55 protein-coding genes, 1 other RNA gene and 1 pseudogene (1 of these 57 cut by a window edge) are annotated in these 55,810 nt (G+C 63.6%); 28 read left to right on the forward strand and 29 right to left on the reverse strand.

Going from position 1 to position 55,810, the window contains the following annotated elements; translation table 11 throughout:
• On the reverse strand, positions 1–176 hold the 5' portion of the coding sequence (locus KBZ19_RS10775) for a hypothetical protein (protein ID WP_094510512.1). It extends 40 nt beyond the left edge of the window; the window shows 176 of its 216 coding nt (coding positions 1–176); its start codon is at positions 174–176; the stop codon falls past the left edge of the window.
• Positions 177–244: 68 nt separating this feature from the next.
• Here KBZ19_RS10775 and KBZ19_RS10780 point away from each other — a divergent pair, with 68 nt between their 5' ends.
• Entirely contained in the window at positions 245–523 is a 279-nt protein-coding gene (locus KBZ19_RS10780) for a DUF2103 domain-containing protein (RefSeq protein ID WP_094510513.1), read from the forward strand.
• Positions 524–645: 122 nt separating this feature from the next.
• On the opposite strand, the gene ssrS is transcribed toward KBZ19_RS10780, so the two are convergent.
• The 3 genes from ssrS to KBZ19_RS10795 all read right to left on the reverse strand — a co-directional run bounded on the left by ssrS (position 646) and on the right by KBZ19_RS10795 (position 3,097).
• Positions 646–828: non-coding RNA, 6S RNA (gene ssrS / locus KBZ19_RS10785), on the reverse strand.
• Positions 829–834: 6 nt separating this feature from the next.
• The gene (locus KBZ19_RS10790) at positions 835–2,106 is read right to left on the reverse strand and encodes a 5-(carboxyamino)imidazole ribonucleotide synthase (protein WP_255100918.1); all 1,272 of its coding nucleotides are present in this window, start codon (positions 2,104–2,106) and stop codon (positions 835–837) included.
• 76 nt (positions 2,107–2,182) lie between these two features.
• Complete coding sequence (locus tag KBZ19_RS10795; RefSeq protein ID WP_255100919.1) at positions 2,183–3,097, reverse strand: carbohydrate ABC transporter permease; 915 nt, start codon at positions 3,095–3,097, stop codon at positions 2,183–2,185.
• A 111-nt stretch (positions 3,098–3,208) separates the two neighbouring features.
• Here KBZ19_RS10795 and recQ point away from each other — a divergent pair, with 111 nt between their 5' ends.
• Positions 3,209–5,089: a DNA helicase RecQ gene (recQ, locus tag KBZ19_RS10800; protein ID WP_255100920.1), complete on the forward strand. Its 1,881-nt coding sequence runs from the start codon at positions 3,209–3,211 to the stop codon at positions 5,087–5,089.
• 123 nt (positions 5,090–5,212) lie between these two features.
• Positions 5,213–6,325 carry a 3-dehydroquinate synthase gene (gene aroB, locus KBZ19_RS10805; protein WP_255100984.1) on the forward strand — a complete coding sequence of 371 codons (1,113 nt, stop codon included), beginning with the start codon at positions 5,213–5,215 and terminating at the stop codon, positions 6,323–6,325.
• A 31-nt stretch (positions 6,326–6,356) separates the two neighbouring features.
• On the opposite strand, the gene KBZ19_RS10810 is transcribed toward aroB, so the two are convergent.
• From KBZ19_RS10810 to KBZ19_RS10820, 3 genes are all read right to left on the reverse strand, one after another.
• Entirely contained in the window at positions 6,357–6,704 is a 348-nt protein-coding gene (locus KBZ19_RS10810) for a hypothetical protein (RefSeq protein WP_094510516.1), read from the reverse strand.
• A gap of 50 nt (positions 6,705–6,754) precedes the next feature.
• Positions 6,755–8,329: a serine hydrolase gene (locus tag KBZ19_RS10815; RefSeq protein WP_255100921.1), complete on the reverse strand. Its 1,575-nt coding sequence runs from the start codon at positions 8,327–8,329 to the stop codon at positions 6,755–6,757.
• A 469-nt stretch (positions 8,330–8,798) separates the two neighbouring features.
• On the reverse strand, positions 8,799–9,212 hold the full coding sequence (locus KBZ19_RS10820) for a hypothetical protein (protein ID WP_255100922.1): 414 nt from the start codon (positions 9,210–9,212) through the stop codon (positions 8,799–8,801).
• Between the two features lie 218 nt (positions 9,213–9,430).
• On the opposite strand from KBZ19_RS10820, the gene KBZ19_RS10825 reads away from it, so the two are divergent.
• Positions 9,431–9,601 carry a hypothetical protein gene (locus KBZ19_RS10825; protein ID WP_255100923.1) on the forward strand — a complete coding sequence of 57 codons (171 nt, stop codon included), beginning with the start codon at positions 9,431–9,433 and terminating at the stop codon, positions 9,599–9,601.
• Between the two features lie 50 nt (positions 9,602–9,651).
• Positions 9,652–9,840 (forward strand): hypothetical protein, encoded by a 189-nt coding sequence (locus tag KBZ19_RS10830; protein ID WP_255100924.1) that lies wholly within the window; start codon positions 9,652–9,654, stop codon positions 9,838–9,840.
• Here the strand turns inward: KBZ19_RS10830 and KBZ19_RS10835 are convergent.
• Positions 9,822–10,175 (reverse strand): hypothetical protein, encoded by a 354-nt coding sequence (locus KBZ19_RS10835; protein WP_255100925.1) that lies wholly within the window; start codon positions 10,173–10,175, stop codon positions 9,822–9,824. The two genes, KBZ19_RS10830 and KBZ19_RS10835, sit on opposite strands and share 19 nt — an antisense overlap.
• Before the next feature lie 790 nt (positions 10,176–10,965).
• On the opposite strand from KBZ19_RS10835, the gene KBZ19_RS10840 reads away from it, so the two are divergent.
• The 7 genes from KBZ19_RS10840 to KBZ19_RS10870 all read left to right on the forward strand — a co-directional run bounded on the left by KBZ19_RS10840 (position 10,966) and on the right by KBZ19_RS10870 (position 16,022).
• A complete protein-coding gene (locus KBZ19_RS10840; protein WP_233132746.1) occupies positions 10,966–11,130 on the forward strand; it encodes a CsbD family protein in 165 nt (54 codons plus the stop codon).
• A 43-nt stretch (positions 11,131–11,173) separates the two neighbouring features.
• On the forward strand, positions 11,174–11,338 hold the full coding sequence (locus KBZ19_RS10845) for a DUF1328 domain-containing protein (protein WP_255100926.1): 165 nt from the start codon (positions 11,174–11,176) through the stop codon (positions 11,336–11,338).
• A 299-nt stretch (positions 11,339–11,637) separates the two neighbouring features.
• Positions 11,638–11,823, forward strand: coding sequence for a CsbD family protein (locus KBZ19_RS10850; RefSeq protein WP_255100927.1), 186 nt, complete (start codon positions 11,638–11,640; stop codon positions 11,821–11,823).
• 611 nt (positions 11,824–12,434) lie between these two features.
• A complete protein-coding gene (locus tag KBZ19_RS10855) occupies positions 12,435–13,574 on the forward strand; it encodes a hypothetical protein (protein ID WP_255100928.1) in 1,140 nt (379 codons plus the stop codon).
• A 755-nt stretch (positions 13,575–14,329) separates the two neighbouring features.
• Positions 14,330–14,779: a hypothetical protein gene (locus tag KBZ19_RS10860; RefSeq protein ID WP_255100929.1), complete on the forward strand. Its 450-nt coding sequence runs from the start codon at positions 14,330–14,332 to the stop codon at positions 14,777–14,779.
• 400 nt (positions 14,780–15,179) lie between these two features.
• Positions 15,180–15,425, forward strand: coding sequence for a hypothetical protein (locus KBZ19_RS10865; protein ID WP_255100930.1), 246 nt, complete (start codon positions 15,180–15,182; stop codon positions 15,423–15,425).
• 48 nt (positions 15,426–15,473) lie between these two features.
• Positions 15,474–16,022 (forward strand): hypothetical protein, encoded by a 549-nt coding sequence (locus tag KBZ19_RS10870; protein ID WP_255100931.1) that lies wholly within the window; start codon positions 15,474–15,476, stop codon positions 16,020–16,022.
• A gap of 452 nt (positions 16,023–16,474) precedes the next feature.
• On the opposite strand, the pseudogene KBZ19_RS10875 reads toward KBZ19_RS10870, so the two are convergent.
• A pseudogene (locus KBZ19_RS10875) lies at positions 16,475–17,574 on the reverse strand (IS256 family transposase).
• A 541-nt stretch (positions 17,575–18,115) separates the two neighbouring features.
• On the opposite strand from KBZ19_RS10875, the gene KBZ19_RS10880 reads away from it, so the two are divergent.
• Complete coding sequence (locus KBZ19_RS10880) at positions 18,116–18,415, forward strand: galactose oxidase (protein ID WP_255100932.1); 300 nt, start codon at positions 18,116–18,118, stop codon at positions 18,413–18,415.
• Positions 18,412–18,924 (forward strand): hypothetical protein, encoded by a 513-nt coding sequence (locus KBZ19_RS10885; RefSeq protein WP_255100933.1) that lies wholly within the window; start codon positions 18,412–18,414, stop codon positions 18,922–18,924. Before KBZ19_RS10880 ends, KBZ19_RS10885 begins: the two co-directional genes overlap by 4 nt.
• Positions 18,925–19,095: 171 nt before the next feature.
• Here the strand turns inward: KBZ19_RS10885 and KBZ19_RS10890 are convergent, their stop codons facing one another.
• The 4 genes from KBZ19_RS10890 to KBZ19_RS10905 form a co-directional block, all read right to left on the reverse strand.
• Positions 19,096–20,184 (reverse strand): DMT family transporter, encoded by a 1,089-nt coding sequence (locus KBZ19_RS10890; RefSeq protein WP_255100934.1) that lies wholly within the window; start codon positions 20,182–20,184, stop codon positions 19,096–19,098.
• 29 nt (positions 20,185–20,213) lie between these two features.
• Complete coding sequence (locus KBZ19_RS10895; protein ID WP_255100935.1) at positions 20,214–20,843, reverse strand: class I SAM-dependent methyltransferase; 630 nt, start codon at positions 20,841–20,843, stop codon at positions 20,214–20,216.
• Between the two features lie 29 nt (positions 20,844–20,872).
• A complete protein-coding gene (locus KBZ19_RS10900; protein WP_255100936.1) occupies positions 20,873–22,183 on the reverse strand; it encodes an Nramp family divalent metal transporter in 1,311 nt (436 codons plus the stop codon).
• Between the two features lie 89 nt (positions 22,184–22,272).
• Positions 22,273–23,115, reverse strand: coding sequence for a vitamin K epoxide reductase family protein (locus KBZ19_RS10905; RefSeq protein WP_399220142.1), 843 nt, complete (start codon positions 23,113–23,115; stop codon positions 22,273–22,275).
• 202 nt (positions 23,116–23,317) lie between these two features.
• Here KBZ19_RS10905 and cadR point away from each other — a divergent pair, with 202 nt between their 5' ends.
• Positions 23,318–23,734 carry a Cd(II)/Pb(II)-responsive transcriptional regulator gene (cadR, locus tag KBZ19_RS10910; RefSeq protein WP_255100938.1) on the forward strand — a complete coding sequence of 139 codons (417 nt, stop codon included), beginning with the start codon at positions 23,318–23,320 and terminating at the stop codon, positions 23,732–23,734.
• 333 nt (positions 23,735–24,067) lie between these two features.
• On the opposite strand, the gene KBZ19_RS10915 is transcribed toward cadR, so the two are convergent.
• The 4 genes from KBZ19_RS10915 to KBZ19_RS10930 form a co-directional block, all read right to left on the reverse strand.
• Complete coding sequence (locus KBZ19_RS10915) at positions 24,068–26,281, reverse strand: cation-translocating P-type ATPase (protein WP_255100939.1); 2,214 nt, start codon at positions 26,279–26,281, stop codon at positions 24,068–24,070.
• An 86-nt stretch (positions 26,282–26,367) separates the two neighbouring features.
• A complete protein-coding gene (locus tag KBZ19_RS10920) occupies positions 26,368–26,778 on the reverse strand; it encodes a hypothetical protein (RefSeq protein WP_255100940.1) in 411 nt (136 codons plus the stop codon).
• A 73-nt stretch (positions 26,779–26,851) separates the two neighbouring features.
• Positions 26,852–28,339 (reverse strand): multicopper oxidase family protein, encoded by a 1,488-nt coding sequence (locus KBZ19_RS10925; protein ID WP_255100941.1) that lies wholly within the window; start codon positions 28,337–28,339, stop codon positions 26,852–26,854.
• Positions 28,340–28,349: 10 nt separating this feature from the next.
• Positions 28,350–28,724, reverse strand: coding sequence for a DUF411 domain-containing protein (locus tag KBZ19_RS10930; protein WP_255100942.1), 375 nt, complete (start codon positions 28,722–28,724; stop codon positions 28,350–28,352).
• 283 nt (positions 28,725–29,007) lie between these two features.
• Between KBZ19_RS10930 and KBZ19_RS10935 the strand changes: the two genes are divergently transcribed.
• Together KBZ19_RS10935 and KBZ19_RS10940 are read left to right on the forward strand one after the other, a co-directional pair.
• Entirely contained in the window at positions 29,008–29,745 is a 738-nt protein-coding gene (locus tag KBZ19_RS10935) for a DUF305 domain-containing protein (protein ID WP_094510553.1), read from the forward strand.
• Between the two features lie 55 nt (positions 29,746–29,800).
• Complete coding sequence (locus tag KBZ19_RS10940) at positions 29,801–31,999, forward strand: heavy metal translocating P-type ATPase (RefSeq protein ID WP_255100943.1); 2,199 nt, start codon at positions 29,801–29,803, stop codon at positions 31,997–31,999.
• 31 nt (positions 32,000–32,030) lie between these two features.
• Here KBZ19_RS10940 and KBZ19_RS10945 read toward each other — a convergent pair whose 3' ends face one another.
• From KBZ19_RS10945 to KBZ19_RS10955, 3 genes are read right to left on the reverse strand one after another with little or no spacing between them, the layout of a single operon-like run.
• Entirely contained in the window at positions 32,031–33,113 is a 1,083-nt protein-coding gene (locus KBZ19_RS10945) for a DMT family transporter (protein ID WP_255100944.1), read from the reverse strand.
• 31 nt (positions 33,114–33,144) lie between these two features.
• The gene (locus tag KBZ19_RS10950) at positions 33,145–36,264 is read right to left on the reverse strand and encodes an efflux RND transporter permease subunit (RefSeq protein ID WP_255100945.1); all 3,120 of its coding nucleotides are present in this window, start codon (positions 36,262–36,264) and stop codon (positions 33,145–33,147) included.
• A 43-nt stretch (positions 36,265–36,307) separates the two neighbouring features.
• Positions 36,308–36,883, reverse strand: a complete 576-nt coding sequence (locus tag KBZ19_RS10955) for a hypothetical protein (protein ID WP_255100946.1) — start codon at positions 36,881–36,883, stop codon at positions 36,308–36,310.
• A 123-nt stretch (positions 36,884–37,006) separates the two neighbouring features.
• On the opposite strand from KBZ19_RS10955, the gene rppA reads away from it, so the two are divergent.
• Positions 37,007–37,717 (forward strand): two-component system response regulator RppA, encoded by a 711-nt coding sequence (rppA, locus tag KBZ19_RS10960; protein ID WP_255100947.1) that lies wholly within the window; start codon positions 37,007–37,009, stop codon positions 37,715–37,717.
• Positions 37,718–37,746: 29 nt separating this feature from the next.
• Complete coding sequence (rppB, locus tag KBZ19_RS10965) at positions 37,747–39,120, forward strand: two-component system sensor histidine kinase RppB (protein ID WP_255100948.1); 1,374 nt, start codon at positions 37,747–37,749, stop codon at positions 39,118–39,120.
• A 12-nt stretch (positions 39,121–39,132) separates the two neighbouring features.
• Here rppB and KBZ19_RS10970 read toward each other — a convergent pair whose 3' ends face one another.
• From KBZ19_RS10970 to KBZ19_RS10980, 3 genes are read right to left on the reverse strand one after another with little or no spacing between them, the layout of a single operon-like run.
• Positions 39,133–39,399, reverse strand: a complete 267-nt coding sequence (locus KBZ19_RS10970; RefSeq protein WP_261346487.1) for a hypothetical protein — start codon at positions 39,397–39,399, stop codon at positions 39,133–39,135.
• Between the two features lie 14 nt (positions 39,400–39,413).
• Positions 39,414–39,668 carry a DUF3721 domain-containing protein gene (locus KBZ19_RS10975; protein WP_255100950.1) on the reverse strand — a complete coding sequence of 85 codons (255 nt, stop codon included), beginning with the start codon at positions 39,666–39,668 and terminating at the stop codon, positions 39,414–39,416.
• Between the two features lie 46 nt (positions 39,669–39,714).
• A complete protein-coding gene (locus KBZ19_RS10980) occupies positions 39,715–39,930 on the reverse strand; it encodes a DUF3721 domain-containing protein (RefSeq protein WP_094510545.1) in 216 nt (71 codons plus the stop codon).
• Between the two features lie 63 nt (positions 39,931–39,993).
• On the opposite strand from KBZ19_RS10980, the gene KBZ19_RS10985 reads away from it, so the two are divergent.
• The 7 genes from KBZ19_RS10985 (at position 39,994) to KBZ19_RS11015 (ending at position 45,386) form a co-directional block, all read left to right on the forward strand.
• Positions 39,994–40,410, forward strand: coding sequence for a heavy metal-responsive transcriptional regulator (locus KBZ19_RS10985; protein WP_255100951.1), 417 nt, complete (start codon positions 39,994–39,996; stop codon positions 40,408–40,410).
• Between the two features lie 233 nt (positions 40,411–40,643).
• Positions 40,644–41,165 (forward strand): DUF305 domain-containing protein, encoded by a 522-nt coding sequence (locus KBZ19_RS10990; RefSeq protein WP_255100952.1) that lies wholly within the window; start codon positions 40,644–40,646, stop codon positions 41,163–41,165.
• A gap of 54 nt (positions 41,166–41,219) precedes the next feature.
• On the forward strand, positions 41,220–41,612 hold the full coding sequence (locus KBZ19_RS10995) for a DUF302 domain-containing protein (protein ID WP_255100953.1): 393 nt from the start codon (positions 41,220–41,222) through the stop codon (positions 41,610–41,612).
• Positions 41,613–41,961: 349 nt separating this feature from the next.
• Positions 41,962–42,966: an ArdC family protein gene (locus KBZ19_RS11000; protein WP_255100954.1), complete on the forward strand. Its 1,005-nt coding sequence runs from the start codon at positions 41,962–41,964 to the stop codon at positions 42,964–42,966.
• 13 nt (positions 42,967–42,979) lie between these two features.
• Positions 42,980–43,504 (forward strand): VOC family protein, encoded by a 525-nt coding sequence (locus tag KBZ19_RS11005; protein ID WP_255100955.1) that lies wholly within the window; start codon positions 42,980–42,982, stop codon positions 43,502–43,504.
• 1,352 nt (positions 43,505–44,856) lie between these two features.
• A complete protein-coding gene (locus tag KBZ19_RS11010; protein ID WP_255100956.1) occupies positions 44,857–45,042 on the forward strand; it encodes a hypothetical protein in 186 nt (61 codons plus the stop codon).
• Positions 45,043–45,221: 179 nt separating this feature from the next.
• A complete protein-coding gene (locus tag KBZ19_RS11015) occupies positions 45,222–45,386 on the forward strand; it encodes a hypothetical protein (RefSeq protein ID WP_255100957.1) in 165 nt (54 codons plus the stop codon).
• A gap of 90 nt (positions 45,387–45,476) precedes the next feature.
• Here KBZ19_RS11015 and KBZ19_RS11020 read toward each other — a convergent pair whose 3' ends face one another.
• The 3 genes from KBZ19_RS11020 to KBZ19_RS11030 form a co-directional block, all read right to left on the reverse strand.
• Complete coding sequence (locus KBZ19_RS11020) at positions 45,477–46,703, reverse strand: hypothetical protein (RefSeq protein WP_255100958.1); 1,227 nt, start codon at positions 46,701–46,703, stop codon at positions 45,477–45,479.
• 691 nt (positions 46,704–47,394) lie between these two features.
• Complete coding sequence (locus KBZ19_RS11025) at positions 47,395–50,787, reverse strand: efflux RND transporter permease subunit (RefSeq protein WP_255100959.1); 3,393 nt, start codon at positions 50,785–50,787, stop codon at positions 47,395–47,397.
• Between the two features lie 15 nt (positions 50,788–50,802).
• On the reverse strand, positions 50,803–51,795 hold the full coding sequence (locus KBZ19_RS11030; protein WP_255100960.1) for an efflux RND transporter periplasmic adaptor subunit: 993 nt from the start codon (positions 51,793–51,795) through the stop codon (positions 50,803–50,805).
• Positions 51,796–52,131: 336 nt separating this feature from the next.
• Here KBZ19_RS11030 and KBZ19_RS11035 point away from each other — a divergent pair, with 336 nt between their 5' ends.
• Together KBZ19_RS11035 and KBZ19_RS11040 are read left to right on the forward strand one after the other, a co-directional pair.
• The gene (locus tag KBZ19_RS11035; RefSeq protein ID WP_255100961.1) at positions 52,132–52,290 is read left to right on the forward strand and encodes a hypothetical protein; all 159 of its coding nucleotides are present in this window, start codon (positions 52,132–52,134) and stop codon (positions 52,288–52,290) included.
• A 570-nt stretch (positions 52,291–52,860) separates the two neighbouring features.
• A complete protein-coding gene (locus tag KBZ19_RS11040; protein WP_255100962.1) occupies positions 52,861–53,112 on the forward strand; it encodes a transposase in 252 nt (83 codons plus the stop codon).
• A gap of 789 nt (positions 53,113–53,901) precedes the next feature.
• Here the strand turns inward: KBZ19_RS11040 and KBZ19_RS11045 are convergent.
• The 3 genes from KBZ19_RS11045 to KBZ19_RS11055 all read right to left on the reverse strand — a co-directional run bounded on the left by KBZ19_RS11045 (position 53,902) and on the right by KBZ19_RS11055 (position 55,651).
• A complete protein-coding gene (locus KBZ19_RS11045) occupies positions 53,902–54,918 on the reverse strand; it encodes a DUF932 domain-containing protein (RefSeq protein WP_255100963.1) in 1,017 nt (338 codons plus the stop codon).
• Between the two features lie 113 nt (positions 54,919–55,031).
• Positions 55,032–55,337: a hypothetical protein gene (locus KBZ19_RS11050; RefSeq protein WP_255100964.1), complete on the reverse strand. Its 306-nt coding sequence runs from the start codon at positions 55,335–55,337 to the stop codon at positions 55,032–55,034.
• Complete coding sequence (locus KBZ19_RS11055) at positions 55,334–55,651, reverse strand: hypothetical protein (protein ID WP_255100965.1); 318 nt, start codon at positions 55,649–55,651, stop codon at positions 55,334–55,336. Before KBZ19_RS11055 ends, KBZ19_RS11050 begins: the two co-directional genes overlap by 4 nt.
• Positions 55,652–55,810: the final 159 nt, after the last annotated feature.

The raw sequence follows: 55,810 nt of genomic DNA on the forward strand, positions 1-55,810 counted from the left end.
TTGCGCGTGCGCACAGAGCCGGTGCAGGCATCGAGCACGAAGCTCATCACGCGCCCGGGGCATACGGCCAATCCACGGATTCTGTGCCCCTGGGCCACATCGGCCTTCACCACCTGAACGGCTTCACCCTGGTGCGAACTGAGCTGACGGGCGATGGCGGCGCGTGTCTGATGCACGGAATGCCCTCCGAACTGTCATCGTTTTAACAGTTCCTGCGACCGTTTCTCATGAAGGACACCGTTTGATGGGTCGCGTGGTGATCACCCACAGCACCTACATCGAGGGTCTGATTCCGGTGTTGCGGCGGCTGGCGGCCGGCGATGGCGTCGACACGGTGACCCCGGCGGTGATCACCCGCGTGAAAGGCCGCAGTCCAGTGCTGCGCTTGAAGGTGTCCGCACCGATACGGGGTGGTTTCAAGCTGCTGGCGCGCAAGGGCACCACCGCCCAGGAGGTGTTCGTGGTGACCACCCTGGAGAAGGAGGCGCTGCAGTCGAGGCTGGATGGCCTCACTGAGGCTTGATGGACAGCAAGAGGTGCGGCGGGGGGTTGCGCCGGTTTGCTGGACGCATCCAGGCGGCGGCGAGGCAGTGATCAGGCCCGCAAGAACGCCGCAACAGCGGCCGGGGACCTTGACAGAGAAAAGGGTGAACCGCCGTGCCGTCTTGCCCCAGATTTCGACCTGGAAGAACCAGAGGGGCAGGCAAAGCGGGGCTTCGTTTCCAGCAGCAAGGCCGGCATACGTCACCGTCGCGACAGACCACCCACGTCGAAGAAGGAGTCAGATCAGAAAACTGTGAAAGGCAGTCACCAACACAGCAGTTCGACCACACCCTAAGGCTTTTCCTCGGGAGGCAGCGGCCAGATCGCACGCACCTGATCGAGGCGATCCATGGCCTCCTGCAGCCGCTGTTCCGGTTGCTGCTCACTCAGCAGCACGGTGACGTGGCCCAGCTTGCGGCTCGGACTCGACTCCCGTTTTCCGTACCAATGCACGCTGGCGCCGGGCAGGTCGGCCAGGGCACGGCGCTGCTCCTCGTAGGACGACGCGGCAGTTTCAAAGCCCAGCAGGTTCACCATCAGGGCGCCCGGCACCTTCAGGGCCGTGTCGCCGAGGTCGAGACCCTGCACGATGCGCACCTGCTGCTCGAACTGGCTGGTGGCGGTGGCCTCGATCGTGTAGTGGCCGGAATTGTGGGTGCGGGGTGCCAGTTCGTTCACCTGGAGCCCGGCTGAACCGTAGAAGAACTCCACCGACAGAACCCCGGCGTAATCGAGCGCCGTGAGCAGGGAAGCCGCCACGTTCCGGGCGCGCGCCTGCACCGCATGGCTCACAGGGGCGGGGGCGAGCACCCAGTCGCAGACGCGGTTGTGCTGGTGGGTCTGCACCAGCGGGAAGGTGCGTACATTGCCGTCGCGATCCCGGCAGGCCACCAGGGCGAGTTCCTGCTCGAATGTCACGAACTCCTCCAGCAACCACTGCTCAGGCGGCACACGCTCCAGCAGTGCGGCCAGTTCCTCGTCGTCGTGGATGCAGGCGGTGCCGCGGCCGTCGTAGCCGCCGGTGGCGGCCTTGGCCATCAGGGGAAAGCTGAAGCCCTCCGGCAGATGGGGGGCGGCAGGTTCGGGCGGGTTGGCAGGCTGAAGGATGACCGGCTGCCAGCCCCCGGCGGCGGGCCCGCCCTCTGGCTGTGGCAGCGGACCGGGAGCCAGCCCCGCACGAGGGGCCAGCACCGCTTCGAGCGGAAACCAGCGGGGCGAGGCCAGCTGCAAGCGGCCGAGCAGTTCCCGCTGGCTGCGCTTCGACACCAGCGGCTGCAGCGCTTGCAGCCGCGGCAGGAACACCACACCCTCTGCTTCCAGCGCTGCCAGGGCGTCGAGGTTGAGCCATTCGTTCTCGAAGCTGATCGCCTGGCACAGGGCAGCCAGGGCCCGGGTGCCGGCCAGGTCATCGATGGGGGCGAGAACCACGCTGGTGGCCAGGGCTGCGGCCGGGTCGGTGGCCAGGGGCGTCTGGACGTGAAGCTCGACGCCCAGCCGCCGCGCCGCTTCCGCCAGCATCAGGGCCAGTTGGCCGCCCCCCACCACGCCGATGCTGCCGCTCATGGTTGCTGCCCCTGATGGTGGTCCGCCGGGGCGGCCGAGCAAGCGTGCAGCCTGACATCCACCGCGTCCATCGGGCTCAGGTGAGGCTGCGGTCGCCGGTCAGCAGGTAGCGCAGCAGCGAGAAGACCAGCACGATCAGGAACAGGGCCAGGCCCACGGTGCAGGCATAGCTGATCTCCAGTTCCGAGAAGGCCTGGTCATAGACGTAATAGACGAGGGTGCGGGTGGAATCGGCCGGCCCCCCCTGGGTCATCAGGAACACCTCTTCGAACACCTTGGTGGCCGCGATCGCCGAGATCACCGCCACCAGGGTGATGTAAGGGCGCAGCAGGGGCAGGGTGATATCCAGATGGCTGCGCCAGCCTTCGCTGCCATCCAGTGCCGCCGCTTCGTAGAGCTCCGGCGAGATGCCCTGCAGACCGGCCAGGAAGATCACCATGTAATAACCCAGTCCCTTCCACAGGGTGACGAGCATCACTGCTGGCAAGGCCAGCAACGGGCTGGTGAGAAAACCGATCGGTTCGAACGTGCCGCCCAGCAGCGCTGCCAACCAGCCGTTGATCAGGCCGTTTTCGGCGTACAGCCAGCGAAAGGCGATCGCCGCCACCACGATCGATACCAGCACGGGGGTGTAGAAGGCGGCCCTGAACCAGTGGATGCCGGGCAGGCTGCGGTTCACGAGCACCGCCAGGGCCAGCGAGCCGAACACGATCGGCGGCACCACACCCACCAGAAAGAGAAAGGTGGTGCCCAGCACCTGAAAGAACACCGGGTCGGTGAGCAGGCGGCGGATGTTGGCGAGGCCCACAAACCGCAGCGGTTCGCTCATGTCCAGGCCGGTGGCGGTGAAGCTGATCACCAGAGCCATCGCCGCCGGCACAAGCACGGACACCGCCAGCAGCAGCAGCGCCGGCGCCAGGAAGCCCCAGGGGGTGAGGCGACGACCAAGGAGCGAAGGCGTGGGCGAGGGCGTGACCGGGGCTGTGGACATAGCCGTTCCCGTGGGCGTGGCCAGAGCCGGGGCCGCAGCAGGGGCTGGGCGCGGTACGGATGGGCCGTTCATGGCGCCATTGTGGGAGATCAGCGCGCAGGGGCCACCGCCTTGGGACACCCGCAGCCGAGCGTGTCGCCGCAGGGCCCCTTGCAGCACGGAGCTTCAGCGCAGGGCGTGCTGCGCGAGGTGTTCGGCTACGAGGCCTTCCGCGGCCCGCAGCAGGCGATCGTGGAGCACGTGATCGACGGTGGCTCGGCGCTGGTGCTGATGCCCACCGGCGGCGGGAAATCGCTCTGCTATCAGATCCCGGCACTGTGCCGCCCTGGGTTGGCGGTGGTGATCTCGCCACTCATCGCCTTGATGCAGGACCAGGTGGAAGCCCTGCGGCAATCGGGCGTGCGGGCGGCGGCGCTGCATTCGGCGCTCGCGCCGGAGGAGAGCAGCGCCATCTGGCGCGCCTTCCAGGCCCAGGACCTGGATCTCTTGTATGTGTCGCCGGAGCGGCTGCTGTCCGGCGACCTGCTCGATCGGCTGGCGGAGCGCTCGCTGGCGCTGTTCGCCATTGATGAGGCCCATTGCGTGTCGCAGTGGGGGCACGATTTCCGGCCGGACTACCTGCAGCTGGTGGAGCTGGCGACCCGCTTTCCCCAGGTGCCACGGCTGGCGCTCACCGCCACCGCCGACCCGCGCACCCGCGACGAGATCGTGGCGCGGCTGGCGCTGGAACAAGGCCGTGTCTTCACGGCCAGCTTCGATCGCCCCAACATCCGCTACCTGCTGCGTGACAAGGACGAGGCCAAGGCCCAGCTACTGGCCTTCCTTGAGGCGCACCGCGGCGATGCCGGCATTGTCTATGCCCGCTCCCGCGCCCGGGTGGACCGCTTCGCCGCGGACCTGCGCGCCGCTGGCCATGACGCCATCGCCTATCACGCGGGAATGGAGGCGCCACAGCGCAGCGCCGCACTCAGCCGCTTCCGCCGGGACAGCGGTGTGATCGTGGTGGCCACGATCGCCTTCGGCATGGGCATCGACAAGCCGGATGTGCGCTTTGTGGCCCATGTCGATCTGCCCAAGAGCCTGGAGGCCTACTACCAGGAAACCGGCCGGGCTGGCAGGGACGGGCTGCCGGCCACCGCCTGGATGGTGCACGGCGCCGGTGATGTGCCGCAGCTGCGGCGCTTCATCGACGACTCCGAGGCCGAGCCGGCCCAGAAACGGATCGAGCACGGAAAACTGGAGGCCCTGATCGGCTTCACCGAAGCGCCCGGCTGCCGCCGTCAGGTGCTGCTGGCCCACTTCGGCGAAACCCTAGAGCAGCCCTGCGGCAATTGCGACCGCTGCCTGGAGCCTCAGGAGCGGACCGATGTGACGATCCCGGCCCAGAAAGCCCTCTCGGCGGTGTACCGCACCGGCCAGCGTTTCGGCGCCGCCCATGTGGTGGATGTGCTGCTGGGGGCCGACACAGCGCGCCTACGGGCCCTTGGGCACCACGAACTGAGTGTGTACGGCATCGGCAAGGAACTGGACCGGGGCCAGTGGCGCACCCTGCTGCGGCAGCTCACCGCCGCCGGGCTGCTGGAGCCGGTGCCCGATGGACACGGGGGGCTGCGCTGGGGGGCCGGGGCGCAGGTGCGGCCGCTGCTGCGTGGCGAACAGCGGCTGGAGCTGCCGCTGCCACCACCGCGCCAGGAGCGGCGCTCGCGGGCACGCAGCGGCGCGCTGAGCGGGGCCGCAGGCGCAGCCGGGGCCGGGGCCGACGGGCAGGGCGCCGGTCTCGAGCTGCTGCAACGGCTCAAGGACTGGCGGCGGGAACAGGCGCGTGAGCAGGCGGTGCCTCCCTATGTGGTGTTCCATGACCGGACGCTGGTGGAGCTGGCCGCGCGGCGGCCGCTCCAGATCGCGGAACTGGCGGCGATCAGCGGCATCGGCGCTGCCAAGCTGGAGCGCTATGGCAGCGCCTTGCTGAGCCTGCTCAACAACGACAGCTGAGCCGGCCGCAGGGAGCCGCGCCTTACCTTCAGCACGATCAGACCCCCCTCCGTTCGAAGGGTCTCCGCAATGACCTCCAGCCAGCCCACCAGCTTCCGATCCGACCGCACCCCCGGCCCTGGAGTGGTGGCGGGGTCGCCGCTGCGCACGATCGAGGTGGCGCTGGCCAGCAATCCCTACACGGTGCGGATCGGTGAAGGGGCGCTGGAGGCGCTGGGCGGTCTGCTGGAGGAACGGGGCTTCGCGGCCGGCACCCAGGTGCTGCTGGTCACCAATCCTGAGGTGGATCACCACTACGGCGCCCGCGTGCTGGCCAGCCTGCAGCGGCACGGCTTCCACACCACCCGGCTGGTGATCGCCGCGGGGGAAGAGCAGAAGACCCCCGCCACCGTTTCCCAGATCCACGACGCGGCCTACGCGCAGCGACTGGAGCGGCGATCTCTGGTGGTGGCGCTGGGCGGCGGTGTGGTGGGCGACATGGCGGGCTTCGCCGCCGCCACCTGGCTGCGCGGCATCCCCGTGGTGCAGGTGCCCACCACCCTGCTGGCGATGGTGGATGCGGCGATCGGGGGCAAGACTGGCGTGAACCACCCCGGCGGCAAGAACCTGATCGGCGCCTTTCACCAGCCGGAGCTGGTGCTGGTGGATCCCGCCACGCTCACCACGTTGCCGGAGCGGGAGTTCCGCGCCGGCATGGCGGAGGTGATCAAATACGGCGTGATCGGTGACCCGATCCTGTTCGCCGACCTGGAGTCGGCGGCGGATCTCTCCAGCCTCGAGGCGATCGGCCCGGCCCGCCTGCAGCGGCTGCTGCAGCGCTCGGCTGCCGCCAAGGCCCGGGTGGTGGCAGCTGATGAACGGGAGGGCGGCCTGCGGGCGATCCTCAACTACGGCCACACCCTCGGCCACGTGGTGGAAACGCTCTGCGGCTACGGCACCGTGATCCACGGCGAAGCGGTGGCGATGGGGATGGAGGCTGTCGGTCAGCTGGCTTTGGCGATGGGCCTGTGGAAAGCCGCCGACCAGGAACGCCAGCGGGCGGTGATCGCCAAGGCCGGCCTGCCGCTGGTCCTGCCGCCGCTGAACGTGGAGGCGGCGATGCAGACCCTGCAGAGCGACAAGAAGGTGAACCAGGGGCAGCTGCGCTTCGTGCTGCCCACCGGCATCGGCCATGTGGTGATCCGCAACGACGTGGATCCGGCCCTGATCCGCCAGCTGCTGGCCGGCTCGCTCTGAGCAGCGACCGCGACGCCGCAGCCCCCTGGGCTCAGGCGCTAGTTGGTGAACTGTGCGGTTCGCCAGCCTGCGCCAGCAGCATCCGCACCATCAGTGAGAGCGTCTGGCGGTTGCCGCCCGCGGAACGCCAGGCCTCCAGCCACACCTGCAGCGGTGCGGATTCGTTGCTGCTGCCCGTTCCGTTGCCGCTGGTGCCGGCGCCATTCGCAGCGGCAGGTTCTGCCGACAGGCGCGCCAGGAAGGCGGCGGCATCGTCGAGGCAGGAGGTTCCCTTGCCGAAACCATCGAGCCGGGGATCAAGCGCCGCCAGCAGGGTTTCCAGCTGCTGGCGGTTCAGCGGCGGCAGCTGGGGCGCACCATCGTGGCCATCATTGAACAAGGGAATGCCGTGAAACGCTGACCAAGCATCGCGGCAAAGCTGTCAAAACGTCACGGTTTCTGGCGAATGAACAGCCCCAGCCCGTTGCGATCGAGGTTTCCGACCCACACGGTCGTGGGCACTCCGCCGGCGCCGGCCTGAAACGTGACCGCCGCAGGGCCAAAGGCGTTCTCGCCGCGGGGTTGATAGGAGAAGGTGTTGCCGCTCACCGGCGTGAGCTGGAAGCGCTGCGGCTCCGGGCCGATCAGCAGCTCAAGGCCATCGGCCCTGCGGCGGATGTTGAGCAGCCCGAAGTAGTCGTTCTTGTAGCGACCCACGTAGCGCTCCAGGGGCAGCGGCGGCACGACGACAGCGGGGGCCACCACGGCGGGGTAGTCCTGCTGGCTCATGCTCTTGAAGATGCCCTGCAGCAACGGGAGGTAGTCACGGCTGACCTCCCCTTCCACCGCCAGATCCAGAAAGCTGAGCGCCACCGCTTCCGGCAGGCCCACCGGTTGGCCGTTGGTGAGCACCACGATGCCGAGCTTTTCGGCAGGCAGCAGATACACAGCCGTGGCGGCACCAAGGAAGAAGGCACCGGAGTGGGAGAGCTGCACCAGCCCTGCTCCGTGCTTGCCCACATTCCAGCCGAGCCCATAGAGCCCGGCCGCATCGGTGGCTGGATCCGCCGGTGGGGTGCTGATCACCTGCGGGCGATGGGTTTCGGCCAGAGCGGCGGCCTGCAGCACGGGCTTGCCGGCAAAGCGGCCGCCGTTGAGCTGCAAGCGCAACCAGCTGCCCATGTCCCGCGCTGACGCGCTCACCCCGCCAGCGGGAGATTCCGCATCGGCATCGCGATCGAAGCGCGCCACCCAGCCCTGTGCGGTGGGCACGTGCAGGCGGGCACGGTTGGCGTCGGCGATCAACGCGGCATGGCTGGAGGTGGTGCGCGTCATGCCCAGGGGTTTGTAGAGCCGCTCGCGCGAGATCGCCTCCCAGCTGCTGCCACCGGCACGGGCAGCCGCCTCTGCCGCGGCGGTGAAGCCGAAGTTGGTATAGGCGTAGTCGGCCCGGAAGCGGTTGTTGGTGGGCAGGAAACGCAGCCGGGACAGGATCGTGTTGCGATCGAAGCCGAGATCCTCCAGGTCGTCGCCGGCATGATCAGGCAGACCGCTGCGGTGCGAGAGCAGATCGCGCAGGGTCACATCTGGCGCCGTGCCGGCCGGACCGATGCGGGCCTCAGGCAGGGTGCGCAGCACCGGATCGTCCCAGCCCACCACTCCATCTCCCACCAGGGCCGCCACCACGGTGCTGGCCACCGGCTTGGAGAGGGAGGCCAGCTGGAACATCGTGTCGGGATCGACCGTTCCTGCCTGCCCCGCCGAGCGCACGCCGTAGCCACGCAGCAACACCAGTTGATCGTTGTGCACCACCGCGATCGCCATGCCCGGCACGCCGGTGCGGCGCTGCATGGCCGTGGCGAGGCCATCGAGGCGCGCCAGGGCGGCAGCGAGGGATTGTGGGGTGACCCGCTGGGCCGCTGCCGCCGCCCGTGCAGCGGGAGCCGCGGCGAAGCCGGTGGCGAGGCTGGCGGCCAGCAGGGCGGCACCCATCAGCAGGCGGGGGAGGCGGAAAGTGACCGGCACTGGGGCTTTGGCAGTACGGCCGGAAGCTAAGGCCGCTGCACAGATTCGCCCGCCACTGAACGGGGATGGTCATGCCCTGCGCCGGCGAGATGCCAGCAAGCGGGCATACTTGTCGAGGACCAGCATTTCACGGTGGTGGTGCCTTCGGGCAGGGGTCTCGGGTGGTGGTTCACCTGAGGCCTTTCCATTGGCAAGGTCTGCGGATGGCCTGTCCTGAGCCAGTGCGGCTGGCGCCGCTGGAGCTGCTGAAGCCGCGAGCGTTCTGCCGCGGTCCAGGGCTTTGTCTGGTCTGGTTGGTTCACGCCGAAGCGTCGCAACGGAGGGCCTCCTGTGAATGGACCGGAGACCGGTGCCACCGCAGATCTGAACGATTCTCGTCGGCAGACTGTCTGCACATCGTCCAGATACCGCCGAACAGCCGCCCAGTGTTATCCACACCTACCGACGCGACCCTGGCCTTGAGGTCTGCTTAGAAGTCTGCAGAAGAAAAGGATGACGGCGTCTTGTGACTAATCTGAGCGAATAGCCAAGCGCTGGTCGCGGCAACGCCGATGCATGGGAGCAGGAAAATGAACTCGCCAATGCCAACTTGATTTGAAGACAAGGTGACAACCACAAGGAAGCTGACAGCGGCAAGCAGGCACAGGCAAAGTGAGCTTGCTCTTTGCAGGCTTGGAATAAAATCTGTGGCGACAAGGCAAACCCAAAGGGCAGGGGCTAAGTAGATACCCCAGGCGAACCAGTCAAGGCTGTTCCAGGCGATCTCAATAAGGGCACCAAGGCCTCTTGCTCGTGCAACCTCACCGATGCAAAGAAAGAAGAGTGCCAGCACAACGTATGGAACGACAACGATGGCCCCAACGGCATGCAGGAGTCGATTCATTCCTTAGCCTCCAGAGAAGCGCACATCCTCTAGCTCATCACACAAGCCTGAGGCAGTCGCCATAAGTGCGCACTGAGAAGATGATCATAGCTTATTGATAGCGACTGAGGCTAATACGATCCATCCACTAGCGCCTTCACCGCGGCATCAAGGGCCTCAGCAGTGGTCCCAAACTTCAACAGGTGGACATCCTGCTCAGCCATCCCGACAGTCCCCCCTTGCGTAGCGCCCTCCCGGTCAACGGCACCAAGGGCGGCACATCCAGTGGCCAGTTGGCAGCCAGCGGCAGGAGCAATGGCATGGCCTGCAGCAAGGCCGGCGGCCCTGAGCTGCAGTACCTGGAGCAACGCCTGGATCGGATGGAGCAGTTGGTTGCGCTGATCGCCTAGCTGCTGGCGGGTTCTAGCCTCCCGCCAACCTGAAGCTCGAGCCCCTGTTCATGCCCTTAAACCTTGAGAAGCTGGGCCGCTTCCTACTGCGTGGCCTCCGTATTGGCGCCAGCACGATCTCGATCGTGGAGCTGCTGCGCAGTGACTGGACCGGCGGCATCGGCGCCGGCTTGGCCTGGCTGGTGTTTCTCCAGGTGGAGCGGCGGCTTCCGCCGGTACCTCAGGAGCCCAAGACCTGATCCGTAGCCAGCTTGTTCGCTCTGCTGGCACACCAGGCCTCCAGCGCCAGACTCAGGTCATCAGGCAGATCACTGCCACGATTCCCCTTGCCGTAGCGACGATCCTCCTGGGCATCCAGGATTTCGGCCCTGAGCAACAAGGCGTTGATCTCCTGCTCGAGATCCCTTTCCGCCCTGAGCATCCACTCATGGCTCATGGCCTTGTGTTTGGAGGCGTTGGCCTGAACCTTGGTGCCATCCAGCGCCACATGGCTCAGGCTCACCATCCAGACTGGTTGACAGAGCCGCAGGATCTGAACGAACAGACCCATGAGCGCGTCAAGTGAGCGCGTCAAGTCAGCGCGTCAAGTCAGCGCGTCAAGGCTGCGGCGCCGGAACTCACTGATGCGGCTGTGGTCTGGCTGCTAGTTGGCCGTCAGCACCCGGAAGGCCAGGTCCTCGTAGCAGGCGTGCTCGATCCTGCGGGAAGAGACGATGCTCACGCAGTACGCATCGAGCAACAGCAGCGTCAACCGCTTCGCGGAAGCCTGCCGGCTACATCCTGGGGTCAAAGCCCCTCTCCCCGCGGTGATCCTTGGCTTGAGCAGGGATCAGGACCTGTGAGAGATCCAGCTCATCCACCAGATCCAGCATGAATACACCTGATGGTCTTCTAAGCGTCAGTCACTGGGTGATGGCGGCAGCGGGTGGTCTGCTCAGGCTGCCAGGGGCGGAAGGTCTTGGGCATACCCCATTCTCTCGCCCAGATTGAATGCAGCAACTTAGATCTGGGCGGTTTCAGGGGCTTCTGTGGAGAGGCTGGCCGCGGTCTTCGGGCCACAAACTCCTAGCTGCACCCAATCCTTCCTTCATGGGGAAGTGGAGGCGTAATGGCTGGTTTCGGGGAGTGCCCTGAACGGATCCACTGAAATGAAGCAGATGTGCTGACGATGCGCATCAATGTGCCCATATCAGAATATGGCTGAATAAACTTACCAATCCTGCAGACTTAATGCAGAAGAGCTTAAGAAAGGCGAAAGACCATTGGCGAATCAATGCTCGTGTTCATGAGCAGACTTGGAGCACATCCATATCACATGGATGTGCACATCCACAAAGGAGTCAGTCATGGGTATGGGAAAAGACATGAAAGCCACCGCTAAGAACATCGAAGGCAAAGTTCAGGAGGCCACTGGCAACATCACCGGTAACAAGAAGGATCAGCTAGCAGGCAAGGTCAAGCAAGCCCAAGCCAGCGGTGAACATGCCATGGAAGACCTGAAAGACACGGTGCGCGACGCCACCAACTAAACAAAGATTGCTCAGCTAATCAACACACTTTAGGAGCTTCGTCATGCTTAACTACGCCATTACTTTCTTTGTCATTGCGATCGTCGCTGCGGTCCTGGGCTTCAGCGGTATCGCCGGATCAGCTGCGAGCATCGCTCAGATCCTGTTCCTTGTGTTTCTCGTGCTTGCCGTGATCTCTTTCCTCAGCGGCCGGCGCAGCGCAATGTGAATAGCAGCGTTAATCATAATGTTCTGCTCAGATCATTGTGATCGGAGTCCAGTAATCAGTGGTTACTGACTATTGAACAACTCTGGACATGCAGTATTGGTTGCCACAGCTTTTCTTTTCATTGCACTAAACCTCTTTCCGCCCTCGCTATCGTCACCATGAAGCACCACTTTCGTTTTCTGCGCCAGTTGGCCGCCACTTGCCTTGGCCTTGTCTTCAGACTGCTGGTGTTGATCGCCACGCCGGCTTTGAGCGCTCCCGCCCAGGCCTCAGGAGCCTTCACTCTCAGCGCCTCCCCCTTGCCCCTGGCCTCCACCGCCGGCCGCGTCAAGGCTGGCGCCAAGGACATCGAGGGCAAGACCCAGGAATCGATTGGCAAGGTCACTGGCAACAAGGGAGATCGCCTCGCCGGTAAGGCGAAGCAGGCTGAGGCTAAAGGCCGGAATGCTGTTGAAGACGTCAAGGGCAAGGCCGGAATGGGCTGAGCCAGGATCAGCGGCACGGCCTGGTATCACGCCTGAAGACTCCAGGCCGGGCCGCTTACGTCTAGGAGCCTGTTGGTCTACACACAACAGGCTCCTAGCCCTGACGGAGTGATCTGAACTAGCACTGCCGCTCAAAACGGCCCAAGCCCGCCTTCTGGAACTGTTGCCACTGCTCCACAGCCTGCGTCGGCGAAGGGGGGTCCGGATCTCCGTCCAGGAGAGGGCGTTACCTCAAGCCCGATGGGCTTCCGTCCAACCCATGGCCAACCGGAGGTGGTCACCAATCCCTGAAAAGTCAATCGGGGCGACAGGATTCGAACCTGCGACCTAGTGCTCCCAAAGCCCTGGCAGCCTCCCGCTCTCACTAGGCTGATCAAGTCATAGCAGTACTTCTATGGGTGTGGCTGTTGTTCCGCGGTGCCCGTTGCAAGCCGCTGGTCGTAAATCCGTCGTACATTCTGCCTAGTGCTTGCCAGAATGATCGGATGGTGAACGCCGCTCGAAAGCAGCCTCCGAAGGCCAAGCCGGCCGTCTGGGCGAGAGCACTCAACGCAGCCGTCCGCCAGGCGGCAGGGGGTACGGGATGGCACGTTCGGGGCGATCGAAACGGCATGACCCGCCTTGAGATCAAGGTTCCTCATGCCAATCAGAAGGTTCAAAGCGTTCAGCTCCCCTACGCGTGGACCAGTGCAAGCCAAGGCCCGATCATCAATAGGGTCACGCAGCTGGCATCAGAACTGCAGAGGGAACCTTCTCTGAGCTTGCGGCAGGCCATGCCACTGGTGGAGGGCCGCTCCAGTCAGGCACGTCTGGACTGGCCAAAGGCTCTGGCGTCCTTCAACCGAGCTAAGACGACGCGGGGGACAGCCGTGAGCGAGACCACCTGGAACAGGAAATACCTGCCCGTGCTCCAGCGGGCACTCCAATTAATGGAGTCCGCCGACCCCCCGAAGGACGCCACTGGTCTTATTGAAGCCGCCACTAGCCACTGGCAGAGCGGCTGCCGGGCCAGGGAGATAGGAGTACGCGCCCTAGCGGCATTTCTCGATCATTCTGTCCATCGCTGCGACTTTCCGAAGGCATGGCTGCCGGCTGGCTCCATGCGTGAGTTGATCGGTGCAGCTCCGAGGGATGGACGCCGTGTTCAGAAGTCGGACCCCATTCCGGATGCAGACATCGTGGCAATGGTAGAAAGCCTTCCTGACGAGCCATGGTCTGATGCCTTACGTCTGATTGCGGAGCTGGGACTTCGACCTATTGAACTTCAGTATCTCAGCATTCGGGAAGATCCACGCAGTGGTAAGCGACGCTGGCATGTGGCCTACGAGAAGAAATCTGGACGTGGCAGCACGAAGCCACGCTGGGTAGAGTCATTGCCACTGATGGACCACAACGGAACCGTTCAGCAGTGGGAACTACATGAACGGTGGGAAGACAACGTCCTGAAACTGCCAACATTCTCAGCAACGAACGGCGTTGCTGATGCCATTCGGCTTTATCTAAGAAATAAGCCGTCATGGAAGACAATGGTTGCTGCTGCTGCTGCACGCAGTGAGCATGCGACGCTGTATGGACTTCGGCATGCCTACTCACTACGATGTCATCGACTGGGTATTGATGCCGCAGGTGCAGCGGATCTTATGGGTCACTCTCTTCAGATCCACATTGACTCCTATCCATGGAGCAGTGAGGACCACACCGCACGACAAGTGCAAAGGGCTCGAGAACGCCTGGCAGGGAAGGGTTGGTGAGTCTGAGAGGATCCGGCCTGCACTTATGGGGTTGCCAGGTTGTTAGATGGGGTGCTAGAACTGCTGCAGTGGGTGTGCACGCTCCATTCACTCCGCCCTCAAAATCGGCTCCGGATTGCCGATCTGAGGAGGTAAACAAATCGCACTGCTCTACCCACCGAGGTAGAGCCCGGCCCGGAGCCGGTCCGCAAATCGTTGCCGTAGCGAAACTCACTTCCACAAGCCCTTTGGGGTGTTGTGGGTTTCCTCCGACCCCCATGAAATCATCTACTGAACGGCATCCACGTCCCGACTCGACTACATCAACCCACTGGATCACTACAGATCAGCTAGCAGAACGACTCAGCTGTACACGGTGGTTTATTCGCAGCCTTCGTGAGTCACAAGTACTGCTCCCTGGTCGAGACTACATTCGGATCAGCCGGTTTATTCGCTGGGATCCCGACAGAGTCCAGTCGAGTCTGCTTGCCGCCTCAATCTCAACATCGAGGATTGATGAGTGCTATGAAGATACAAGCTGACTCTGGTAGCAAATGTCAACCACAGCTAGACGCGGCCGTTCCAGGCTATTTGATGCATGCCCCCCCCCGAGAACACCATGCATAGCGGGTCGTTAGGCTCAAACAAGTGAGCCATGCTCTGAATGGACAGTGCTTCGTCTTCACATTAGAAGAGTTTACCTCCATGCACAGAGCAGAAATACCAGGACTACGGACTTCACGTCAACACTTACCAATCACTTGAGGGTTTTCACCATGAGCTTCATTCAGGACACCGATAACACCAATATCGGAAAAGCAAATGGTTCCGTTGAAGGTAGTTCACTGCCATCGTCGGTCCACAAAGAGGGATTATTTGCGCCCTGCAGCTTTGGTCGGGACATTGAGCTCCTTAATGCCAACTCCTGCGACGAAGAGGGCAATCCCCAAATAACTAACGAGACAACGTCACAGCTAGACGGTAATGACCTACATGCGTTTGCATTGGCAAATGAGTTCGAAAGCATCATGAACCGTGCATCAGAAATCTCGATTCTAATGGCACAGTACTATTCCAGTTGTGGCGAAGTAATGGGCATTGAGTTATTCAGCGGTATAGAAGAGATGCGGAAAACAGCGGTCACTACTGCCGAAGAGATCTCCCAGAGATTCCCTGAAGATTTCGAGGACGAGAAGAAATCCGATATTGATGCAACAAACATGTGAAGTCACTTCTATGACTTGGTGGAAGCAGACGCTTGGCTGCGGCGTCGATATCGTTCCTACTGGATCATCTTCGCGCCCTCCAGGAGCTGCTTCCTCCACAGCCTCCCCTGGATCGGGGGGCTCCGCGATTTCGCGGCGGCGATCTCCTGGTGCGTCTTGCGAAAACTGTTCGCCCCCATGGCGACCGAGGTCTTGAACTATAGTCAATGCATGGGGGAATCTCCTGGGTTGGAGATTCCGTTAAAGGTAGCAATCCTTCTCACATATCGTCAATGGTCCTTGTCCAGAAATCTAAACAACCACGAACACATAGGCTGAACCATGCTGGAAGTCGTTCGCCGAGATTGCAAGTTGCTGGGCTTTTGGCTAGGCTGACTTGCCACTTCATCCATTCGGTCGAGTGACGCTTGCAATCGCCGTGGTTGAAGAACTAAACAGCGGCAAGACCCAGATATACCTGGGTTCAGATTCTCAAATGAGCAGCAGTTCACACAGCAGCCATTATTGTGTAAAGGTATCGCCGGTTAGAGTCAAGGCTGTCGAGCCACTTGATGAAGGGCAAGCCTTTGACGACGCAAGAGTTGCCTTTGACAGTGTCTATGGCATTGCATTCAGCGGGAACGTTGCTGGAATGCATGTCTTTTAATGCTATTTTGACTTAGCACTTGCAAACTTGCAATACATTCCAGAGAGCGTGACTCTCAGCCTTGAAGTAGTCTGCGAGCTTGTAAAGCGGATCTACGAAGAGCTATCCATTCATCTGTGCCAGGATCTTGACTATGACTATACCGTGGACTTCTTTCTCGCTGGACGTGATCCAAAAGACAGGACTTCCTTGAAGCTTGCTTGGTTCGAAGCGAAAGTGGACCTGTCTAGTGTTGGCACTCTGAACTGCCTCGTAAAGTATCAAGTTCTCTCCCAGCACGAAGAGGCTTATGCGATAGGTGATGGACAGTCCGACTTCAGATCAATGCTTGGGCAAGACTTTTCTTCAGTGTCTTGCGCGAAGAAAGCATTCGGGGTTCTTGATCGTATCTGCAAAGACGACTCTATAGGTTCAGTTGGTGGCATGCGCCAAGCAGGCTTCTTTGATGCTGCGGGAGACTTTTGTCTTTATGTTGTCAACGAGCAGAATCCATTAACCACTGAGTATGGAGACTTCTTGGCGAGACTTAACTTGAATAAGATTGATGATCCGCATGCCGGCGTAGTGGTAAGACGCAGAATGATTGCATTTGGTTAAAGCAGGCTATTTGGTAAGTCCTCAACAAGTCGCGGCAAGCCGGCGTAAGCACCACCGTGGCAGCCGAGAGTTGTTGTCACTGAGTCGAATGCCATTGAATGGATAGATTGGGAGCCTAGCATGGTTAACCAAGGGCGGCACAAAAAGAAACGATTCAACTAGGCCGCTTCCCTTCGCGTTGTGTAAAAGCTGAGGCCCGATTGCCCTGGTCCGAGTGTGAACAGGATGGAATGACGGGCTGTCATTCCCGAGGTGCAGATACGCCTCGTTTCTTCACCATGAACCCAGACGATTGACTTGTCAAGTTATTCGCCTGGAGCATAGCTGTGCTGTTGGCGTTCGCCGCTTTGCGGGGCGCTGTCCCGGCTGTGCCGGCCCCCGGGCGGTGATCGAGGCCGCTGCGCCCCCGGGGGCGCCACGACCACGATTTCCTGGGGCCTAGGTGTGGGCGCTTATTCCAGGCAGTCCTGCAGGGCCGGCAGATCCTTCAGCGACGGGATGGCGGCCTTGCTGTCTGCGGAGAATATCCGCCGGCCCTCAAGCTGCCAGTGCTCGTCCTGCTCCAGCAGCACCACCCCCACTAGGCGCGTGATCGAAGCGTCGTTCGGGAAGATGCCGACGACCCGGTTTCGGCGTTTGACCTGCTCATTGACGCACTCGAGAAGGTTGGTGCTCCAGACCTTTTTCCAGTGGGGCTGCGGGAAGGAGCGGAATGCCAGCACGTCCTCCTTGGCCTTCTCCATCAGCTCAGCTGCCTTGGGGAAACGCTCGGCCAGTGTGGCGGCCAGGCCACCCCAGCGCTCCACCAGGCCAACGGCGTCCTCCTTGCTGAACACCGAGCGCAGGGCCGCCGTGACCATCCCCTAGTGGGCTTTGGGAACCCGCTGAAGCAGGTTTCTGGCGAAATGGACCCTGCAGCGCTGCCAGCAGCAGGCCTGCAGCATCCGCCGGATCGCGTTGGTGAGGCCCACGTGGGCGTCGCTGATCACCAGCTTGACGCCAGTGAGGCCGCGCTCCTTGAGCGAGCAAATGAACTCGCTCCAGAGGCTCTCGGTTTCGCTGTGACCTACCTGCAGGCCAAGCAGTTCACGGCGGCCGTAGGCATGACGCCCATGGCGATCAAAGCAGCCCTGGAGCAGACCTGCAGGGCCCGGCCCAGCCTGCCGTGAAGGTACGTCGCATCGAGATAGACGTAGGCGTAGCCAGACTCCTGGAGCCGCCGGTTCAGGAACGCCTGTACCTGCTGGTCGATGCCCTGGCAGATGCGGCTCACCTGGGTCTTGGGGATGCCGCTCTGGACGCCCAGGGCCGCCACCAGGGTGTCCACTTTGCGGGTGGAGATGCCGCCGATGTAGGCCTCCATCACCACGCCATAGAGGGCCTGATCGACGCGGCGGCGGGGCTCGAGGATCGAGGGAAGGAAGCCCCCGGTGCGCAGTTTGGGGATCAGCAGGTCGATGTCGCCGGCCTGGGTGGCCAGGGTGCGCGGCCGGTAGCCGTTGCGGTAGCCGAGCCGGTCATTGCTGCGCTCATGGCGCTCCGCACCGAGCACGGCAGTGACCTCCAGCTCGATCAGCTGCTGCAGGCCCTAGCGCACCAGCTCAGAGATCATTCCCCCGGCTGTGCTGTCATCCAGAAGTGGCACCAAGGCTGAGGCATCAGAATAACCAGTGGCCTTGGTTCTCCTGGTTGAGGTAGTTTTCAGAGCCAGCGTAACGGGCCTGCCCACCTCTTGCAACGACAATCGTCTGAGGCACGGCCTTCATCCGAGCTCGCTTCGCGTTCGAGCGGAATCCTGTGGAGAGCTCACCCCTGTGCGGCAAGGTCAAGAAACCGCACCAGGCCAGTTGAGCCTTTCTGTGCTTCTCACCGGGGTCAGGGCTGAACCCCCCTCAGCGGTGCTGACCTACGCCGCGTCGTCCATGGCAGTTCCTGGCGGGGGGCCTCAAGGAATCGGGTGCTGGTCTGGGCGCCGGATCCATCAGCCCGCTTACAGCGTCGTTGTCACCTGGGGATCCAGCTGAGGTCGCGCCCGAGCTGGCCAGAACTAGATGACCTCTGCTAGTACAGGTGTTCTCTGTGATGGTGTCGCCGTGGCTGCTTCCCCACCCCGCTCCCGCGGCACCCGGAGGGCGCCCAGCTCAGCGGCAGACGATGGCGGCTACGAGCATTGGCCCTACCTCGATGGGGTGGTGCTGGTGGCCAGCCGCAGCGGCAAGGTCTGCATGACATGCCACTGGTTTCGCCACCATGCCGGCGTGAACTGCATCCCCCTGCTCACCTGCCAGCTGCACCAGGGCCTGCTGACCCAAGGGGAGCACCTCACCCGCCGCTGCCAGGGTTGGACCGAGGACATGACGCGCCAGCGCGGCTGGTGCCCGGAGGTGGCATGAGCAACCGACGAACAGTTGTGGGTGTGATGGGTGCAGGAGAGGGCGCCTCGGCTGAGGCTGTGGCCCTGGCCGAGGAGCTGGGGGAGTGCATCAGCACCAGAGGATGGGTGCTGCTCACCGGTGGCCGACCTGCGGGGGTGATGGCGGCGGCCAGCCGCGGCGCAGTGCGGGTGGAGGGGCACCTGGTGGTGGGGGTGCTGCCCGATGAAGGGAAGGGTGACGACAGGCAAAGCACGGCGGAGTTGGATCTGGCCCTGTTCACCGGCATGGGCAAGGCCCGCAACGTGATCAACGTGCTCAGCGCCAATGTGGTGGTGATCTGCGGGCGCGGAGGCCCCGGCACAGCATCAGAAGCCGCCCATGCGCTTAATGCGGGTAGGCCGCTGATCCTGCTGGCGGTGCCGCCGCTGTGGCGTGAGTTCTTCTGCTCGCTCAGCAAGGGGGTAGAGAGCGCGAGTGATGTGCAGGAGTGCTGCCGGTTGATCGAGGCCCGACTCACAGAGGCATGAGTCGTCCATCACCTCGTGTCTCCCTGACCCCAATGGAGGGCTGGCTGATCCATGGCCGCCAGTTGCTGCGCTTTTGCCCGAACCGCTTGGAGCGCACTGACCAGCGGCTGGGGATCACCAGCGGGGAGCTGGCCATTGATCCGGATCTGAGGAGTAGGCAGAGCGGACGACTCAGTGCTGATGGCGGTGGTGCACGTCGCTGACGTGGGGGTGCTCGTGGGCCAGCGGGTCATGGCGGTGGCGATGGCTGTGCCAGAAGGGCTGGCCAGGCTCGAGGTCCGCGAGATCCTCCGAACGGTGGGAATGAAGGTGGTGCGCATCGCCGTCTACAGGGGCGTGGAAGTGACGGTGCTGGTGATCGAGTTCGGCATGGCGGTGCCAGTGGCCATGGCTGGATCGCAGCAGCAAGCCTGTGCTGAGCGCCATGGCGGCCGCCGCCAGCAGCAGCGATGGACTGAGCGGTGAACCCAGCAGACCCACCGCCACCAGAGCGCCAAGGAAGGGAGCGGTGGAGAAGACCACGGCTTCCCTGGCGGCGCCAAGGGAGGCCAGCGCCACCATGTCGAGCCAGATCGACACGCCATAGCCGAGGCTGCCGATGCCGAGCAGGGCGGCACTCATCCAGACGAACGGGACCGGGTGCCCCTGCAGCTGGGCCACGGCCAGCATCGGCAGGGCAGCCCCGAGGGCCTTGGCGGCGGAGATCTGCAGGGGGTTGCGCAGGCTGAGGCGCTGGGAGAGGTTGTTGTCGATGCCCCAGCACAGGCAGGCCAGGGCGATCCACAGCACGCCCTTCCATTGGCTGCCGCCTAGCGGACCCGCCGAGAGCACCAGGGCTCCGGTGAGCGTCAGGGCGGCCGCCGCCCAGCCGTCACGACCGAGGTGCTCCTTACCCACCCCCACGGCAATCAGCACCGTGAACACCGCCTCCAGGTTGAGCAGCAGCGCCGAGGCCCCCGGGGTGAGCAGCGCCAGGCCCTTGACCAGGGCGATCGGTCCGGCGATGCCGCCCAACAGGGTGATCAGCCCTAACAGGGGGAAATCCTGCCGCTGGATCGGAGCGTGGCGGCTGGTCGGGGCCTCGGCCACTGCCAGGGGCAACAGCACCAATGCCGCACCGGCGTACAGCAGACCCGCCACGAGCACGGGGGACGGCCCGTGGCTCAAGCTGCCGATCAGCGGAGCGCTGGAGCCGAACAGGGCGGCAGCAATCAGGCCCGCCAACCAGCCGCGGTGCTGTTCTCGCGTCTGGGAGGTCATCAGGATCACCACAGCAACCGGACAGGCTCCTATGCAAACGATGGGGAAGTCCGTTGGAACCGACAGGACAGAAAGTGTTGCTCCGCGCCGCCTGGTGTGCGATGGCGCAACCACCCATGATCGAGCAAACGGAATGCTGTCCCCAAAGTTTCCTGGAGCCTCTCAGGGCTGTAACGCACCACAGGCAAGCCACTGCAAGTGGTGGGGCCGTCTTCGGCAAAGGTTGCCAGGAGCAGAGTGCCACCAGGCTTGAGCGCCTGCAGCACGGCCCGGACATAGGCCTGCTGATCGGCGGGGCTGGTGAGGAAATGAAACACCGCCCGGTCATGCCAGACGTCATAGGCATGCTCGGGCAGGGTGGCCGTGAGGATGTCGGCCTCCAGCCACTGCACCGCAGCGGCGCGTGCGCCAAGCCGCTCTCTGGTCACGGCCAGTGCCGCGCTGGAAAGGTCCAGAACCGTGATCCGTTGATAGCCAAGGTTCAGGAGGTCATCCACAAGCGTGGAGGCACCCCCGCCCACATCGATTATCGCCGCATCCAGTGGTATGCCGGCAGCCTGAAGCAGCCGGCGTGAGTCATCGGCATGGGCTTGATACCAGCTCAACGAATCAGGGGCCTTGGATGCGTAGATCGACTCCCAGTGGTTTTTGCTCGTCATGGGTTCACGCAGAGGCGGCTGTCAACAGTTCAGCCACCCCGCAGCACCGCGCTGAGCAAGGAGAGGTTGATCACCACAATCACGCTGGCGCACAGCCAGCCTGCTGCCTGAAGCCAGAGCGGCGCTCTGAGCTCGCCCATCAGACCGCGCCGCCCGCAGAACCACACCAGCGGGATCACCGCGAACGGCAACTGCAGCGACAGCACCACCTGGCTCAGCACCAGCAGATTCGTGGTGGCCCGTTCTCCGAACAGGATCACCGTGGCCATCGCCGGGATCAGGGCGAGGCCGCGGGTCAGCAGTCGCCGCTTCCAGTCCGGCAGTCGGATCTGCAGGAACCCCTCCATCACGATCTGGCCGGCCATGGTGGCGGTGAGGGTGGAACTCTGGCCCGCCGCCAGCAGGGCCACCCCGAACAGCACGCTGGCGAGCGAGGTGCCCAGCATCGGCGTCAGCAACCGGTAGGCCTCGCTCAGGTCCGTCACCGGCTGCGGTAGCCGTCCGTAGAAGCTGCCGGCGGCCAGCACCAGGATCGAGACATTGATCAGAAAGGCCAGGCTGAGGGCGATCAGGGTGTCCCAGGTGCTGAAAGCCAGGGCCCTGCGCTGCGCCACCTGGCCGCCGGCCCAGAGGCGGGTCTGCACAAGTGAGGAATGCAGGTAGAGGTTGTGGGGCATCACCGTGGCGCCGAGAATGCCGGCGGCCAGAAACAACTGCTGGCCGTCCCTGAGGCTGGCGGCCTGGGGAAGAAAGCCCTGGCCCACCTGGCCCCAGTCCGGCTGCAGCAGGAACATCTCCACCGCGAAGCAACCGCCCACCAGGGCCACCAGCGCGATCACCAGGGCCTCCAGCCGGCGGATCCCGAAGCGCTGCAGCGCAAGCAGCAACAGGGTGTCGGCGGCCGTGAGGCCCACCCCCCAGGGCAAGGGAAGACCGAAAAGCAGCTGCAGGGCAATGGCGCTGCCCACCAGCTCGGCCAGGTCACAGGCAATGATCGCCACCTCGGCCAACAGCCACAGGGGAATCCGACAGAACCTGGGCAGCAGCCGGCTGCAGGCCTGGGCTAGATCCAGCCCCGTCGCGATGCCCAGGCGGCAGCAGAGCGACTGGAGCACCATCGCCATCAGGCTGGAGAGCCCGATCACCCAGAGCAGGCGATAGCCGAACTGGGATCCGGCCGCCAGATCCGTGGCCCAGTTGCCCGGATCCATGTAGCCCACGGCTACCAGGTAGCCGGGGCCGAGCACCCGTAGGAAGGTGCGCAACATGCCTAGGCCGGCAGGCACCTCCACCGTCTGGGCATTGGTGCGTGCGGCCGTGCCGCGCGGTGCATCAGGCATGAAGCGACGCCAGCGGAGCTGGAGGTTAGGGCGAGGGTGGCGTTGGTCCCTTATCGGGGAATGGCTGGCCTGGCAGGGTGATTGCCTGTTCAGAAGTCACGCGGACCTGTGTAGCCACTGAGATCAGCGAGAGTATTTAGCGGCTTGACGCCCGAATCCACGACGCCCTTGATCTGCCAGCTGGGATAACCCTGAACCCCCTGCTGCTTGCACAGCTGCGCCTGGCTGTTGGCGCCGTCTTCGGCGCATTCGATCACCTGGAGCTTGGCGGCGGCCTCCTTGCCGAAGGCCTCCTTCTGGTCATGGCAGTGGGGGCACCAGTACGCCGTGAACACCCGGGCGCCGACGTCGCTCAGATGCTCCGCCAGGGCAATCTTGGCCGGCGAACTGGCGCTGATGACAGCTGGAGCCGCCCGTCCGCTTTGAGCGACAGGCTGGTCCGCCGATGCCGCCCAGCCCAGCCCCAGCAGACCAACAAGGAGGACTGTCATCACTCCGCGAAAGATCAGTTGGCTGCGGTCGATCCAGCCACCTCCAACAAGGCTCAACAGGAACAGCGCGAGGCTGAGGGCGGCTGACACCACACAGAAGGTGCAGAAGGCCTTGATCTCGAAGACCAGGAGCCCCATCAGCACCAGGCTGAAGACGGCCATGCCGCAGCTGACGAGGAACAGAGCCCAGCGATTGCCCTCCGAGGTTGGGGCACGCAGACCTCCTCGCAGCAACGGCATCAGGGCCAGCAGGAGCACCGTGGCGTAGGCCAGGAACCCAAAGAGAGAAAGTGGCTGGCCCAGCAGCGTGCCCCAGGCGCTGCCGAGCACCTTGTCGCAGCCATCGCTACCGCCCGGACAGGAGAGGCTGCCGATCCAACCCCAGCGCTTGGCGGTGATCGAGCCGGTATCGATCATGCCGATCGTTGCGAGCACGGCCATGGTGAGGCGCACCCAGGGCCGGCCTGGCTCCTGGCCGACCCGACGGCTGGAGAGAGGCTTGGTTCGCGTAGCGCTGCTCACAGGGGGAGAGAACGGCTGAGATACGGCCATTGAAAAGCCTGAAGTGGCTTCAGGGTCAAGGGCCTAGCGTTGCGCCAGGGAGGCTTGTCCGCCCGACTTGCCAACCCAAGGGGATGAATCCATGCAGATCGGCGAGCTGGCACGGTCCACCGGGGTGAAGATCGAAACCATCCGCTATTACGAACGCGAGCACTTGCTGCCGGTGCCTCAGCGCACGGATGGCAACTACCGCCTCTATTCGCCGCAGCATGTCGAGCAGTTGCGCTTCATCCGCTACTGCCGCAGCCTTGACATGAGCCTGGAGGAGGTCCGCATCCTGATCGGGGCGCTCGACACACCATCAGGAAGCTGTCAGACGGTGAATGCCCTGCTGGACGAGAAGATCGCCCAGGTCGATGCCCGCGTGAATGAGTTGCACAAACTTCAGGATCAACTGCGAGAGCTCAGAGGGCTCTGCCAGCAGCCGGATCAAGGGGAGATCTGCGGAATTCTCGCCGAGCTGAATCGGTGCACCGAAAGCAGAAAGCCAGTCGCCTGAAGACCCGCAGTGGTTGATCAGAAGACTGGCAGAACTCAAAAGCCTGGCGATGTCAGTTCATGACGGGCTTGGACTACCTGCAGCAGCAACATCCCCCCGTGGAAGGTGTGCCACCTCCCGGTTGTTGTGCGACAACCGGGAGAGCTGTATTGGAATCTCGATTCCGCTCGGTACTGGTGGGAATGGAGGATTCATTCGCCTGGGCAGGAGCGGCCATGGAGCCAACGGCAATCCCAGCCAAAAGCAATAAAACCAACGGAGTGAGCTTCATCACACAGTCATTGAAGGAAAAACCACCATACAGTCTCCACTCTAGGGGAGAGTCAAGGCTGCTTAGCCGCGAAGGGTGAGGAGATTGGGTCTGCGGAGCAGCCGCAGACCATTGGCGATCACGATCAAGCTGGTGCCCATGTCCGCGAAAACCGCCATCCACATCGTGGCATTTCCGGCCACGGTGAGCACCAGAAAAATGGCCTTAACTCCCAGCGCCAGCGCGATGTTCTGGCGCAGGATGCGGAAGGTGCGGCGAGAGAGGGCGATCGTTTCCGGTACGCGCATCAGATCGTCGTTCATGATCACCACATCGGCGGCTTCGATGGCGATGTGGGTGCCTGCGGCCCCCATCGCAAAGCCGATGTCCGCCTGGGCCAGGGCCGGGGCGTCGTTGATGCCATCGCCAGCCATGGCCGCGAATCCGTAGCGGGCCTGCAGAGCGGCCACTGCATCGAGCTTGTCCTGGGGCAACAGGTTGCTTTTCACCTGCTCGATGCCGGCCAGGGCCGCAATCGCGCCGGCGGTGGCTGCGTTGTCACCCGTGAGCATCACCGGAGTGACGCCTAGGGACCGCAGGGCTTCCATGGCGGCCGCGGAGCTGGGCCGAACGGTGTCGGCGACGGCGATCAGTGCCAGCACGCCGCTGTCATCAGCCAGCAGGCTGAGCGAACGGCCCTGGCACTCGTGGACCTGCATCGACGCCTCCAGTGCGCTGGAGCAGAGCCCCAGCTCCTCGATCCAGCGGTGGTTGGCCAGCATCAGCGGCCGCCCCGCGATCACGCCTCGCACCCCGCGCCCCGGCAGGGCCTCGAAGGACTCCACGGCCAGCCGCTCACCATCGAGGCCTGCGGCGATGGCCCGTGACACCGGATGGTCGGAGCGCTCCGCCAGGCTGCTGGCCCACTGCTTGAGAACGCCAGCGTCTGCCCCTTCTTGCTGAGGGGAGAAGGCCACCAGCTGGGGCTGGCCCAGGGTGATTGTGCCGGTCTTGTCCAGGGCCAGCACCTTGATCTTGCGGGCCTCCTCGATGTAAAGCCCGCCCTTGATGATGATGCCGCGGCGGGCGGCGGTGGCCAGGCCGCTCACCACCGTGACCGGTGTGGCGATCACCAGCGCACAGGGACAGGCGATCACCAACAGCACCAGCGCCTTGTAGATCGCCTGCATGGGGGTGAATCCCAGCAAGGGCGGCGCCAGCAGGGCAACGGCCAGGGCCACCACAAACACCGCCGGGGTGTAGCGGGCCGCGAAGCGATCCACGAAGCGTTGGATCGGAGCACGGGAGGCCTGGGCTTCCTCCACAGCCTGGATGATGCGCGCCAGGGTGCTGAGCGAAGCAGGTGCCGTGACCTGGATTTCCAGGGCGCCGCCTTGGTTGATCGTGCCCGCAAACACCTCATCACCCGGACCTTTGTCGACCGGCAGGCTTTCGCCGGTAATCGGCGCCTGATCGATCGCACTTACGCCAGAAAGCACCGTGCCATCAAGCGGCAGTCGTTCCCCCGGGCGGACCCTTGCCACATCACCGATGGCCACAGCACTGGCGGCCACGCGCTGCCAGCGGCCATCGTTCTGGCGGATCTCCGCCTCATCGGGAGCAAGAGCCATCAGGCTCGTGATCGCCTGGCGGGCCCGCTCCACTGCCCGTGCCTCGATCGCCTCGGCCACGGCATAGAGCGCCATCACCATGGCGGCTTCCGGGAAGCGGCCGATCAGGAAAGCGCCCGTGACCGCCACGCTCATCAACGCATTGATGTTGAGCCGGCCCTGGTGCAGGGCGGCCAGGCCCTTGCGAAACACGGAGAAGCCCGCCAGGGCGATCGCGGCGATGGCGATCCCGATCTCCACCAGCTCATGGCCCGGGTAGGCCGGAACGACCAGATGCAGCAGCTCCGCCGTGAGCGCCAATGCCAGGGAGCCCGCCAGGCGGAGCCGTTCAAGGCGCCGTTCGGCGCGGGTCTGGGCAGCGGAAGGCCGGTGATCGGAGCTGATCGGCTCCGGGGTGAACCCCAGCCGGCGGATTGCGGCAAGGGCGGAGTTGAGCGCTGCTGCTTCGGCATCGATCGCCAGAACGCGCTCGGCCAGCAGGAACCTCAGGCCGCGGATGCCGTCGACACCTGCGAGGGCATGGCGGATCTCGCCTTCCTCGGTGGCGCAATCCATCGCGCTGATCCGAAACAACGCCTCCCTGGCGCTTGCCGGCTCCGGCTGCGGCGCCGTGGTGGTTCCGGCCTTCTGCCCGCTGGTTCCGCTGTTGCAGCAAGGTTCCGCCATGGCCCTGTCCTCCAGGCCCCATCTAACAGCCTGTAGTCACTTCAGGGTCAAGGATCTGGCGGCACCGTGCAGCCACAGGTTGCTCGTCAACGCAGCTTGGGACACTCCTGGTTATGCATCTGCTGCATCAGCCCATCGGCTTGCCGGGCCAGCTTGGCTCCAGCCGCCAGGTAGAACCTTAACTGCTGGCGGTTGACGTAGAGAACCTGCTGGTTGCGCAGCAGCTGTACTTCCGACTTGTGGCGGCAGTCGAGCAGGGCCTGGTAGTCGATGGTGCGCACGTTGCGGTCGTTGGCATTGGCCCCATCGGCCTGCTGGCTGAGGACCAGGCAGATTCGTTCGCGGATGGTTCGAACCAGGGCGATTTCGGCCTTCATGGCCTGCTCGGCCAGGGCATCGCGTTGCTCCAACAGGTTCCGGCACGCCTCCATATCCGCGGCCAGCGCCGGAGCGGCCAGCCAGCAGCAGGACAGCAACAGGGTCAGGACGTGGCGCATTCACGGATCAATTCGAGTCTTGTGTCTTTGGCGGCTATGGGCGTGATCATCTTGAGCTGAGTCAGACCATCCACTAGTCGATCTGCAGTACCCCCATCAGCCCCAGATCCTCGTGGTCGAGGTTGTGGCAGTGGTAGACGGTGCGCCCCGTGAAATCTTTGAACGTGACGCGGATCCGCACCTCCTCGCCCGCCTTTACCAGCACCGTGTCCTTCCAGCGGCGCTGGGCTTCGGGGCGGCCATCACGGCTGATCACCTGGAAGGGATTGATGTGCAAATGGAAGGGGTGATCCATCACGTCGTCATTGACGATCAACCAGTCTTCCGTGCTCCCGAGGGCAACACGGGTGTCGATGCGATCGGGATCGAAGGGCTGGCCATTGATCACGAAGCCCATGTCACCCCCACCCATTCCCCTGCCGCCCATGCCCCCCATGCCGTGTTGCATACCGCCCATTCCCATCCCCATGGCATGGGCCAGGGAGAAGCGGCGCGTGCGCTCCGGCTGCGGCAGGGCCGCCACGGGAATCAGGGTTTTTGGGAGTGGCAGCGGCGCCACTGATCCGGCGTAGTTGAGGGTGGCCAGGGTTTGAGGAGCGTCCGCCACCTGGCCCATCCCCATGTGGCCACTGCGCTGGTAGGGCAGGTTGAGCAGCCGGTAGCTGCCTGGAGTCTGGTTGCCCTGCACCAGCACATCGGCCCGCTCGCCAGGGGCCAGCAGCAGTTCGTCGAGGGCCTTAGGGGTCGCGATGGCGCCGCCATCGGTGGCGATCAGCACCATCCGGTGCCCTTCCAGGGCGAGGCGGTAGATGCGGGCATTGGAAGCATTGAGCAAACGGAGCCGCAGCAGACCGCCGCTGGGGATCGCCAGGCCGGGATTGAGCTCCCCGTTCACCGTCAGCAGTGGACCTTCCCGGCCGAGCATGCGCTCCATCCCCATCCCCATGCCGGCCTCAGCCGTACCGTCGGCGCTGGCGAAGTCCTTGAGCACCAGCACGCTTTCGCTGGCGGCCGCCACCTCTGGAATCCGATCCAGATCGCCGCGCACCACCAGGGCGCCCCCGAGACCACCGAACACCTGATCGGCCGAGTGGCCGTGGTGATGGGGGTGCACGTAGAAGAGGCCGGCCGGGTGGTCTTTGGCGAGCGTGAACTCATAGGAAAAGGAGCCACCGGGCGGCACGGTCAGGAAGACGTTGTCGCCTGATCCGGTAGGCGGGATGTGCAGCCCGTGGAAATGCAGGTTGGTGGGCTCCTGGAGGTCGTTGCGCAGCAGGAGCCGCACCTGATCGCCGGCATTCACCTCCAGCAGCGGGCCGGGCGAGCGGCCGTTGTAGGTGAGCAACGTGGCGGGGCCACCGGGAAGCCTCCCCGGCGTGGCGCTGGCCACCAGCTCCAGATCGGCCACGCCGCCAACGGAGCCCAGCCGCGCCGCACCGGCGGGCTGCGCACGGGCGGCGGAGTGCTGCACCCGATCCCAGAGAAGTGGGCCGACCACGGCCGTGCCGAGGCCGGCGAGCCCAAGTCCGAGCACCTGGCGTCGCCGAAGGGGAGTGGTCATGGTTGGGTCCTCATTTGCCGTGCTGGGAGAAACTGCTGATGGCTCCGGTCCGCGTGAAGGCCATCACCGTGAACGCCTCCTTGCCGTAGGCCGATTCCATGCCTGGGGAGCCCAGGGGCATCCCCGGAAGGGCGAGACCCGCCACAGGTGGGCGTTTCTGCAGCAGCCGTTTCACATCGGCGGCAGGAACGTGACCCTCAAGGGCAAATGCAGCCACTTCGGCGGTGTGGCACGAGGCCAGGCGGGCGGGGACCCCCAGGCGTCGCTTGACGACGCCGACATCGGCCACCACGACATCGCGCACTGCGAAGCCATTGGCGCGCATGTGCTGCACCCAGCCCTTGCAGCACCCGCAGCTCGCGGATCGGTAGGAGGTGACCGGCATCAGGGCTGGAGCACTGGCGCGTGCCGGGAGCGACCCTCCCGCTGAGACAACGGCAGCAACAGCGCCGACCCCCAGCAGCAGCCCAAAGAACCGCGAATGACCGCGGAAAGATGTCGAGTCCATGGTCTGCGATGCGGGAATGTCTCAACCGTAGTGCCTCCACTCAGGTGGAGAGTCAAGCCCGTGATGACCGGCATCGACCGGCGCAGATTTGCTGCGCCCTTGGCCCTTGACTCTCCTGTCAAGGGGAGACCATACCGTTGGGAGGTCTCACCTTGCCGACATGTACCCATTCCGCTTCACCGCCACCCTGATCGGTCTGGCCTCTGCCCTCTCCGTTGCGGCTCCTGCCCTGGCCCAGATGCCCGGTGGCATGAATCACGAAGGGCACCAGGGCATGCCAGGGATGATGAACATGCCTGGGATGTCTGCTCCGGCCGGATCCGCCCCGGCCCATGCCGGCCACGCCCACGACGTGGGCCCGGCCGGTGCCACCTACGACCTGCGCTTCATTGACGGGATGGTGCAGCACCACACCGGCGCGCTGCGAATGAGCGAATTTGTGTTCGGCATCGGTTCCCCTGGTGTCGGTGCTCTGGGCAATACGATCTGGCGCGATCAGGCCAACGAAATCCGGGCGATGGGCCTGTGGCGCAAGGCCTGGTACCCCCAGGCACCCGTCTACCCGGTGGCACTGGCGAGCGGCGGTGATCCGAACAGCCTCTCCGGCCTCACGCGCATGAGCCAGGCCCAGATCGATGGCATGCGGATGATGGGCGAGCTCCCCACCAAGGAGAACAGGGTGGTGTGGTTCCTCGAGGGCATGCTTGAGCACCACGCCGGGGCACTGATGATGGCCCACGACGCCCTGGCCAAGAGCACAAACACCACAATCCGGCGCTTTGCTCGCGGCGTGATCGTGGCCCAGCGCGCCGAGATCATCGAACTGCGCAGGATGCTGGCGGTGGAGGGATTGCGCAAGCCGGAGTACTTCAAGTACGACGCGCTGTTCCGTCTTTGAGCGAAAACCTGTTTAAACCACCTTTAGCAAGCCCCATGGATCAGGAGCAGGAAGGATGAACGCTTCGACGAGCTGCAAGGAACACGACCATCACCACATGCCCCCCGGTAGCCACGGCCCGCCGCCCACCGGCGGCGGCAAAGGCATGGCCAAGGATCCGATCTGCGGCATGGTGGTTCCCAGGGCCACAGCCCTCAGCACCCAGCGCGGCGGCCGCGACTACTACTTCTGCAGCCAGAGTTGCCTGCAGACCTTCCAGAATCCCGACCGCGAATTGCGCGTGATGCGCCGTCGCGTGGGCTTCGTGATCGGCGGGGTGCTGGCGCTGGCGCTGTTCCGGGCCGGGGCCTTCATCCTACTGGCCGCTGGGGTGAGTCTGGTGTCCTGGGCTCCTGTGTCCTTCCTGCCCTGGATGAGCTGGGGGAAGTGGCTGTTCTTGCTCGCCACCCCGGTGCAGTTCATCGGTGGTTGGTCGTTCTATACCGGCGCCTGGGCTGCTCTCAAACGCCGCGCCCTCAACATGGACGTGCTGATCGCCCTTGGCACCTCCGTCGCCTACTTCTACAGCGTGGTGGTGGTCTTTGCGCCCACCTGGCTGCCGGTTGGCGTCAGTGAACGGGACGTCTACTTCGAAGTCTCGGCGGTGGTGATTGCCTTCGTGCTGATGGGCAAATACATGGAGGAGATCATCAAGAAACGCTCCTCAGCCGCCGTGCGCAAGTTGCTCGATCTTCAGCCCGCCACGGCCACGGTGATCCGCGAAGGGGTGGAGATGACCGTGCCCGCCGATGCCATCGACACAGGCGAGACGGTGCTGGTGCGGCCGGGCGAGAAGATCCCCGCCGATGGTGTGGTGCTGGATGGCAGCTCCTCGGTGGACGAATCCTTGCTCACCGGTGAATCCCTGCCGGTGGCCAAACAGGCCGGCGCCGAACTGATCGGTGGCACGGTGAATGGATCAGGGCTGCTCCGTTTTCAGGCCAGCCGGGTGGGATCCGACACCTCGCTGGCCCAGATCGTGCGCATCGTGGAAGAGGCCCAGGCCAGCACCGCCAGCGTGCAACGCCTGGCCGATCAGGTCACCGGCTGGTTCGTGCCGGCCGTGGTGTTGATCGCCTTCGCGGCCTTCGCCCTCTGGACCCTGGCGGGCCAGTTCAGCAGTGGTCTGCTGGCCTTCATTGCCGTGCTGGTGATCTCCTGCCCCTGTGCCCTGGGCATCGCCACCCCCGCGGCCCTGATGGTGGGGGTGGGCAAGGGCGCTGAGCAGGGCATCCTGATCCGCAGCGGCGAGGTGCTGGAGCGGGCCGAGAAGCTAACCACCGTGGTCTTCGATAAGACCGGTACGCTCACCTTGGGCAAGCCGATGCTCACCGATCTGGAGCCCCTGGCAAGCCATTCAGAGCCGGAGGTGCTTCAGCTCGCAGGTTCCCTGGAGCATGGCTCCGAACACCCATTGGCGGCGGCGATTGCCGAGGCCGTTGCAGAGCGCCATCTGGAGCTGTTGCCGTTGGAGCAGTTTGCGGCCCAGGTGGGTGAGGGCATCACCGCCATAGAGGGCGGGGACGTCGTCTGGTTCGGCAACCGTTCCCTGGCGAGCCGCTTCCTGCCCCGGCTTCCCGAACCTGTAGAGGGCCAGCTCGCTGGGCTCGAGGCCCAGGGGAAAACGGCCATGCTGCTGGGGCGCGCCGATCAGATCCTTGGGGTGATCGCCGTGGCCGATACGGTCAGACCCGAGGCCGAGCAGGTCGTGGCCCTGCTGCTGCGCCGTGGCGTGCGGGTGATCATGCTCAGCGGCGACAACCGCACCACCGCAGAAGCGATTGCCGCCCAGGTGGGGATCACCGAGGTGATCGCAGAGGTGCGGCCTGCTGATAAGGCCGGAACGATCAAGTCCCTGCAGTTGGATGGGCAGAACGTGGCCATGGTGGGCGATGGCGTCAATGACGCCCCAGCCCTGGCCACCGCCAACATCGGCATCGCCATCGGCTCCGGTTCGGATGTGGCCAAGGAAGCCGGTGACATCATCTTGATGGGCAACGACGTGCGGCTGGTCGTGACCGCCATCGGCCTGTCGCGGGCCACCATGCGCAAGATCCGCCAGAACCTCTTCTGGGCCTTCATCTACAACGGGATCGGCATCCCGATTGCTGCCCTCGGATGGCTGAACCCGATGATCGCCGGTGCGGCAATGGCCCTGAGTTCGCTGTCGGTGATCGTCAACTCGTCGTTGTTGCGTCGCTACCGAGCGGCTTGATCAGGACGTAGCGCCTGCCTCCTCCCGCTGCCTACCCGTGGCGATGGCGGTGGTGGGCATCGCTCACGTGGGGATGGTCATGATCGATCGATTCATGCAGATGGTCGTGGGCATGCCAGTAGGCCCCCCGGGGCCCCTGCAGCGGTAGATCCTCCACACGGTGGTCATGGGCGTGATGGGGATCGCCGCCGGCCGGGTCGTGGTGATGCCGGTGCGCATGCAGCAGGGCTGTGTGGTGGTGCCGGTGGGTGTGATCGTCCCGGAGCAGCACGCCCACCCCAACCATCATCAGGAGCGAAGCGAGCGCCTGGGGGATGGTGAAGGCTTCGCGCAACACCAGCACTGAGAACACCACCCCCACGAACGGCGCGGTGGCGAACACCACCGCTTCTCGGGCGGCACCCAGCTCGCGGAGGGCCAGCAGATCGAGCCAGATCGAGAGCCCGTAGCCCACGGCCCCTATCGCCAGGGCGGCCAGCAGCCCGGGCCCGGTGGGGAACCGCTGGCCGAGGCCCATGGCCAGCAGCAACATCGGCACCGAGGCTCCGAAGGCCTTGAGCAGGGAGATCTGGAGCGGATTGCGCAGGCTCAGCCGCTGGCTGAGGTTGTTGTCGATGCCCCAGGCCAGGCAGGCCGACCCGATCAACAGTCCCCCCTGGACCGTCGTCCCGCCCAGCGATCCCACCGAAAGAAACACGGCACCTGCCACGATCAGGGCCGCGGCGATCAAGCCGTTGCGGCTGAGGTGCTCCCGGCCGATCAGCACCGCGATCAGCATCGTGAACACCGCCTCCAGATTCAGCAGCAGCGAGGCCGACCCGGCGGACAGCAAGGTGAGCCCCTGCACCAGGCACAGGGGCCCGACGATGCCCCCCACCACCGTGAGCCCCATCAGGGGGGCCAGATCGCGTCGCTGAACCGGCGACTCTGCCTGCTGGCGGCCCCCGGCGGCCCGCACCACCAGCAGAGCCAGGGCGGCTCCGGCGTAGAGCAGGGCCGCGATCATCAACGGCGAGGCTTCGCAGCTGATCACGCTGATCAACGGCGCACTGAGCCCGAAGAACACGGCGGCCAGCAGGCCGGCGACCAGCCCCCGCCGCTGGGGGTTCGCCATGGCACTCGAGGCAGGACCTCGGATCATGGGATCAAGCCTCGCGCACAGCTGGTTTGAGACGGGGAAGCAACCAGCCACCAAAACGGGCGTAGAGGGCCGGCAGCACCAGCAAGGTGAGGATGGTGGAGGTGATCAAGCCACCCAGCACCACAATCGCCAGCGGTTGGAGGATCTCGTTGCCCGCCCCGAAGGCCAGGGCTAGGGGCAGCGTGCCCAGAGCCGACGTGAGGGCCGTCATCAGGATCGCGTTGAGGCGCTGAAGGCTGCCGGCGCGGATCACCTCCTTGAGCTCCATTCCTTCCGCGTGGCGGCGGTTGTAGTTGTCCACCAGCAGCAGGCCATTGCGGACCGCCACCCCGAACAGGGTGATGAACCCAATCAGGGAGGCCACCGAGAGCACACCGCCGGTGAGCAGGATGGCCACCAGGCCACCGACCAGGGCCAGGGGCAGGTTGAGGAGGATGGCGATCGTGGCCGGTAGTGATTTCACAGACACGAACATCAATACGGCGATCACCATCATGGCCAACAGGCTGTAGATCACCAGGTTGGCGGTGGCTCGCTCCTCCGATTCGAACTGACCGCCGTAGCGGATCAGATAGCCGCTGGGCAATTTGATCATGCTGTCGATGGTCTTCTGGATGTCGCCGACGACCGTTCCCAGCGCCCGGCCGCTGACGTTGGTGGACACGACGATCAAGCGGGAAACATTCTCCCGATTCACCACATTGGCGCCCAGGCCGTAGTCGATGGTGGCCAGGCTTCCCAGCGGCAGCAAGGTGCCGGCGGGGGTGGCGATCGGTATGGCCCGTAGGGCATCGAGGCTGTTACGGGAGTCCTCGGGCAGCATCACCACCACATCGGTGCGATCGGTGCCGTTGCTCACCACCTGTCCCACCGTCTTGCCGTTCAGGGCGATCTCCACCGCATCGGCGAGTTGCTGCATCGTGAGCCCATTGGCGGTGGCGGCCTGACGATCGAAGGCGATCTGCACCTGCTGGATCGGCAACTGGGGTTCGAGTTGCAGATCCACCACCCCCTGGATCGGCTCAATCGCATCCCGCACCTGCTCGCCGATCCTGCGCAGCTCCGCCAGATCTGGCCCGTAGATCTTGATGGCGATGGCACTGCGCACACCCGAGAGCACCTCATCCATGCGGTGGGAGATGAAGCCACCGATGTTCGGGGCCACCCCGGGCAGCTTCAGGAAGGCCTCTCGTAGCTGTGCGATGGCGGCAGGCCGATCCTTCATCGCCTGATCGCTCAACTCCACATCCACATGGGCCAGGTTGACGCCTGCGCCATCGGCATCACCCGGGGCCCGCCCGGTCCGCACCTGCACCCACTCAAACAGGGGATTCGCTTTGAGGGTGCCCGAGAGGGCCAGGCCGGCACGGTTGGTCATCTCCAGCGACACGCCGGGGTAGAGCACCATCGAGTTCACCAGCGATTTCTCGCGGAACTCCGGCAGGAACACCCGCCCAAGGCTGGGCAGGATGGCGCAGGCCACAACCACGATCGCCAGAGCTGCGGCCAGCACCCGCTTGGGGGAGAACAGCGCCACCTCCAGCAGGGGCCGGTAAGCCCGCTCTGCCCAGTTGGCCACCCAGGTGTTCTCGGGGGGGAGACGAGTGTTTGTCAGGAGGATGGCGCAGAGCGCTGGCGTGAGCGTGAGCGCCACCAGGCTGGAGGCCGCGATCGAGAACAGGTAGGCAAGGCCCATCGGCGCGAAGATCCGCCCTTCCACCCCCGTGAGGCTGAAGATCGGTGCGAACACCACCACGATGATCACCGAGGAAAGGATCACCGGCTGGCGCACCTCCACCGACGCCTCGAACACCACCTGCAGCGGATTCCTGGGATGGGCGATCACCTGGTTCTGGCGCAGCCCCGTGTAGACGTTCTCCATGTCGACGATGGCGTCGTCGACCACCGAGCCGATGGCGACCACAAGACCACCGAGGGTCATGGTGTTGATCTCCAGCCCGAAGGCACGCATCAGCATCAGGCCGATCACCAGTGACAGAGGGATGGCACTGAGGGTGATGACGGCGGTGCGCCAGTTCATCAGGAACAGCACCATCACCACCGAGACGATCACGATCCCTTCGATCAAGGAAGCGCTGACGTTCTTGATCGCTGTGTCAATGAAATTGGCCTGCCGGAAGGTGCGCTTCACCTGAATATCACCCGGCAGGGTTTTACTGAGGGCGGCGATCAGCTCCTCCACCTCACGGGTGACTCTGGGGGTGTCGATGTCGGGCTGTTTGTTGATCATCAGCACGACCGCCGGCTTGCCGTTGAAGCTGCCATCGCCGCGCTTGAGGGCACTGGCCAGCCGCACCTCGGCGACATCACCGAGCTGGAGCGTTTGCCCCTTGTTGTCTGTGACCACCGAATCGGCAAGATCCTCGCTGCTGCTGGCCTGGCCGCTGGCGCGGATCAGCTTCTCCTGCCCGCCCGCGATCAGAAAGCCGCCCGGCGCGTTGGCGCTGGCGGCAGCCGCCGCCTCGGCCACGGCCTGCAACGACACCTTGCGGGCCAGAAGCTGTTGAGGATTGATCAGGATCTGCTGCTGGGCCTCCTCACCGCCGTAAAGGGTCACCTGGGAGACACCGGGCACCGCCAGGATCTGGTTGTTGAAGGTGGTGGCGACGATCCGGCGCAGCTCCATCGCTGAGGTTGGTCCGCCGCCCTTCAGCGTGAAGGCGTACTGCAGGATCGTGCCCAGCGGCGACACCAACGGCGAGATCGCTGGGGCGCTGGCATTGACAGGCAACTCCGCCTCGATCTGCTGCAGGCGCTCCGCCACCGATTGACGGGCCCGGTTGATGTCGGCGTTCTGAGCAAAGACCACCTGCACCATCGAGAGCCCCACCTTCGAGGAGGAGCGCACCGTTTCCACTCCCGGCAGCCCGTTGACCGCCGATTCGATCGGCACGGTGATGCGTCGCTCCACCTCCTCCGGCGCCAGGCCGTCAGCGGTGGTCTGCACATCCACCTGGGGTGGGGCGAACTGGGGGAACACATCAAGGGGCATCCGGCTGAGGATGGACAGGCCCCAGAGGCTGATCAGGATGGCGGCAACAACAACCAGCCAGCGCTTGGCGATCGAGGTCCGCAGCGTCTGGTTGAGCAGGCGATTGAGCATGGGATGGGATGAGGTGGGCGGAGAGAACGACGGGCTCAGGGGATCAGTTCTTCTTGCCCAGGCGCGAGGCCACGACCACACCACCCACCACCAGCACGGCAGCGCCGGCTCCGATCACCAGGGGGTTGAGCCCTTCTGCGGCTGTGGATGTGGTGGCTGAGGCTGAGGCCGCTGGGGCTTTCGGGGTGGACCCTTCCCCGTTGGGTGCGGCGGCGCTCTGGCTCTTCTTGGACTCGGCGTAGAGCGAGAGGGCTCCCTGGGTCACCACGCTGTCCCCGGGCGAGATGCTGCCGTCGGTGATTTCGATCTGATCGCCCTGGCTGGCGCCGGCCTGGAGGAAGACCGGGTCGTAGGTGGTGCCGCTCTTTACGAACGCCAGGGGCTTGCCATCCGCATCCACCACCGCCGCCACCGGAATGGTGACCACACCACCGGCTTCAGCGGCGGGGGCGGTGGTGATGCCCAGCAGGGAATCGATCTCCGCGCTGGCCTTCACCTGGCGCACATTCCCTTTCTGCTGAAACTCATCGCCGTGCCCCACGTGGGCCATGGCGGGGCTGAGGCCACCGGGTACCACGGTTCCGAGGCTGAGGCTGGTGGCCAGAAGAAGGGCGCGCATGCTGCTGCTGCCGCGAGGGCAGGACAAGGACCCGCCGAGGATGCCGCAAGGGGGATGAAAAACAGGTGAAACCGGCTGCGCTACCTAGGATCAGCCGCAATCTCTGACTTCTGTTCCAGGCCCATGCCCCTGCGCATCCTGCTGGTGGAGGACGAAGCCGAGCTGGCCGGAGCGATTCAGGTGGTGCTCAGGGCCGAGCAGCATGTCGTCGATCACGTGGCGGAGGGCCTGGGGGCCTGGAGCCTGCTGCGCAGCGAGCTGGCCAGCTACAACCTGCTGATCGTTGATTGGATGTTGCCGGGTCTTTCAGGCCCGGAACTCTGCCGGCGGGTGCGCGGGGCTGGCCTCACCCTGCCGGTGCTGATGCTTACGGCGCTGGCCGACACCAGCCACCGGGTGCAAGGCCTTGATGCCGGCGCCGACGACTACCTGAGCAAGCCCTTCGCGATGGAGGAACTGCTGGCGAGGATCCGGGCGCTGCAGCGCCGCCAGCCCAACTATCGCGAGCCACTGCTCAATTCCGGGCCTTATGTGCTGGATCTGGCCGAGGGCTGCCTCACCGTTCAGCGGGGAAAGGAAACCACCAGGATCACCCTCTCCACCAAGGAACTGCAGCTGATGGCCTATTTCATGGAGCATCCGCGGGAGATCATTCCAGGAGCGCGGCTGCGGTCCCAGCTCTGGTCGCTGGATGAGGATCCGATCAGCAATGTGGTGGCGGCCCAGGTGCGTCTGCTGCGGCGCAAGATCGCCAGTTACGGGCTGGCCTGTCCGATTGCCACGGTCCCATCGAAGGGTTACCGCTTTGATCCTGAGCCGGAGGAAGAGCAATAGAACGGCTCGCCTTGGCCAGGCCTGGACCCATGTCCCGGAGCCGCCTACAACTGGCGGCTGTTTACCTGGCGGTGATTGGGGTGATTCTCTATGGCGCTGGCCTTGGCATGTTTGGCCTGTTGATGCGCTCCAACTGGTCGGCCCTTGAGCGCGAGGTGGAAACCGTGGCCGGCACCTTGCATGACAGCCTCAAGCCGTTGCTGCCCGCGGAAGCCAGGCCCTCGCCCCAGCTGGCCGCGGTGCTGCCTGGCCTTTGTCTGGTCGGATCCCCCTGTCAGCCGGCCCCCTCACTGATCCCTCGCCATGCTGTGAGCATCACGGACTCGGAGCGGTTCTACCTGCGCCTGCTGGATCCCCGTGGTGTGCTGATCGCCCACTCCCCGGGATCGCCAAGGGTCAAGCCTGAACGCCCCGGCCCCACCTGGATGGTGGTGGCAGGGCTGGGAGGCGATCGCTTTCTGCAGTATTCGATCCACCTGCACCGTTCCCACACGCCAGCGCACCCTGGCGCGAATGCGCAGGAACTGGATTGGGGGTATCTGCAAATCGGACGCAGTTTGAGCGGGCTCGACGCAGAGCGGGAGCGGCTCTGGTGGGCAATCCAGACGATTGTTGTGCTCGCCCTGCTGGTGGCAGGCCTGGCCAGTTGGTGGCTGTCCGGTCTGGCGATGCGACCGCTGCTGGCGGCGTACCGGCAGCAGGAGCAGTTCACCGCCGATGCGGCACACGAACTCCGCGCACCTCTGGCCAACCTGCTGGCTGTGGTGGAGGCCCACAAGACGCAACTGTCAGCTGAACCCCTCGCCGGAGAGCGCGCGCTGGCGGTGGTCTACGGGCAGGGTAAGCGGCTGAGCCGCTTGATCAGTGACCTGCTACTGCTGGCCCGACTCGATGGTCCCGAGGCCGGAGCGGGCCTGCAGCCCTGCTCCTTTACACAGATCGCGCGCGATCTGCTGGAGGAGACCAGCGAGGGGGCGTCGATTGCCGAGGTGCAGCTCCGCCTGCAGGGTGGTGATGACGATCTCAACGTGTTCGGGGTGGAATCGGAGCTCTATCGGCTCGTTTCCAACCTGCTCTTGAACGCGATTCACTACACGCCCCCAGGCGGAGAGGTGGTGCTGAGCCTGAGGCGCGAGGGAAGTCATGGGCTGCTGGAGGTGCAGGACAGCGGCATCGGCATCGCTCCATGCGATCAGCAACGCATCTTTGATCGCTTCTTCCGCAGTGATCCCGGGCGTTCCCGCCAGCAGGGCGGCACCGGCCTTGGCCTCTCGATCGTGGCGGCGATCGTGCGCCGCCACCGGGGGGCGATCACGGTGCGCTCGGATGGGCACTCCGGCAGCTGTTTCACGGTGACCCTGCCTCTGGCCGCGAACTCCCCCGGGTTGCCTGTCCCCCGCTGATCGCCGTCCTGCTCAGAACGGTGGGCTGGCGGGCGTCCCCCTGCGGCGATCCAGCAGCAGTCCCAGGCCGGAGCCGATGACGAACAGGGTAAGCAGCGCCAGGATCGAGGAGTACCAGGGCTGCAGATTGATAAGGCCGAAGTTGCCCGTGTGCAGCTTCATCAGCCAGAAGGCCTCGATCCCCTGGGCCGAGAGGGCGCCGTAGAGCGAGCCGGAGAGCGCAGTGAGCAGCAGTGGCAGGGCGGCCAGGGGCACGAGGCTGCGGTGCACCCGGCGCATGAGGTGATGGCGGCTCACTCGTTCTGAAGCGCCTTGTGCAGTTGCTGTTCATTGGCACAGGGCATCCACAAGGAGCCCATCGCAAAAGTGCCTTTGCACTTGAGCTCAGCAGCGCGCTGCTCCGCCTCCTGCTTTGTTTTGAACATGCCCTTCATGTGCGCGGCGGCGGGCGGAGTGATGAAGAGCGGGGAGAAGGTCGTCGCTGCAAGGGCAGCCAGCAGAGCCCACCGGCTTCCTTTCAAGAGGGGGATGGCGTGGTGCTGATTCATCGAGTGGTAACCGCGTTGGTAAAGGAAACAGAGCAGAAATGTGGAGTCACTTCTCCTTGGAAACGGCCTTTTGATAGACATCAAAGTTCTGACACGGCATCCAGTCCTTGCCCATCGCAAAGACACCGCTGCACTTCAGCTCCTTCGCACGTACTTCCGCAGCGGCCTTGCTCGGGAACATGTCGTAGGCCTGGGCGCGGGCGGCGCCAGGGGACAGGCAGCCAGCGGCCAGCAGGACAAAAGCCAGGGCGATACGGTTCACGGAATGCCAGGGAAAAGTCAGAGATCCATTTTAGAGTCTCCCCATAGATGGAGAGTCAAGCCCATGGTGGCCATCGGCGTCACGACTGGCATGAAGATCGGTGCCCTCGCTGGCCGCAGTGGCCTGCCGGTCAAGACCCTGCGCTACTACGAAGAGTTGGGGCTGCTCCCGGCGATCGGCCGCAGCGAAGGCGGCTTCCGCCTGTTCGCTGAAGAGAGCCTGCGGCGCCTGGAGTTCATCCGTCGGCTCAAGACCCTGGGGCTCAGCCTGGAGGAAATCCAGGGCTGCCTGGCGGTGCACGACGCCGGTGAGCTGCCCTGCGGCGACATCGAGATCCAGCTGGGGCGTCAGATCGAGCGGATCGATGGCCAGATCAAGGAGCTCAGGCAACTCAGAAAGGAACTGCAGGACTTGCTGGCTAGCTGGCAGAGCGATCCCGTCAAGGACGGCGATCTGATCTGCCCCAATCTTCAGGTGTGACAGCTGGCATGTGAAGCAATGACCCGCAGCTTCGTCCAGTTTGCTTCTGCGTCCCCATGTTGATGACAGGCAGAACCCAGGGAGGAGAACTGATGAACCATCACCGTCTCGCGACGACAACAGGATTGGGAGTGCTTGTCCTGTCCCTGGCGGCTCCAGCACTGTCACAGCCACCCGCCTCAGCGGTCCCACCAGTAGGCGGGATGGGATCGGGGATGATGGGTGGGGGGCTGATGGGCTCCCAGTCGATGGATCAGCACTTCATCGTGATGATGATCCCTCACCACGACGGGGCGATCGCCATGGCCGATCTTGCCCTCACCCGAGCTAAGCGGCCCAAGATCAAAGAGCTGGCCAGGAACATCAAGGCCAGCCAGACCAGTGAGAACGCTCAGATGCGCACCTGGTACCGGCAGTGGTACGGCGGCGACGTTCCCGCCATGACGCGTAGTGGAGCCATGGGCATCGGGGGAATGGGTGGTGGCATGGGCCCTGGTATGGGCATGAGCTGCTGCAGCGGAATGGAAATGATGGGCACGAGCCTGGCCGCCCTCAAGAACGCCGCCGACTTCGATCGGGCCTTCATTGAGCAGATGATTCCCCACCACCGCATGGGCGTGATGATGGCCTCGATGGCCCAGAACAGCAGCCAGCATCCGCAGCTGAAGGCGATGCAGCAGGCGATGGTCAAGGAGCAGAGCAGGGAGATCGAGCAGATGACTCAGTGGTATCGCAACTGGTACGGAACGACCTGACTCTTATCAAGGACGGCTCAGACGGACTCCGCATCTTCCAACCCAACACCAGCCATGGATCCGTTCTTCATAACCGACACACCGAAAACCTTCGAGGAGACCAGTGCCGCCCTCCAGGAGGCAGTGGTGGACCACGGCTTCGGCGTACTGGCAGTACATGATCTGGGCAACACCCTGCGCAGCAAAGGTCTGCCATTCCCAGAGCAGTGCCGCATCTTCGAGGTGTGCAACCCTCAGCAGGCCGCCGCAGTGCTTAGCACCTCAATGGCGCTCAACATGGCCTTGCCGTGCAGGATTTCGGTCTACACCGAAGCCGGCCAGACCCGCCTCGGCATGATTCGCCCCGAGGTGATGCTCGCGGGCCTCTCGGCTGATCCGTCCCTGCAGGAGGTGGCCCGAGCCGTGGAGGCCTCCACTACGGCGATCATTAAGGCCACTGCGGCCTAGTCGCATGGCAGATCCCGCTGAAGCCTCGATGCGGAGCAGCTCAGTAAGAAGGGACCGCCTGCTGATGAGCTCTGGCGGGGCGGGATCGGGGTTTCTGGCGACTATGGGCTAGCCAACAGATGTGTGGTTGGCGCTGGCATCTTTTCCCTCCAGATGAATGTCAAGGGGGACGTCTTCCTGGTTCATGTCATCAAGCGCAGGGTTCCTCAGCATGCGCGGCCGCACAAGGGCTGACGCAAGCTGGCCCGCCTTCCGCGCGAAGCGCCTGGGGCACTGGCTTGTGCCTTAGTGCCTGGGCCAGCCCTTGCTGCTGGCCGTGCTGGTGCTTCGGGTCCTGTGCTGTTGCCTGATGGCTGCTGTTTCTTCTTCCTCCCGCTCCCGGTCCAAGTCCCGCTCCAGAAGCAACCACCGGCAGGGAGAGGCTTCTTCTACAGAGAAGCTGGTGGAGGCGATCATCCAGCTGCTGGAGGCTGGCACTACGCCCTGGCGGAGGGAGTGGGACGCCTCTGGTGGTGGGCACCACGTCAACCTGATCTCAGGGCATCGCTACCAGGGAGCGAACCCGATCCTGTTGACCTTCGGGATGCACCTGAGGGCTTCAGCGCTGCCCTACTGGTGCGGGTTTGCTGAGGCCAAGGCTTTGGGGATGTTCACCCGCAAGGGCTCTCAGGGGGTGCGGATCCTGAGGCCGCAGGTGAACCGGGTGGCAGGTGACACGGAGCGGTCGGGGAGCCTGGACGCATCGACAGCCACCCCAGGCATCAAGCCGGACGACGCGCCTACAGACCGGGTATGGATGAGCTTCCGGCCCGTGGTGGTGTTCAACGCGATCGACCTGGAAGGTGACGCCCTTGCTGGTTGGGTGGAGCAGAGGCAAGCAGAAGCAGCTGGGGCGGAGCGCAGTGAACCAGACCGCCTGGCTGCAGCAGAAGATCTGCTGGGGGCCTGGCCGGTACCGCTCAGCTTTGGTGGTGAACGCGCCTGCTACCTCCCCCAGATCGATCGGATCCAGCTGCCGGAGCGCGCTGCCTTTCACTCCGCCGCTGGGTTCTACGCCACCTGGGCCCAGGAGGTGATCCACTCCACGAGGCACGCCAGCTGCCTCCAGCGGGATCTGAGCGGGCGGTTTGGTTCTCGGGCCTATGCCCGAGAAGAACTGGTGGCGGAACTCGGTTCAGTCCTGCTGGGGGACCGGTTGGAGATCGGCAGTGCCCTTGAAAACCACGCGGCATACCTGGGGCACTGGCTGGACCTGCTCCGGGAAACTCCACAGGTGTTGTTCCAGGTGCTGGGTGAGGCCAGGCGAGCTGTGGAGCTGGTACTACCAGAGGCTGTAGAAAACGACCCTGGCTGATCGAGCAGGCAGCTTGGTCCGCGCTTGCATAAATGATCCACCAGCCGCTTCACTGGTAGTGGTGAGGAATAAAAAAGCTCTTCCATCCACAGTTGAAACCCCCATGATTAAATACTTTGACCACATCACAGTTGTGATCAGTGATGTTGAAGCGGCCAAGCACTTTTTCGGGCTCCTGGGCTTCAAGGAGAACAAGTCAGTAGTGATCAAGGGTCCCGTATTCTCCAGTTACATGGGGGTGGATGGCATCGAAGCAGAACACATCACACTTGCTTTGGAGAACATCTCACCGCGCATCGAAGTGCAACTGCTGAAGTACCGTCAGCCTGTTCCACTGCCCGCTCCAACGACTGACAGCCTCACCAACCTGGGGTTCAACCATATCTGCTTTACGGTAGATAACCTGGATGCTGAAGTGGAGAGGCTGAAAGCTGCGGGCATCAAGCTACGGAACGAGGTCATGACCTTCCATAGCCGAAAGCTCGTTTTTCTCTGCGGACCAGATGGAATCACCGTGGAGCTGGCTGAATGGGTTTAATTCGGTGCGTCGTGCGGGGGGACAAGCGACTGTGAAACACCGAGTGACTGCCGCTTGCTCTGTTGCTAGGAGCTGGAATATTCATGGCATACTTCCAAATGATTACTACCCGCTGAACGATCAATCTCCTCCTAAGTCTCCAAGCACCTGATCACCTCAGGCTTCACTTTCTGGCCCTGCCTGCCGATGAAGTCGGGGGATGCTGCCGCAACTTAGAAACAATGAGGTCATACTGCAGCATCCTTTTGTTCAATGGTATCCATTCCACAATCCCAAGCCCCACGGCGACGACCGATAGCTCGCCCTACAACGGGCTCACGACTGGCTGATGCCATTGCCCAAGGTCTCACTGAGCTGCGTTCTTACCAGCACGCAAAGAGGACGGCTTGGAAAACCAGTCAATGATGTTCACGTAGTTCCTCCACGCAGTGGGTGACACACTCTCCGTCGTCGAGGGAGCAGGTGGTGATGCATTCAAAATACGCTTCCACAGAATCCCATTTCTTCTCCTGGGAACTATCCATTTCTGGTACCTGCAGCCCATGAGCCATGCCGTTCCCGGCGGGGAGCTGATCAGCCGAATGGGAAACTGGGTAGGTCGAGCGAGCCATGGTCCTTTCTTCTGCGGATATCTCCACCATACGAACATGGTGTTTCAAACACCCATGAAATGAGTCTTCCTGCCTACTCAAGTGTTAAGTTGTTTGTGCTGTTTCCCTGCCAAGTACTCTTGCTTGGCTGATGCAGCTGAACTCAGCTCGCTTGGTGTGATGGTTCAACCCTGCAGCGATCGATCCCACCACCGACAGTGGCGCGGCATTCATGGACCAGCTGTTGTCGTACCAAGCCCTTTTGCTCTGGCTGGTGACTGGCAAAAAGTTAAATGATTCTGTTGTTTAAATTGCCCAAGGTCAATGTCTCGGCGGGGGTTCGGTGGTGGAACTTCTGTTACAGAGCAATCAGCCGGTGACCACCACCGACCAGATGCCTGCTCCAGGGCAGGACGCGATAGCGGTATCGCTCAGGTCATGCCATTCGGCTCGTCAACTAACGCCAATCCTTTGGCCAGGCAGCAGGTGTCCGTCTGGTGATCCCCTCCACCCGAACGTCTAACCCTGCTCCGATTGTTCACCAGCACCCCACCGGCCCGGTTGGGACCGGGGTGGCGGCGGCAACCGGCAAGGGCTGCGCGTTGGACCTGACGCTCCCCCTGCCTGAGTTGCAGCAGACGCTGGCTGGGGACGGTGTTCTACGCCGTTCCTTCCATTGAGCCGACTCCACTCCAACCTGCAACCACCGACCCTCAGACGGCCGCCACGATCGACGCCTGGCAGGTCGCTTGCGCTCAAGGCTTGCAGGTCGCTTGCGCTCAAGGCTGGCAGGAGCCTGAGCCGGAGTGCCTGCAGGCTGAACTCTCCCTACCTGCTACCGACCAGGGGCTGCTGGGTTCGGCCTGGGATAGCTGGTCGTCCAATCCCTATCTGGACCGCCAGCAGGTGGAGGAGCAGCCGGGCTTCTATCCCTTCGAGGAGCCCTGACGCGGCAGTTTCATGGCCGCTTCGCCAGACACCGCAGACCGTAACCCGGTGGGCAGGGTGTTCTTTGGCTGCGCCTCTGGGTCTGCGGCCTGGTCCGTCAAGGGCGTTGCAAGGGCCTGCGGCCCCCTTGACGAACCCGGCCCCGGGTTGCGGGAGCGGTGTTCTTTGGCGCCTCAGCCATGAAAAGCCGCTCGTTCAAGATCACCTGCTGGAAGTGGCTCTACCGCCACACGCGACAACTGCGCTGGTTGGCTGGACTGATCTGGCCCCTGCAGACCTTTCCTCGCCGGCTCGCGATCGAGCTGGAGCTAAGGCGCTGTGAACGCAGCTGGGAGCTGCACTAACGCCTGAGGGGCTGCGGCCCCTCTACCCCCCCTCAGGCGTGACGTGCTGCTCGTCAAGCAGCGCCTGGATGGGTAGTCACAACAGGTTGTTCAGCGGACAAGGGGGAGTGAGCTTGACGGGGTTGTGGTGATCTGCGGGGTCAGCCTTCGCAACTCACTGCCATTGCCCCGACCTGGCAGGGCATGGCCATTGACTAAGAGGGCGTAGCGCAGGATCGCGGCGACGCCAGCGTCATCGGGTAGATCCTCCTGCCGAACCGCCAGCACTTCACCACCCGAGAGCAGCACCCGCTGGGCGATCTCGTCGTACACGCCGTAGCTGTCTGCGCCGGCGATCTCCGCCTCGTCAATGCGGCCGTCGATTTCGTCGATCCGCCCGTTCATCACCCGGTCCATGTCCACCATCAGGCTCTGGACCGCTTCGAAGGTGGCGGCACGGGCGACTTGAGCCACATCGCTGCTGGCACGACCCTCGCTCCCGCGCACAGCGAACTGATCCCGCCAATCGGCGATCCACTGGCGGTTCATGTCGTCGAGCACGGCGCGGGAGGCCTCGGTGAGCTCCGCATCGGAAAGGCGCTCGGGGCTGCCCTCGATGCCGATGGGCGCCAGGTGGGGATAGGTGTTCACCGAGCGGTAGATCGCCCCGAGGCTGTCGACAGCGGCGAGGACCAGCGGGATCATCTGGCCGGCCAAACGCTCACGGAGCGCCTGATCCACCAGGCGGGCGTACTGGCGCAGCCGCACCTTCTTGCCTTCCGAGCCCGTGAGCCGGCCGCTGGGGGAACGGTCGTTGATGCTGGCCTTACCTGCCGCCGAGGCGGCATCGGTGGGCAGATCAGCCAGCCTCACGTTCGCGGCCGGCAGATCGGCGGAGACTTCGATCAGCCGGACCCCGCCCTCCGCTAGCGCCAGCACGTAGCAGGTGTTGCCGAAGGTGGTTGCGCGGAGAAGGGGTTTGAGGTGGAACCGGTCAGAGACCGCCACCAGCGGTTCGACGGTCGTCGGTAGGCGGTAGCTGATCAGATTCTCCGGCGTGGCGTAGACCACCACAGCGTGGGCCTGGAAGCGCCAGAACTCGTCGTCATCGATCAAATCATCGAAGGATTCGCTCAGGGCTTCCAATGCGGCCCGATCGGTGCCCGCGGCTTCCAGCTGGAGGATCGCCTCACCGGCCAGGGCGCGGAACTCAAGCCGGTCCACGTCCGTGTTCGGGGTGATCGGTGTGGTGGGCAGCACGATCGACACGCTGGGATCGTGGCGTCGCTTGGCCAGCGCAGCGAGATCGTCGCGTGTAGGGAGATCAAGATGAAGCATGCCGCGCCAGGGAAACTCCAGCTCCAATTGTGGCCTGAGATCGGTTTGCTGGCCGCTTGAATGCCGGCCACTTCGGTCGTGCGTGATGCGGATCCAAAACAGCTATGGGAGCCAAAAGACCCTGGGTGGTCTAATCCCCCAGCAGCGGCTCGCCCAGTTGGAAGCATGAACAACCTGGTGGGAAACCACACCTTGAGGTTCCCCAGCGCCTGCGGGCTCCGCTCCACCCGCTCGCTCCTGCTCGGGGTCAGGACATCACCGCCCGTGGCGCCGATGTCTTGACCACAGAACGGATGTTCCACAACTTCAGCATCTCCTTTTCCCAGTGGCTCAGCCTGATCGTCATACCGGGTAGTCGGCAGCAAGCCGAAAAAGGTCTTTGCGTCCATCAATGACCAACATGGTCAAACAGGCCTTGAACTCAGGGCAGCGAATTCTGCGGCTGAACATCGGCGAGAGACCGCGGGCCTGGCTACTGTCGAGGCTCAACTGATAACAATCGTCCCTGCTTGCAAATCTCGTCAAGATGACACCATTTTGGGCCCAACTTCTGGGCCTGCAAACCCTGTCCAGAGCCACACTCAGATATCCATCAAGCAAGTAGCGACTCCTACAACCTGCAGTTCCTGGATATAGCCGTGGCTGGGTCAAGCATGACAACTTTGGGCAAGCAGCTTCGTTGCCTTCAGATCTACTTGTCATCAGTCTTTAGAGCTTGGTGCCCGAGCCAGCTTTTGAGTTCCACATAGAACACAGGCACCACGAACAGTGACAACACAGTGGCGACGGCGAGGCCACCGAAAACAACCGTACCGAGGGAAATCTGGCTACGGGCACCAGCTCCGCTGGAGAAAACCAGGGGTAGGAATCCCAGCAGCGATGCGATGGCGGTCATCAGGATGGGACGCAGTCTCGATCGGGCCGACTCCCGGGCGGCTTCCAGCACAACAACGCCCCCAGCGAGTCGCTGATTCGCCAGATCGACGATCAGAATCCCGTTCTTGGCGGCCAGGCCAATCAGCATCACCAGACCCACCTGGGCATAGACATTCAGGACCTCACCCCGCAAGCTCAGAAACAGCATGGCCCCTAGCATGGCGGTAGGCACGGTCATCAGCACGATCAGCGGATCGCTGACGCTTTCATACTGGGCTGCCAGGACCAGGTAGACCACCAGGATGCCTAGAGCAAAGATCGCGAGTGCCAGAGAACCGGCTTTGATCTCCTCTCGGGAAATGCCAGTCCAGTCGTATCCGAGTCCGTTGATCTGCAAGCCGCGGAACAAGTTTTCCATCCTGTTGATGGCCTCACCTGAACTGCGGCCCGGCGCCGCCTTTCCTTCAATCTTGATGGCACGGTAGAGGTTGAAGTGGGGAATCACTGAAGGGCCGGTGGTGGGTTCCACACGGAAGAACTCCGAGAGGACAATCGATTTGCCAGCGCTGTTGTTCACGTACAGCGAGTTCAGCCGTTCTGGGGTGGCGCGGAAGCCTTGGTCGGCTTGCACGTAGACACGGCGAACCTTGCCGGACTGGAACGTATCGTTCACATAACTCCCACCCATGGTCACGCTGAAGGCCTGCATCGCCTTGCCGAAATCCACATCCAGAGCCGCCATGCGATCACGATCCACCTGAACCCGCAGCTTCGGTGAGACGGCCGAGAACTGGGTAAAAGCAACTTCAAAGGCGTCATTGGCATTGGCCTTTCCGATGAGCTCGTCAGCAGCTCCGGCAAACTTGGACAGATCCAGGGCGCCGGCGCTCTTATCCAGCAACTGGAATTCAAAGCCGCCCGAGTTGCCATAGCCGCGAATTGGCGGAGGCTCGATGACGATCATACGGGCGTCCTCTATCACCGACAGTTTTCCATTCAGGCGCCCCACAACCGCCGCAGCACTCTGATCGGCTCTACGGCGCTCCTCCCATGGTTTCAACCCGAAAAAGAAGAATCCTCGGTTGGGGGTGTTGCCTTCAAAGCCAGCTCCACTGAACAACGCCGCAGTGGCGATCTCTGGTTCTCCGCGCAGGATCTCAGCCACCCGTTGGTTGATGCGCTCGGTATTTGGAAGCGAGGTCCCTTCCGGAGCCTGCAGAATGCCAAGGGCATAACCTTGATCCTCCACAGGCACGAAACCTGTGGGGATCGCCGTAAAGGCCACCCCAGTGAAAATAATGCCCCCCAGCAACAGGCCTATTACCAGACGCCGACGGTCGAGCACCCAGTCCAGGCCGATGTAATAACGACGCTCCATCAGGGCATAGATCAGGTTGAAGCGGTTGAAGATCTCGGGTGTGAACCAGCTCACCAGCAGGCCCAGTGCGGTGCAGAGCACCACGCTGAGCGGACGGTCAACCCCGCCGATCAGCATGCCGGTAAGGGCGCCGGCTACGGCCAGTGGCAGCATCAGCGGCCACCCGGTGAGCTTGCTCAGGCAGTAGCCCAGCAGTGTTCCAATTACGAGGGCCCCCAGAATCGTGAGGACGCCGCCGCCGCTGAGCAAGACTCCGAAGATGAAGGCCAGGGTGGTTCCGCCGATGGCGTAATTGGAACGGCCTGGAGCGGCGTCAAAACGGTCTAGCAGCACGGCCGAGAGCATCGGCGAAAACGTGAGGGCGTTGAAGGTGGAGATGGTGATCGCTGCCATGATAGTGACAGCAAACTGTTTGTAAATCGTTCCAGTCGCACCAGGGAAGAACAGCACCGGCACGAATACGGCGATCAACACCAGCGAGGTGGCGAGGATTGCGCCGAAGAGTTCGCTCATGGCGGCCTGGGCCGCTGCGAGGGCGTTCAGGCCAGAGCGCTTTTTGCTCACGGTGTCTTCGATTACCACGATGGCGTCATCAACCACCAGCCCGGTCGCCAAAACCAGTCCGAACAGGGTCAGTTGGTTGAGTGACACGCCGACCAGTTTGGCCACAGCGAAGGTGCCGATCAGCGATACAGGAATGGCGATTGTTGGCACCAACGTCGCCCTCCAATCCTGCAGGAACAGAAACAGGATCAGCACCACCAGCACGATGGCGTCCCGCAGGGCCGCCACCACGCCTTCAATGGACGCGTTGATGAAATCGCTGTTGTCATAGACTTTCTCCATCTTCACCCCTACGGGCAGGGTGCTGGCGAAACTCTCGAGTACCCTCTTGACGCCGGTGGAAACCTCAAGGGCGTTGCTGCCACTGAGCTGATAGACAGCCATACCCACCGACGGAACGCCTTGTAGATCGGTGCTGCTGACGTCATAGCTCTCGCCTCCCAAGGAGACCCGGCCAACATCTTTGAGGCGAACAAGACCGCCGCTTGGAGTCTTGCGAACGATCATGTTCTCGAACTCCGTTACAGAGGTGAGCCGTCCCTGCAGTTCCACGCTGAAGGTATATTCCTGCTCGGCAGCAGCTGGAGAGCTGCCGATCTGGCCAGCCGGCACCAGCCGGTTCTGGCTTGTCAAAGCATCCACCACGTCGCTGGCTGTCAAGCCATTCACAGCCAGGCTTACTGGGTTGAGCCAGAGGCGGATGGCGAGCTTGCGGGAGCCGAAGTAAGTCACATCACCGACTCCCGTCACCCGTTTGATCTCGTCGGTGAGGCCCTGGTCCAGTAAACCACTGATCGTCTCGACGCTATAGGGCTGCTTGGTATCGGTACTGCCGAAGATGTAGACGAGCAGAATTGAGGTGGAAGCCTTGTTAACCGTGACACCAGACTGGCGTACCTCATCAGGCAGCTGTGGCTCTGCCAAACCCACCCGGTTCTGCACGTTCACCTGGTTGATGTTCCTGTCGCTGCCGTTTTTGAAGGCAACAGTGATCGCGCTGCTTCCATCCGACGCGCTGCTGGAGGTGATGTACTCCATGCCCTCTACGCCGTTGATCTGCTGTTCCAGCACGGAGGTAACACCCTGCTCGACACTGATCGCATCGCCACCTGCATAGCTGGCGGACACGCGCACAGTGGGCGGTGCGATGTCTGGCAGGTTCTCTACGGGCAAGAGCGGAATCGAGATCAGCCCAGCAATCACAATCAACAAGCTGCAGACCGCCGTAAGCACCGGTCTCCGGATGAATTGGTTCGAGAGCGACATGCGGCAGGTGGCGGTTTAGGACCTGGGCTTGATCGGTACGCCGTGGCGGAGGTTGATGAGGTTTGAAGTGATCACGGCCTCTCCGGGGCTGATGCCGCTGAGCACAGGAAAGCGGTTGTTCTGGAGTGGCCCGAGCACCACAGGACGCTGCAGGGCTACAAGGGTGGTAGCCGGTAGCTTGGCGAGTGAGGCCAGATCGGCCCTGTCAGGGTTCGCGCGGAGCTGGGCAAGGGTTCCTGTGATGAACACAAAGTTCTGGCCGGGGAGCTGCTGCACCGCCTTGAAGGGAACCGAGAGTTGCTGGTTCTGCTCCAGTACCAATTTCGTACGTACCTTGACGCCGCTGCGTAAGCGGCCGCCACGATTGTCGAACTCGGCTTTCGCTAGCAGCGTCTGACTGCCATCGCCGACCACTGGATCGATCGATTGCACAAGGCCGTTGGCCAAGGGCTGGTCGGTGGCCGGATCGCTGAGGAGCACGGTCTGGCCGAGCCGCACCCGTTCGGCGTAGACCGTTGGCACCTCAATCCTGACCATCAACCGATCGTTGCTCACCAACTTGGTGAAGGGGTCACCGCTCGTGATCACATCACCCTGCTTCACTTGCAGGTCGGCAACGGTACCGCTGATCGGTGCACGCAGATTGCGGAATCGGCGGTCAGCTTCCCTGGCGATCAGGGCCTCCCGAGAGGCGATTGACTCCTGTCGAAACTGGTCCCGCTGGATCGGGCTGGCGGCCCCTTGGCGTACCAGCGACTCATAACGTTCATAGTTGAGCTGGTCACTGGCGGCCTTGGCCCGCAGGTTGATCACGTCGGCCTTCTGCTGCTCCTGATCCAGCACCAGCAGCAAATCACCCTTTTGAACCTGGCTACCCTGGCGCACCAAGATCCTCTCGATCCTGCCGTCCGCCTGGGCGGAAAGCTGCACCAGATCTGGCGCCTCCAGGCTGCTCACCGTTTCGACGCTGGTGCTGAAGGTTGCCAGCTGGGCAGGTTCTGTCTGCACCGGCAACGCGCCGCCTCTCGGCGGTCCTGACGGTTCAGAGCAGCTGGTGAGAGAAAGCGCTATGAGCCCCATCGCCAGGGGAAGACAAAACTGGCGCGGTGCCGGAACGCGCAAGAAAAATGCGCCCAGCGGCATAAAACAAGGGATATTTCTTCGCCACATCTTGGCGGAAAAGAGCCCACCCTGTTGAGAACCATTCTCAGGAGGCGGGAAGGCTTGTTATCCGCTCCTCTCCTTTCTCCACCCTTTTACCTACAGCTTGGAAGCGCGCCACTCTGAACACAGCTAGTGAAGCGGTAGTGCCTATGGGGCTGATGCCCCTTCTTCTGGCCAACCTTGCTGCTGCTCGCTCTGCTGTTGGTGGTTTCCAGCGACTGTGGGCTCCGCTCCACCTTCTCGCGCCTGCTCGGGGTTTCGCTGCGCCCGCTCGTGGCGCGGGTGGGGGATGCTGCTGGAGGTGTGCTGGAGCTGGTTGAAGCGTCGAGCAGGCCGTAGCTGCTGCGCACAGCGGTCGGGTCTTTTTCACTCCCCGGTGTCTTTCAGCGCCTTGGTTGCGCGGTGGCTGGGGCGGTGGTCGTTCAGGAGCACCTGTCGGGGTCTTGCTGGCACAGCGCGCGGGTTGAGTGGGCGTTGTGGTGCTGGCTTGGTCTTCCCCCGATGGTCCCAACGCGGTGCTGCGGATGGGGGGGCGCATCCTGCGCCAACTCACGATGCGCCCTCTCTCTCAACGCGATCGCCTTGTGCACCAATACCTTTCCCTGGCCGGTGCCCTGGCCCAATGGCTGCGGGATCGGGCTTTGATAGTGCCCCTGCCGATGAACGCTTGCGCGGAAGCCCCCTGGACCCACCAGAGCCTGGATCAGGGCCGCCCTGAAGGCGGCGGCAGCTGGCTCGGTGGCCTGGCCGCCCCAGACTCCAGGTCTCCAGAAACGGAAAAAGCGCGGGACGTAGGGCTGGAGGCCATGGTCGATCAACTGCCCACCGAGAGGTGGACTGGTTTTTCTGGACAGCCCCCAACGTTAACCTCTGAGGTGGGGCATCGCCCCTGAAAGGGGGCTCACAGTGTTGAGCAAGCGCCGTACCTACAGCCCCGAGGTCAAGGCCAGGGTCGCCATGGTGGCGTTCAGTGGCCGCAAGACGATCAAGGAGATCGCCGCCCACCACGCTGTACACCCGATCCAGGTCAGCCAATGGAAGCGGCAGCTGCTCGACGGTGCCACGGAACGTTTCACCAGAAGCAAGAAGTCCAATGGCAAGGACGAGGAGCAGACCAAAGAGGCTGAGCTGGTCCAGCTGCACAGCCTTGCAGAAGCCTGACGGCTACGCGCAGCTGCAGATGGAGCTGGAGTTGCTCTGATGTTCGTGAACCACGCAAGCTGGTCGATCCGCTCTCTAAGGCAGTCGCTGCTCATCAGATCGGCTGCGATGGCCGGGTCCTCTCGGTCGACGACATCACAGGCCACCACTTTATTGCTGCAGACGTCGATCACCAGGTAGAGAACCAGCCACACACCGCGCACGTTGGTGGTTACGGCATTTACCAGTAAATCTGATTAGTCCCATTCTTCGTCATCTTCGTTCTCGGGGGTTAACACCGGCTGTCGGTTCCGGTTGACCGGTGCTCTGAGTGAGCGAGATTCGAATCCAGCTCGATCGATAGCTGCTGCCGTTTGACCGACGGAGTCAAGCAACGCCCCGCTGATGGGAGCTAGCTCCCGGCAGAAGGTGGCGATCGTGGTCCAGACGTTGGGTTCGTAGGAAGTCATCGGAATTGTTCGGAAAGCTGGGTGTTGATGGTCATGGGTTGGGTAGATTGGGGCTTGTTTCTGTTGTGGAGGCACTCCTCCTGTGGGATTCAGGTCTCACAAGGGGTGGAGGCCCAGGAAAGCCCGCAGGGCTCCTCTTTTGACGGGCTCGGGGGGAAGCTCCAGCGCCTCCCGACGCAGCCAAAGTCCCCGCAAGCCATGGCAGCATCAAGCCACACCGGCGGTCGTCACAGCGCCGCTGGTGTGGACACGACCGGCAAGGAGGTCAGAGCCCTTGCCCTTTCCTCTTCTGGCTTTGCCCTGCCTCAGGCGGTAAGAACCTCCTCTTGACCGCAGGCCCTCAGCGGCGGGTTGCCGCCAGCGCCAGTTCATGGGCCTGGGTAAGGGTGGCGGCGGCTTTGCCGAACCACAGCCCCTCCAGCCGCTGGCGGGCGGCTTCGATCGGATCTCTCGAGCGGCCAGCGTCGTGGGAGAGGTATTCGGTCACCGCCTGGTAGGCGCCCCACATCGAGCCCTGCACGCCCGGGATGTCACTGCCAATGGCCCGGCCTTCGAACTTGGCGGAAAGACCCTCCCAAGCGGGAAGATCCTCCACCCGCCTGGGCCGGCTGGTCGCCGCATCGCCCCGGCGGTCATTGATCGCTCCCCGCAGCTGATCGGCGAACAGGGTCTCGACATAGCTGCGGAACTGCGCAGCCGTGCAGGGGGCGGCGGCCATCGCCCGCAGTTCGGCCAGCCCTCCACTGAATTGCTGCCGCTGCAGGTCAATCAGCTCAGGGAGCCGGCTGATCAAGGCATTGGCATTGCGGGTGTGGCGGATGCGGCAGCCCTGCTGGCGCCGGCTACTTGCTGAGGCAAGACCCAGGGCAGCAGAGAGCGTGTTCTTGCACACCACCCGGATGGGGGAGAAGAACACGGAGAAAGCGATCGTGCCGTCATGGCTCGTGCAGCCAACCAGGTACTGATTCACTGGATCACCGGGGAGCACCTCCCCTTCTGATTGGGGCACCCTTGCAGTAAAGATCACCTTGCGGCCGCCGGCCAGGACGCAGACCGCATCCATGACCGCATCGCTATGGAGGGCCTCGGCGACCCGGATCAACTGCTCGTTTTGCACCACCTCATAGGTGGCGTTCATCACCGAGAGGGTGGTGCCGGTATCGGTCCTTGTAATCGCCTGGTAGCCATCAATGGGCTGCATATCGGCGTCGTAGACGGGTAGGCCGGCGAGCTGGAAGTCAGCGCCACCGAGGCGGAAGGCTTCCCGCGCCGGCAGGGTGCCGTCAAGGACCAGGCCCAGGCGGTGCCAGGCGGGCTGGCTGTTGAGGAAGACACCGGAGTGGAAATCGTGGGACATGGGGTTCACAGCTGCGGCACACAGGCCGCCAGAGAGGACAAAAAAGCCGGCCTCGGGGGGGAGACCGGCAACTGCTGGGGCGGGGCTCACACCCGCCTGCCCGTTTGAACGGATCAGCTGCAGGAGGGAGATGGGTTGAGCAGCCGGAGGCGATCGACCACCAGCCGCAGGCCGCAGTGGTTCCCGCATAGCCGTCCGGAGGCCGCCAGTCGCATGCCGGGTATGGCATGGTCGCTGAGTTCCTGCGCCTGCTTCCCCCAGACCTCGATCAGCACTGAGAAGCCACCGGCGGACTCTTCGTGCCAGCGGGGGGTGACGCCGGGGACCAGCAGGAGCAGCTCGGCGCGGATGGCGCCGCAGTCAAAGCTGGTCAGCTGCACCGGCAGGGGGGCGGTGCCCGTCAGCATGGTGATATTCATGGCCTCTGGGCTCCATTGGGGCAGCAGGCAGGGGAATCGAGGAAGGAGAAGGCGTCATCCAGGTCCTTGTGGCGCGGTGGGGACAAACTGGCGGCTCCCCGGCTGCCGGTTCGGGCGCTTTCAGGCTCAGGGGTAGGGGTGACCTGGAGCTGGAGGCCGCTGAGCTCGCCATTGCGATGCCAAGCCATCTGGCGGCCCATGCTCTGCAGGAACAGGATTCCGGAGAGGACGTCATCGTCTTCATGGAGGAGGCCGATCGGAGGGAAGACGGAACCATCGGGGCGGCGGATGGTGATCTCGCTGTGGAAATGCATGAAAAAAGCCTGCGCAGCAGGCGGTGGAGGGGATTGAGAGGGAGGCAGGGGGTTAGCCAGCTGGAGGCGGTGGACCGGCAGGCGGGAACCAGACCGCTGACTGGAAGGCACACGCGTCAGTGCCCTGGCCCGTTCTCGGGGAAACAGAACCGCAAGGCG

This window comes from Synechococcus sp. L2F (assembly GCF_024345695.1).
Taxonomy (GTDB): Bacteria; Cyanobacteriota; Cyanobacteriia; order PCC-6307; family Cyanobiaceae; genus MW101C3.

Coding starts and splice junctions, on each gene's coding strand:
- KBZ19_RS10780 (WP_094510513.1), top strand. CDS start 245: ATGGGTCGCGTGGTGATCACCCACAGCACCTACATCGAGGGTCTGATT.
- KBZ19_RS10955 (WP_255100946.1), bottom strand. CDS start 36,883: ATGCGCGCCCTTCTTCTGGCCACCAGCCTCAGCCTCGGAACCGTGGTA.
- KBZ19_RS11000 (WP_255100954.1), top strand. CDS start 41,962: ATGGCTGCTGTTTCTTCTTCCTCCCGCTCCCGGTCCAAGTCCCGCTCC.
- rppA (WP_255100947.1), top strand. CDS start 37,007: ATGCCCCTGCGCATCCTGCTGGTGGAGGACGAAGCCGAGCTGGCCGGA.
- KBZ19_RS10860 (WP_255100929.1), top strand. CDS start 14,330: ATGAGCTTCATTCAGGACACCGATAACACCAATATCGGAAAAGCAAAT.
- KBZ19_RS10935 (WP_094510553.1), top strand. CDS start 29,008: ATGTACCCATTCCGCTTCACCGCCACCCTGATCGGTCTGGCCTCTGCC.
- KBZ19_RS10940 (WP_255100943.1), top strand. CDS start 29,801: ATGAACGCTTCGACGAGCTGCAAGGAACACGACCATCACCACATGCCC.
- KBZ19_RS10970 (WP_261346487.1), bottom strand. CDS start 39,399: ATGCGCCGGGTGCACCGCAGCCTCGTGCCCCTGGCCGCCCTGCCACTG.
- KBZ19_RS10840 (WP_233132746.1), top strand. CDS start 10,966: ATGAAAGCCACCGCTAAGAACATCGAAGGCAAAGTTCAGGAGGCCACT.
- KBZ19_RS11020 (WP_255100958.1), bottom strand. CDS start 46,703: ATGCTTCATCTTGATCTCCCTACACGCGACGATCTCGCTGCGCTGGCC.
- KBZ19_RS10830 (WP_255100924.1), top strand. CDS start 9,652: ATGCCCTTAAACCTTGAGAAGCTGGGCCGCTTCCTACTGCGTGGCCTC.
- KBZ19_RS11015 (WP_255100957.1), top strand. CDS start 45,222: ATGAAAAGCCGCTCGTTCAAGATCACCTGCTGGAAGTGGCTCTACCGC.
- rppB (WP_255100948.1), top strand. CDS start 37,747: ATGTCCCGGAGCCGCCTACAACTGGCGGCTGTTTACCTGGCGGTGATT.
- KBZ19_RS10795 (WP_255100919.1), bottom strand. CDS start 3,097: ATGTCCACAGCCCCGGTCACGCCCTCGCCCACGCCTTCGCTCCTTGGT.
- KBZ19_RS10885 (WP_255100933.1), top strand. CDS start 18,412: ATGAGCAACCGACGAACAGTTGTGGGTGTGATGGGTGCAGGAGAGGGC.
- cadR (WP_255100938.1), top strand. CDS start 23,318: ATGCAGATCGGCGAGCTGGCACGGTCCACCGGGGTGAAGATCGAAACC.
- KBZ19_RS10845 (WP_255100926.1), top strand. CDS start 11,174: ATGCTTAACTACGCCATTACTTTCTTTGTCATTGCGATCGTCGCTGCG.
- KBZ19_RS10890 (WP_255100934.1), bottom strand. CDS start 20,184: ATGACCTCCCAGACGCGAGAACAGCACCGCGGCTGGTTGGCGGGCCTG.
- KBZ19_RS10995 (WP_255100953.1), top strand. CDS start 41,220: ATGGATCCGTTCTTCATAACCGACACACCGAAAACCTTCGAGGAGACC.
- KBZ19_RS10950 (WP_255100945.1), bottom strand. CDS start 36,264: ATGCTCAATCGCCTGCTCAACCAGACGCTGCGGACCTCGATCGCCAAG.
- KBZ19_RS10790 (WP_255100918.1), bottom strand. CDS start 2,106: ATGAGCGGCAGCATCGGCGTGGTGGGGGGCGGCCAACTGGCCCTGATG.
- KBZ19_RS10975 (WP_255100950.1), bottom strand. CDS start 39,668: ATGAATCAGCACCACGCCATCCCCCTCTTGAAAGGAAGCCGGTGGGCT.
- KBZ19_RS11055 (WP_255100965.1), bottom strand. CDS start 55,651: ATGCATTTCCACAGCGAGATCACCATCCGCCGCCCCGATGGTTCCGTC.
- KBZ19_RS10990 (WP_255100952.1), top strand. CDS start 40,644: ATGGGCTCCCAGTCGATGGATCAGCACTTCATCGTGATGATGATCCCT.
- KBZ19_RS10985 (WP_255100951.1), top strand. CDS start 39,994: ATGGTGGCCATCGGCGTCACGACTGGCATGAAGATCGGTGCCCTCGCT.
- KBZ19_RS10945 (WP_255100944.1), bottom strand. CDS start 33,113: ATGGCGAACCCCCAGCGGCGGGGGCTGGTCGCCGGCCTGCTGGCCGCC.
- KBZ19_RS10900 (WP_255100936.1), bottom strand. CDS start 22,183: ATGCCTGATGCACCGCGCGGCACGGCCGCACGCACCAATGCCCAGACG.
- KBZ19_RS10915 (WP_255100939.1), bottom strand. CDS start 26,281: ATGGCGGAACCTTGCTGCAACAGCGGAACCAGCGGGCAGAAGGCCGGA.
- KBZ19_RS11045 (WP_255100963.1), bottom strand. CDS start 54,918: ATGTCCCACGATTTCCACTCCGGTGTCTTCCTCAACAGCCAGCCCGCC.
- KBZ19_RS10905 (WP_399220142.1), bottom strand. CDS start 23,115: ATGGCCGTGCTCGCAACGATCGGCATGATCGATACCGGCTCGATCACC.
- KBZ19_RS11050 (WP_255100964.1), bottom strand. CDS start 55,337: ATGAATATCACCATGCTGACGGGCACCGCCCCCCTGCCGGTGCAGCTG.
- KBZ19_RS11025 (WP_255100959.1), bottom strand. CDS start 50,787: ATGTCGCTCTCGAACCAATTCATCCGGAGACCGGTGCTTACGGCGGTC.
- KBZ19_RS10930 (WP_255100942.1), bottom strand. CDS start 28,724: ATGCCGGTCACCTCCTACCGATCCGCGAGCTGCGGGTGCTGCAAGGGC.
- KBZ19_RS10895 (WP_255100935.1), bottom strand. CDS start 20,843: ATGACGAGCAAAAACCACTGGGAGTCGATCTACGCATCCAAGGCCCCT.
- KBZ19_RS10820 (WP_255100922.1), bottom strand. CDS start 9,212: ATGAATCGACTCCTGCATGCCGTTGGGGCCATCGTTGTCGTTCCATAC.
- KBZ19_RS10855 (WP_255100928.1), top strand. CDS start 12,435: ATGACCCGCCTTGAGATCAAGGTTCCTCATGCCAATCAGAAGGTTCAA.
- KBZ19_RS10920 (WP_255100940.1), bottom strand. CDS start 26,778: ATGCGCCACGTCCTGACCCTGTTGCTGTCCTGCTGCTGGCTGGCCGCT.
- KBZ19_RS10925 (WP_255100941.1), bottom strand. CDS start 28,339: ATGACCACTCCCCTTCGGCGACGCCAGGTGCTCGGACTTGGGCTCGCC.